This window comes from Pseudomonas sp. 300 (assembly GCF_055803035.1).
In genome coordinates this window covers 3,973,505-4,030,103 of record NZ_JAVLRV010000002.1, presented here as the reverse complement: position 1 = coordinate 4,030,103, position 56,599 = coordinate 3,973,505, and the positions used below count along the sequence as shown (strand labels likewise).

Genomic DNA, 56,599 nt, shown 5'->3' with positions numbered 1-56,599 from the left:
TTCGGCGTACACCGGGCCGAGACGATCAAGACGCCCGCTCCACGCAGTCAGCGCCAGCGCCACCAGCACCACCAGACCACCGATCCACGCGGTGTGGATCAGGCCCATGTGAGCGACGATCAAACCACCGCCCCACGCCCCACCGGCAATGCCCAGGTTGAACGCGGCGATGTTCAGGCCGGAAGCCACGTCCACTGCATTTGGCGTGTGATGTTCGGCCTGACGCACCACATACACCTGCAAGCCCGGCACGTTGCCGAACGCGACCGCGCCCCAGACCAGCACGGTGGCCAGCGCCAGCCATGGGTTGACGGCGGTGAAGGTCAGCACGAACAGCACGGCGGCGAGCAGTGCGAAGATGATTTTCAGGGCGCTGATCGGGCCGCGTTTGTCGGCCAGTTTGCCGCCCCAGATGTTACCGACGGCCACCGAGATGCCGTACACCAGCAACACCAGGCTGACGGTGCCAGCGCTGAAACCAGAGATGTCTTGAAGAATCGGCGCGAGGAACGTGAAGGCGATGAACGAACCGCCGTAACCGACCGCCGTCATGGCATACACCAGCAGCAGGCGTGGTTGCTTGAGGACCTGCAACTGTTCCAGCAGCGAAGCCGGTTTGCTGTGGGTGATGTTTTTCGGCACGTAGAGCAGGCTGCCGATGAACGCAATCACACCCAGTGCCGAGACGGCGAGAAAGGTTTCACGCCAGCCGAAATGCTGGCCGATGAACGTCCCCAACGGCACACCGGTGACCAGCGCCACAGTCAGGCCGGTGAACATGATCGCAATCGCGCTGGCGGCTTTTTCCTTCGGCACCAGGCTGGTGGCGATGGTCGAACCGATCGAGAAAAACACCCCGTGGGCCAGGCCAGTGACGATCCGCGCAATGATCAGCGATTCGTAGCTCGGCGCTTTCCAGGCCAGCAGGTTGCCGAGGGTGAACAGCACCATCAGCGACAACAGCAGCAGTTTGCGCGGGACTTTGCCGGTGAGGGCGGTCAGCACCGGGGCGCCGATGGCCACGCCCAGGGCGTAAAGGCTGACCAGCAGGCCGGCGGACGGCAGGCTGACGCCGAGGTCGGCGCCGATAGTGGGTAACAGGCCAACGATGACGAACTCGGTCGTCCCGATGGCAAAGGCGCTGAGGGTCAGCGCGAGCAAGGCAATGGGCATGGCTGCAACTCCGGTGGGTTGATTGATGGAGCGCAGTGTCCGGGTTTGGGTTGTGAGGAAAAATAGAGGGGTGGGCATTTGATATTTGCGTGCAGGTCAAATATCAACAGAGCACCACGGTTAAATGTGGGAGCGAGCCTGCTCGAGATAGCGGTGGTTCAGCCCCATCAATGCTGGATGTGCCGCCGCTATCGCGAGCAGGCACTCTCCCTCAGGGAGAATGGCTGGAACGTTATCTCGGGGCCAAACCGAACTTGCCGGGCATTTGCCAATCAGTTCCTTACAGACCCTTTTCAAGGAGCTCCCCGTTTTGCTCAAGTTCAAGACCGCGATATTACTCGGGGCGTTGCTGTTTCTAGGCAGCAACGAACTGGAAGCAGCCACGCTGCCGGGACTTCCCGCCGCAGCCGAGGAACCGGCAAAACCTGAACCGCTGGTCCAGGGCGGTTTACTGGGAGCAATCAGTTCCAGCATCGACGACGTTCAGGACAAGCTCGATCTCAACGAAAACCTGGTCGACGCCTGGCGCCTGCGGGCGGATCGGGCGGCGGATGAAGTCGACAAACTGGTGAATCAGCCTTCGTCTCGATCGCCGATGAGCGTGGTCGGCGATTTCCTGTTGTTGTCCGGCGTCTGGCTCGGTGTGTTCGCGTTGCTCACAGTGCTCGGCGCCCTGCTGGACAAGCGCTTGAGTGCCGGGCGTTTTTTTCGAAAACGGCAACGCAGCCAGGACCTGCTCGGCTACCTGCTGCCATACACAATTCCCGCGTTGATCTGCCTGCCGCTGACGTTATACGTCAGCCATTTTCTGCCGAACTCGGTGGGCCGGGCGTTGGCCCTGTGTTTTGCCTACGCCACCAGCAGCGGCATTTTCTCCACCTCGATGTTCTTGTGCGTGATCGTCATGTTCAACACTGGGCACAAGCGGCGGGCGGTGCAGATCATCCGTGATTACTGCCCCAAGCCGCTGTTCCTGATCGGCTTTCTCGCGGCGCTCAGCGATGCCTTGACCAGCCCGCAGATCGCCCGGCAACTGGGCGGCAACATCACCAGCAGCATCGCGGTGTTTACCGGTCTGTTTGCCTCGATCATCTTCGGATTGTTGGTGATTCGCCTGCGGCGTCCGGTGGCGCATCTGATCCGCAACCGGGCGCTGGCGCAGCGCTTGAAACAGCCTTCATTGCAGGAATCCCTGCGAATTTTTTCCGGGCTCTGGTACTGGCCGATTCTGCTGATGGTAATGGTCTCGGCGATCAACCTGATCGGGGTCGGCGAGGACAATCAGAAAGCCCTGCGCTGCGCGTTGTTCACCACCATTCTGCTGATCGCCACGGTGTTCCTCAGCACGATTTTTCAGCACCTGTTCAAATCCGGAAAAGCCCAAGCGATCCAGCGCAGCAGTGCCTACAAAGAACGCTTTCTCAGCTTGCTGCATGCGCTGCTGAGGATTGTCATGGCCGTGGCGTTCATCGAAATTCTCGGGCGGATCTGGGGCGTGTCGCTGTTCGAGTTCGCCGAGCGCAACTCGGTGGGCCGGGCGATCAGTGAGTCGCTGAGCAGCATGGGCCTGATCTTCCTGGTGACCTGGTTGCTGTGGGTGGTGCTCGATACAGCGATTCAGGAAGCATTGAAACCGCCGATCAATAAACGCACGACGCAGCCCAGTACGCGGGTCAAAACCATCCTGCCGCTGCTGCGCAACGCGATCAAAATCATCCTCGTGGTGATCTGCGCCATTACCACCATGGCCAACCTGGGGATCAATGTTGCGCCTTTGTTGGCCGGCGCCGGGGTGGTCGGACTGGCCATTGGTTTCGGTTCGCAGCAACTGGTGCAGGACGTGATCACAGGCCTGTTCATCATCATTGAAGACACGCTGTCGATCGGCGACTGGGTGGTGCTCGATTCCGGGCATGCCGGCACCGTCGAAGGCCTGACCATCCGCACCTTGCGCCTGCGCGACGGCAAGGGCTTTGTGCACTCGGTGCCGTTTGGGCAGATCAAGGCTGTGACCAACCAGTCGCGACAATTCGCCTATGCGTTTTTCTCGGTGCAGTTCACCTATGACACCGATGTCGACAAGGCCATCGAGCTGATCCGCGAGGCGGGGGATTCGATCCGCGACGACGCGTTTCTCAAGTACAACCTGCAAGGGCCGCTCGACGTGTTTGGCGTCGACAAAATGGACCTCAACGGCGTGGTGCTGACGGCGCAGTTTCGTACGGTGTCAGGTGGGCAATATGCGGTGAGCCGGGCCTTTAACCAGCGCTTGAAGAAGCTTGTGGATAACAGCCCGTGGGTGCATTTCGCGCAGACTTATCCACAGCAGGTTTTGATGCCCCGGCAGGTTGCTACTGCGCAGGGAGACGATGACCTTGTGCCGGAGAATTCGCCGGTGTTGCTGCCGGATCAGCCGCGCACCCAATGATCTTTGTGGGTGCTGATGGCCCCATCGCGGGCAAGCCCGCTCCCACAGAGATTAGCTGTGTTGCACAGATTGTGATCCCCCCCCCGAGAACACTGTGGGAGCGGGCTTGCTCGCAATGGGGCCGGCCCGGACAGCATCAATGCCGGATCAGTTTGTTGTGTAACTCGGCAGTCGATGGCTGATCCAGCTCCAACCAGAAAACCTGCTTCCCGGCGATCTCGGCTGCCACTGGAAGACCATCGCGGTACACCAGCCGATTACTCGCCAACGCCGGCACTTTTGCACCGGGTAACAGCGTGCCCGTCAGGTTCAGCGGATCAACCCCGCACACCGCGATCAAACTCCCGTCATGCGCCCGCCGCCGCACTTCGCGCAGCAATGGAATCGCCTCGGGCAAGGCGAACTGCTCACCGGCCAGACCGCTGACAAACCGCCCGCCGCGAATTTCGCCGCGAGCCTCCAGCCGATGGAACGTACGCAGCAATTCCCGCCAGCTCGGCAACCAATCGGCTTCGCGTTCCAGCAGGCGCCAGAACACCACGCCGTAGCGGCGCAGCAAGGTCATGGCGATGTGTTCCAAGGTGTCGCTCGGCGTTGGATGTTTGTTGTCGACAGTCGGCGCTGGCGGCCCGCGTCTTAGTAAGGCCCAGCGCCCGGCATCGTCCATGCCGCCGATAAAGGCGCCACGCCCGCGCCGGCTGCTGCGATTCTGCCGTTTACTGGCCGGGGTGATCAGCGCCCGCAAACCGGCAAAGCTGTCGGCATTCACCAGCCCGGCGCCGACCAGTTCCTGCAAGGCGATTTCCAGCTCCGAGCGCAGCAAATGAGCCTCGTGAATCAGCTCATCAAAAAACAGCGCACCGTGCTGACGGAGGGCTTCGTAGACCTTTTGCGTTTTCGGCGACAGCTCGCTGACGGGTGTCTGCTCGGTCAGACTGCTCCACAACCCGACCTGACTGCGCGGCAGCAACACAATGGGCGTGCTGCGCAACGCGGTGCCGGCGCTTTTGCTGCGTGCAGTCAGGCGCGTCCAGACCAGTTTGCCGCTGCGGCACAGGTCATCCAGCCAGCTCGCCGAATAGCCTTTGATTCGTACCGGCAGAATGTCGCTGTCCCAGGCGGATGCAGCGGCGGGGTAGCCTTCGAATTGACCGACAATCGCAGGCAATACGGCGCTGCCCTGGCCCTGGGTCGCCGTAGAAAGATGCTGCCAGTCGAACAGAAAACGCATGAAATCCTGCAACGCCACGGGTTCGATTTCCCGCCGCAGACGCTTGACCGTGTAGCGATGAATCCGCGCCAGCAGATGCCGTTCGCACCACTCTTCCTGATCGGCGCCGGGCGTGAAGTGGCCGCGCAGCACATAACCCTCGCGCTCCAGATGCGCGAGTGCGTGGGTGATGTGAGTCGGGGTTAATCCTAACGGTTCGGCAATCGCGCTCAGCGGCAACGGACCAAAAGCGCTGAGCCGCGCGCGGACGACTTCCAGCACCGCTTCGTCCAACTCCCAGGCTTCATCGAACCCCGGCAGCGCCTCCAGCGGTGGGAATAATTTCGCCTGTGGATAAATCGCCCGCAGGCACGTCAGCCGTTCAAGTGCCAGCCACAGTGATCGTTCGGTATCGACTTGCAAACGACTGGCGCGACCGCTCTCGGCAAGGGCCTTCAACCAATCAATCCACTGCGGATTGGCCTGCGCCTCGGCATCGGTGATGCACGCGAGGCTCATTAACGTTTCGTGCATTTCATCGACATTGCTCGGCGTTGGCCACGCCTCATCGCGCACCGCTTGAATCGCCTCGGCGTCCAGCGCGCCGAGGTCGTTGGTGGATTGCGGGTCGGTCCAGCGCCGATTGAGCACGGCTTGGGTGCGGCGTTCTTCCAGCGGCGCATCGTCGAGAAAGGTGTAAGGCCGGGCGCTGAGAATTTCCGCGGCCAGCGGCGAGGGCGCCGGCAGGTCGCGGCTGATCAGGCGAACGTCGCCGCTTTCCATGCGCCGCAATAACGTGAGCCAGCCTTCGCAGTCCATCGCTTCGTGCAGGCAATCGTCGAGGGTCTGTTCCACCAGTGGATGTTCGGGAATCTCGCGTTCGCCGGCGAGATTTTCCACGCAGGCGATCTGGTCGGGAAACACACTGGCGATCAGGTCTTCGCTTTTCATCCGTTGGATCTGCGGCGCAACTTTGCGTCCGCCGCTATAACGCGGCAGCGCCAGCGCAACCCCGGCATTCCAGCGCCAGCGCACGCCGAACAGCGGCGCGTCGAGCACCGCTTGAATCAGCAGGTGCTCGGCGCTGTTGCTGTGCAGGTAGCGCCAGACATCATCGAGCTCAAAGCTGTGGCTGGTGGACAGCGACAGCACGATCGCGTCTTCGCTGGCGGCGGCCTGCAACTCGAAATTGAAGGTGCGGCAGAATCGCTTGCGCAAGGCCAGGCCCCACGCGCGGTTGATGCGGCTGCCGAAGGGCGTGTGGATGATCAGTTGGGTGCCGCCGGACTCGTCGAAAAAGCGCTCCATCAGCAGCGTGTCCTGCGAGGGCAGGGCGCCCAAAGTCAGGCGCGCGCGGGCGAGGTAATCCACCAGTTGTTCGGCGCTGTCGAGGTTCAGGCCGAGGGTGTCGGTCAGCCAGTCGAGGGCGGGTTGCAAGTTGCCGGGTGTAGCACCGAGCAGGGCGTCGAGTTGTGCTTGCAGGCGCGCCACGGCGAAGGACAACTCAGCGCTGCGCCCCGGCGCTTCACCGAGCCAGAACGGAATGGTCGGTGGCTGCCCGTGAGCATCCTCGACCCGGACCTTGCCGGTCTCGACCCGCAGGATTCGGTACGAGGTATTGCCCAGCTGAAAGATATCGCCGGCGATGCTTTCCACGGCGAAGTCTTCGTTGACGCTGCCGATGTTCAGCCCTTGCGGTTCCAACAGCACGCTGTAGTCGGCGTTGTCTGGAATGGTGCCGCCGCTGGTCACCGCGGTCAGTTTGCTGCCTCGGCGACCACGCAACGTACGCGTCACGGCGTCGCGGTGCAGGTAGGCGCTGCGAATGCCCTGGCGACCGTTGTAGCCTTCGGTGAGCATCTGCAACAACGCCTGATAATGTGTTTCGTCGAGTCCGGCGTAGGGCGAGGCTTTGCGGAACATCTCCAGCAGCGCCTGCTCCGGCCACTCCTGGCAACTGACCTCGGCGATGATCTGCTGGGCCATTACGTCCAGCGGCGCTTGAGGAATCTGCAGGGTGTCGAGTTCGCCCCGACGCACGCAGTCGAGCAGGGCGGTGCATTCGATCAAATCGTCGCGGGTGGTGGCGAACAACCTTCCCTTGGGTGTGCCGCCGACCTGGTGGCCGGAGCGGCCAACCCGTTGCAGAAACCCGGCAATTGAACGTGGCGAGGCGATCTGGCAGACCAGGTCGACATCGCCGATGTCGATCCCCAGTTCCAGCGACGCCGTGGCAATCAGCACTTGCAGGTCGCCGCGCTTGAGCCGCTGTTCGGCGTCGAGGCGAAACTCCTTGGCCAGGCTGCCGTGGTGGGCGGCGACGGCTTCCTTGCCGAGACGCTCGCTCAAATGCCGGCTCAAACGTTCGGCCAGGCGTCGGGTGTTGACGAAAATCAGCGTGGTGCGGTGTTCGCGGGCGAGAGCGGCGAGACGGTCGTAGACCAATTCCCAGACATCGTTGGCCATGACTGCGGACAACGGCACCGGCGGTACTTCGATGCCCAAGTCCCGAGGGCGGGCGTGGCCGATGTCGATGATCTCGCATTCGCGATCACGTCCCACCAAAAAGCGCGAGACGGCTTCGATCGGTTTTTGCGTGGCGGACAGGCCGATGCGTATCAACGGCACTGTGCACAGCGCCTGCAACCGTTCCAGGCTCAGCGCCAAGTGGCTGCCGCGTTTGCTGGCGGCGATGGCGTGGATTTCATCGACGATCACCGTGCGCGTGGTGCCGAGCATTTGCCGGCCGGAGTCGGAGCCGAGCAGCACGTAAAGGGACTCCGGGGTGGTCACCAGAATGTGCGGCGCGGTTTTACGCATCGCCGAGCGCTCTTTTTGCGGCGTGTCGCCGGTGCGCACGGCGGTGTTGATCTGCAACTCGGGCAGGCCCATCGCGCGCAGCTGTTCGGTGATGCCGGCCAGCGGATTTTGCAGGTTGATCTGGATGTCGTTGGACAAGGCCTTGAGCGGCGAGACGTAGACCACCCGTGTTTCGTCGGGAAGTCCGTCTGCGGTTTCCAGGCCTCGGTGAACCAGATCATCGATGACGGCGAGAAACGCGGTGAGGGTTTTGCCGGAGCCGGTGGGCGCTGCGATCAGGGTCGAACGGTGCTGGCGGATCAGCGGCCACGCCCGGGCCTGGGCGGCAGTGACCGTCGGGAAGGTGCTGCTGAACCAGGCGCTGACGGCGGGGTGGAAGCCTGCCAGGGCCGCGTCCGTGGGAATGGGCAGATTCATGGAGTGATTTATGCGGGCGGGGGGATGAAGATGCAAGTACCGCTCGGGAGCTGTGTCGATCCTTCTGTCCTCTTCGCGAGCAGGCTCGCTCCCACAAGGGATCTGCGGCGTACGCAAATTAATTGTGGGGGCGGGACCGGCTTGCCGGCGATGGGGCCAGTCGCAGCAGCACAAATCCTGCAGATCTACACTTTACGGATGACGGTTGCGCACTAAACCCGCAAAATGCAACGATTCCGGCAACTATCGACGACATCGCCCGCGAGCGGTGTCGATAAAAGCCATTGTTCCAATCAGACTGGGCCTGCTGACTCTATGCGAATGCGCCTTATGTTACTGGGCGGCGGAAATGCCCTTGGGCAGGCGCTGATTCGCCTCGGTGCGGAGGAAGACATCGGTTTCCTCGCCCCCCGCCCACCGCAAGACGGCTGGGACGCCGCGAGCCTGACGCAACTGCTCGACGACACGCGCCCCGACGCGCTGATCAATCTCGCCTACTACTTCGACTGGTTCCAGGCGGAGACGGTCAGCGAAACGCGTCTGGCCGGGCAAGAGCGTGCGATCGAGCGTCTGGCCGAATTGTGCCAGCATCACAACATTGTTCTGCTGCAACCCTCGAGCTATCGCGTGTTTGACGGCTCACGGGCGACCGCCTACAGCGAAAAAGACGAGCCGGTGCCGCTGGGCCTGCGTGGTCAGGCCTTGTGGCGGATCGAGCAAAGTGTGCGCGCGACTTGCCCTCAGCATGTGCTGCTGCGGTTCGGCTGGCTGCTCGATGACAGCCCCGACGGCACTCTCGGGCGATTCCTGTCCCGCGCCGAACAACCTGACGAGCTGCTGATGGCCGATGACCGCCGGGGCAACCCGACGCCGGTCGACGACGCGGCACGGGTGATCATCTCGGTGCTCAAGCAACTCGATTGCGCGGCGCCGCTGTGGGGCACCTACCATTACGCAGGGCACGAGGCGACCACGCCGCTGGCGCTGGGGCAGGCGATTCTCACCGAAGCCCGCGCGCTGCATCCGCTGGCCATCGAAGCGCCGACCGCCCAGGCTCACGCCGCGCGCCCGGACGCTGCCGAAGAGCCGCAACACGCGGTGCTGGCCTGCAAGAAAATCCTTCATACCTTCGGGATCAAGCCCCGCGCCTGGCGTGCGGCACTCCCAGGCTTACTGGACAGGTTCTATCGCCATGGCTGACGGCCCCGTTTTAATCACCGGCGGCGCCGGTTTCATCGGCTCGCACCTGACCGACGGCTTGCTCGCCAAAGGCCATTCGGTGCGGATTCTCGATGACCTGTCCACCGGCAAACGCAGCAACCTGGCGCTGGATAATCCTCGCGTCGAGCTGATAGTCGGCGACGTCGCCGATGCGGCCCTGGTCGCTCGCGCAATGGCCGGTTGCAGTGCGGTCGCGCATCTGGCGGCCGTGGCGTCGGTGCAGGCCTCGGTGGACGATCCGGTGAAGACCCACCAGAGCAACTTCATCGGCTCGCTGAATGTCTGCGAAGCCATGCGCCAGAGCGGCGTCAAACGCGTGCTGTTTGCCTCCAGCGCAGCGGTCTACGGCAACAATGGCGAAGGCCAGTCGATCGACGAAGACACGCCCAAGTCACCGTTGACGCCGTATGCGTCGGACAAGTTGGCCAGCGAACACTACTTCGATTTCTACCGCCGCCAGCATGGGTTGGAACCGGTGATTTTCCGCTTCTTCAACATCTTCGGCCCGCGCCAGGACCCGTCCTCGCCGTACTCCGGGGTGATCAGCATTTTCAGCGAGCGCGCGCAAAACGGCCTGCCGATTACCGTATTCGGCGACGGCGAGCAGACGCGGGACTTCGTGTATGTCGAGGACCTGGTCGACGTGCTGGTGCAAGCCATCGAAAAGCCGCAGGTTGAAATCGGTGCGGTCAACGTCGGCTGGAACCGGGCGACCACGCTCAAGCAAATGCTGGAAGCGTTGAAAGTGGTGGTCGGTGACCTGCCAGCCGTGAGCTACGGCCCGGCGCGTTCTGGTGATATCCGCCATTCGCGGGCGAACAATCAGCGACTGCTGGAGCGGTTTACCTGCCCCGAACAGACACCGATGGCTGTCGGCCTGGCGCGGTTGCTCGGTCGCTGAGTTTTTCGCCCTCATGAAAAAGGCGCCTGTGAAGGCGCCTTTTTTTGCAGCTCGTTCCCACCACGTGAACGATTTAGAACTTGTAACCCAAGCCCACCATGTAGATGAACGGGTCGACATCCACATCGACCTTCGCACGGGTGCCTGGTTTCACTGCGTCGTTTTCCACGGTCGCAGTGGTATCGATGTCGATGTAACGCACCTGGGCGTTGAGCAAAATGTTGTCGGTGATCATGTAGTCAGCACCGACCTGAAAGGCCATACCCCAGGAGTTATCCGCCTTGAAGTTGCTGAAGCCGGCGGCGTTGGCTTCGCTGCCGACGTGCTCGTCGTAGATCCAGGTGTAGTTGATACCGGCGCCAACGTACGGCTGGAATGCAGACTCGCCGTTCAGTGGGTAGTAGACAATGCTCAAGGTCGGCGGCAGGTGTTTCAGGCTGCCGAGTTTGCCGTTGGCCGGGCCGAGGATGGTGCCTTTGATTTTCACGTCATGTTCGAATGGCGTGGCCGCGAGCAGCTCGATGCCCCAGTGGCTGTCGAGCATGTAAGCGAAGTTCAGACCCAGTTGCGTGTCGCTGCTCATGGTCGCCTTGCCATGCAGATCGGTGCCGGCTAACGGACCTTGATCGACTTTGACGCTGGAGCTGTCGGCTTTCGGGTTGACGGTGATTGCACCGGCACGAAGGAGGATGTCGCCGGCTTCGTGGGCGTGGGCGAGTGGGGCTGCGAGCGCGAGGGCAAACAGCGAAGCGCTGAGCAAGGACTTGTGCATGGAGGCTCCAGAGGACGTTGAAAATGTTCGATGTCCAATGGTACGGAGCCGTCTGGTACGGACTTTTGATTCAGCTCAATGAAACAGTCATGGGGTTGGTTTTTGTGGAACTTTTGATGGCCCCATCGCGGGCAACACAGAACCACCGGATTCACTCCGGCAATTCATACACATAAATCTTGTCCGCTTCCATCTGATACCCCGCATCCGCCAACTCGCTGGTCGACGCCTTGACCTGCAACGCCCCCTCGATCCAGTAAGGCTGATACAGCTCGTCCAGCTTCACGCCGACTTCGCTTTTCACATGCACGATCTGGTTCGACGGCGGTGGCGGTACGTGGATGCAGGCGCCGAAATACGGCACCAGCAGAAACTCCGTGGTACGACCTTCTTCGCTCACTTCCAGCGGCACGATGTAACCCGGCAGGCGGATGTTCTGACCGTCGAGGCTCTTCACCACAGGCGCATTGGGCATGTCCTGTCTGGCGGCTGGCGCCGACTCGGCGGACAACGTGCTGCTCATCTGCGACATATCGTGCAGCGGCGTCATGTTTGGTACTTCCGGCGCGGCGTCCGGCGGGATCATTTCCGACCAGGTCAGCTCTTTCGGTTCGGCCGCCCACAGCGGCAGGGCGACCAGCATCAACAGCGCAAGCAGAGCGCGGGGCATCATTAACGTCCTCATAGTCGGATCGACAGGCCATCGGCCAGGGATTGGCGATACGCGCGCCACGCCGGCACGCTGCCCATCAGCAACGCGGCGATCAGGATGCCACCGAGCAGCGTCCATTCATATTCACTTGGCCACGCCAGCGGCAGATACAAACCGTAATTGGCTTGCACGTAACCCTGAGCCGCCGCGATGCACACGTAAAGCAGCGCCACGCCGGCGATCACGCCGGACAGCGCCAGAGCAAACGCCTCCAGCACCAGCAACGTCGCGATGTGCCACGGACGAGCACCCACCGAACGCAGGATCGCCATCTCGCGCCGACGTTCATTCAGGCTGGTGAGAATCGCCGTGAGCATGCCGATCAACCCGGTCAGCACCACGAACAGCGAGACCACGAACAAGGCTTTTTCTGCGGTGCTCATCAAACTCCACAGCTCTTGCAGCGCCACGCCCGGCAGGATCGCCAGCATCGGTTCGCCACGGAATTCGTTGATTTCACGCTGCAGCGCAAAGGTCGAAATCTTGCTGTTGAGGCCGAGCATGAACGCGGTAATCGCTTGCGGCGTCAGGTCCATGTTGCGCGCCTGATCGGCACTGATCCGACCGTTGCCGCGCGCGGGAACGCCGTTGTGCCAGTCGACGTGAATGGCTTCCATGCCGCCGAGGCTGATGTGCAATGTACGGTCGACCGGGGTGCCGGTGCGTTTGAGAATGCCGACCACGGTGAACGGTTTGTCGTCGTGTTTGACCAGGCTGATCACCGCCACGCCGTGGGCCAGCACCAGTTTGTCGCCGAGTTTGTAGTGCAGCGCATCGGCCACTTCGGCGCCGAGCACCACTTCGAACGGGTCGGTGGCAAAGGCCCGACCGTCGGCCACTTCCAGGTGTTGCTGATGGCCGTACTGGTAGTGCTCGAAGTACGCCTCGGTGGTGCCCATCACCCGGTAACCGCGATGGGAATCGCCGAGCGACATTGGGATCGCCCACTTCACTTTCGGGTTGTTGGCGAAGTGTTCGAAGCTGTCCCAACGAATGTTGTTGGTGGCGTTGCCGATGCGGAACACCGAGTACAGCAGCAGGTTCACCGAACCGGAGCGGGCGCCGACGATCAGGTCGGTGCCGCTGATGGTGCTGGCAAAACTGGCCTTGGCTTCGGTGCGAACCCGCTCCACGGCCAGCAGCAGGCAGACCGACAGGGCGATGGCGAACGCGGTGAGGATCGCGGTGAAGCGGCGGTTAGCCAGGCTGGCCATGGCTAGACGAAACAGATACATCTCAAACCTCGGACAGGGTGGCGGCGCGATTAAGATCGGCCAGTGACAAGTGGCGATCGAACAGCGGCGCGAGGCTTTGGTCGTGACTGACGAACAACAGACTCGACCCGGCTTCGCGGCATTCGGCGAACAGCAGGCGAATGAAATTTTCGCGGGCGTCGTAATCCAGGGCCGAGGTCGGCTCGTCGGCGATCACCAGTTCCGGCTGACCGATCAGCGCGCGGGCGGCGGCGACGCGTTGTTGTTGGCCGATGGACAGCGAATCGGCGCGGCGGCTGAGGAGGCTTTCATCCTTCAAACCCAAATGAGCGAGCAGGGTGGCGGCGGCTTGATCAACGCTGCCATGGCGCTGGATGGCCCGTTCGGCGCGCAGTCGGGAGAAGTGGCAGGGCAGCTCGACGTTCTCGCGCACTGAGAGAAACGGCAGCAGGTTGAACTGCTGGAAAATGTAGCCGGTGTGATCGACGCGGAAGCGATCACGCGCACCGGCGCCGAGTTCGGTCAGTTCCTGGCCGAGCAGGCGAATGCTGCCGCGATCCGGCTTCTGCACACCACCGAGCAGGCCGAGCAGGGTGGTCTTGCCGCTGCCGCTGGGGCCTTTGAGGAAGAGCGTTTCACCCGGTTCCAGGCGGAAGGCCGGGATGTCCAGTAAGGTCGAGTGACCGGGCCAACTGAAGCCCAGGTCGGACAGTTCGATGAGTGCTTGGGTCATGGCGCCGGTTTCATGGGTTCGTCTCAATTTCACATTCAATACAACCTCCTGTGGGAGCGAGCTTGCTCGCGATAGCGGTGTGTCAGCCAACAAAGATGTTGAATGTCAGGACCTCATCGCGAGCAAGCTCGCTCCCACAGGGTTCTTCGAGTGGATTCAAAATTTCAGGGCAGCCGCCTTGGCCGTCACTTCTACCCCTTGCTGCCCGCTCGGGCTGATCAGTTGTACCTGAATTTTCTGGGTCGCCGGGAACGTGTTGAAAAGGTTTGCCAGATCCAGGGTTTTCAGTGCGCCCGGCGTCGCGCAGGTGAACTGGTAGTGAGCGTGGATTTCGCTGTGGTCGTGGTGATGCTCGTCTTTGGCATCGTCGTCATGATCATCATCGGCATCCGGCTTGTCACCGAACAGCGGGCTTTCCAGTTCCTGAGTCGCGACCACACAACCCGCTGCTTTCGGCAGGTTGAACAGGGTCAGCGGCTTTTCAAGTTGCGCACGGGCGGCGGCGACTTTGGCTTTGTCGGCGTCGGTGGTGGCGGCGTGTTCGAAACCCACCAGGTTCATCGCCGGGCTTTCCAGCTCAAGTTCGAGGGTCTGACCGTCCAGCGCTGCGTTCAGGCGTCCGACACCATGTTCATGGGCGCCAAGGCTGCCGTGTTCATGGTCGTGATCATGTTCATCAGCGGCGTGAGCGAGGGCCAGCGGCAACAGGGCAAACGGCAAAGCGAGCAGCAGACGACGCATGGCGGGTCTCCGAAGGTAAATGAATAAATTGTTATGTAATCTTATAACGTAAGTGCGGAGAGTTTGACCGTCCGCTTGGCGTTGCACAAGTCCCATGGGAGCATGTGGGTCAGAAATGTGCAGGAGCAGACTTATGTTGCGAATACGCGGAAGCATCGGCGACTGGCCGGTGGATTTGACCCTGGAGATGGACGACGGTGACTGGGCGAAGCTCGGCGCGCAGTTGCAGGTGATCAAGCCTGAAGCCAGCGTGGCGCCGTCGAAACCGGTCAATCAGGACGATGCGCAGTGGCAGATCGCAAAGGATTTGCTGCGCAAGGCCGGACAATTGAGCGGGCCTGATTTGCTTGAGCAACTGGAAGGACTGACGGGCAGCCCATCGTCGGGCAAACGCCTGTTGGTGCGGTTGCGCCATAGCGCGCAGGTGAAAGTGTCGAGCGGCGGGGATACGCCGCTCTATAGCTGGATCAACCCGGCTTAGTACAGCGCAGCAAACAACTTGCGACGGTACGTGGTCACCAACGGATGATCATTGCCCAGCAATTCGAACACTTGCAGCAAGGTCTTGTGCGGCAAGCCTTCGCTGTAGCTGCGGTTGCGGATGAACAGCTTGAGCAATGCATCCAGCGCCGCGTCGTACTGCTGACGGGCCAGTTGCTGGATCGCCAGTTGATACACCGCCTCATCGTCCTGCGGGTTCTTCGCCAGACGCGCCTTCAGGTCCGCGGCATCCGGCAGGTCCTTGGCCTGGCCGAGAAACTGGATCTGCGCTTTTGCGCCGGCCAACGCCGCCTTGTGTTCATCGCTTTTGACCGCGTCGAGCACGGTTTGCGCTTCACCCAGCTCGCCCCGTTCAGTCAGGCAACGGGCATACAGAATCAGCGCTTTGGCGTTGGTGTTGTCTTCGCCCAGCAGCACTTTGAGAATCGCTTCTGCGTCGGCGAAACGACTTTCGTCAAACAGCGCCTGAGCCTGCTCGAAAGGGTCGGCCGCCGCCGGTGGCGGCATTTGTACGTGAGGCTCCAGCATGGCGCGGACGGCGGATTCCGGTTGCGCACCGGCAAAACCGTCCACTGGCTGGCCATCCTTGAACAACACCACGGTCGGCAGGCTGCGAATGCCGAAGCGGGCAACGATGTCCTGTTCGAGGTCGCAGTTGACCTTGGCCAGCAGCAATTCGCCCTGATAGCTCTCGGCAATGGTCTGCAGCATCGGCATCAGCACTTTGCAGGGCGCACACCATTCGGCCCAGAAATCCACCAGCACCGGTTTGTGGAAAGAGTTCTCGATTACCGACTGGTCGAAATCGGCAGTCGTGGCGTCGAAGATGTACGGCGTTTCCTGACTCATGGGGGATCTCGTAAAAGCGTGAATGGGGCAACTATACGACTTGGTGGGGTGTGGCCGGAAGCGGGGTGGTCTTTGAGAAGTGTGTCGTCTGACAGGACGCTTTCGCGGGCAAGCCCGCTCCCACAGTGGTTTTGTGTGGAACACGGATTTAGCGCCAGGCCCGAATCCCTTGTGGGAGCGGGCTTGCCCGCGATGCTTTTAGCCGCGCCGCGCGTGGTACAGGCTCACATGCCGAAACTCTTCAGGCTCGGCCAGGTCCGGCAAGGTCATCGCTTCGAGCATTTCGATGCGTTGATACAACGGATGACGAAAATCCCGCACCCGTGAATCCGCCACCAGCGCCTCCTGGCCACGGCTCAAAAACTCGTCGAGCAGCGGCAGGTTCGCCCGGTCATACAACACGTCGGCGACCAGGATCAGATCAAACCGGTCCGCCTCGGCGAAAAAGTCCGTCGAGTAGCTCAGTTCCACTTCATTGAGTTCGGCATTCGCCCGACACGCGGCAATCGCCAGCGGGTCCAGGTCACAGGCCACCACCTCCAGCGCCCCGGCTTTCACGGCGGCAATCCCCGCGACTCCGGAACCGGCACCAAAATCCAGTACGCGCTTGCCTTTGACCCACTCGGGGAATTTGGCGAGATAGCGGGCCATCGACAACCCGCTGGCCCAGCAAAAACTCCAGTACGGCGGTTCATGCAGAATCCGCCGGGTTTCTTCCGGGCTGAAGGCGCGGTCCATGTTGTCGCCGTCGATCAGCCAGAGTTTCAGGGCGGTATCGGGCAATGCGACCGGGACAAGCTGTGCATCACCGAGCAACTCGCCCAAGGCCTGTTGCAGGTCGAACGGTGCAATCATGGCGCTTTGACGAATTGCAGCTGACCCAAGGCCTGGGTCGTTGCCTGTGTGATGACTTGCGACGGCAGGTGCAAAATCAGCTGGCCGGACTGGCTGGCGCGGCCCCGCAGTTCCACGCGGACACCGGCCGGAAACGATTCCGGGTTGAAACGCAGGTGAAACGGCAGCGCTTGATTGGTGCCGATCAGGCTGGAACTGGCGAGCAGTTGTTGCGGGCGGTCCTTGTCGTCGATTACCAGCAGGGCCAGCTCGACTTCCGCACCGGCCGGTACGCCTTGCAGGGTGCCGCTCAGTTCCCGTTGATACGCGGGGAGCGGGCCGAGGTTGGCGGACTCTTTGGCTTTCTTCTGCGCCGCCTGTGGGGCTGGCCCTGGCGTCGGCGGCTGGGGCTTGGGTGCATCGCTGCTGCAGGCCACCAACAGGCTGAAAAGGCTGAGCAATACGAGCGGTCTGAGGGACATTTGCGGCTCCAGCAAGGTGAAATCCATGGATCGTTCTCTATAGCCAGTCTGTATACCGCAAACCCTATGGCTTGTCTTGCCACCGGGATGCGCTACCATGGCCCTCCCTTTTTTTGTTGCCTGCCACCATGCACTGTCCCTTCTGCGGTGCCAACGACACCAAGGTCATCGACTCGCGTCTGGTCGCCGAGGGCGAACAGGTGCGCCGCCGGCGCGAATGCCTGGCCTGCGGCGAACGTTTCACGACGTTCGAAACCGCTGAACTGGTGTTGCCGCGCCTGATCAAAACCGACGGCAGCCGCCAGCCGTTCGACGAAGAAAAACTCCGCGCCGGCATGCAACGTGCGCTGGAGAAGCGCCCGGTGAGTGTCGAACGCCTCGAATCGTCGCTGGTGCACATCAAACACAAACTGCGAGCCACCGGCGAGCGCGAGGTCAAGTCCCTCGTGGTCGGTGAACTGGTGATGGCCGAGCTGCAAAAGCTCGACGAAGTCGCCTACATTCGTTTCGCCTCCGTGTATCGGCGCTTCCAGGACCTCAACGAGTTCCGCGAAGAGATCGATCGCCTGGCCCGTGAGCCGGTGAAAGAATGACCACTGCCACAGAGCTTGCCATCCTCGACGCCCATTACATGGCCCGCGCCCTGGAACTGGCGCGCAAAGGCTATTACACGACCCACCCCAACCCGCGGGTTGGCTGCGTGATCGTGAAGGACGGGCAAATTGTCGGCGAAGGCTGGCACGAGCGCACCGGCGAACCCCACGCCGAAGTCCACGCCCTGCGCGCTGCGGGCGACAAAGCCCGAGGCGCCACCGCTTACGTGACCCTCGAGCCGTGCAGCCACCACGGCCACACGCCGCCCTGTGCCGATGCACTGGTGAACGCGGGCGTCGCTCGCGTGGTTGCGGCGATGCAGGACCCGAACCCGTCGGTGGCCGGTCGCGGCATGCAGCGTCTGGCTCAGGCCGGCATCGCGATCGAAAGCGGTGTGCTGGAAGGCGAGGCGCGCAAGCTCAATCAAGGCTTCCTCAAGCGCATGGAGCATGGCTTGCCGTTCGTGCGGGTCAAGTTGGCCATGAGCCTCGACGGTCGCACGGCGATGGACAGCGGCGAAAGCCAATGGATCACCGGCCCGGCCGCACGCTCGGCGGTACAGCGCCTGCGCGCCCAGGCCAGCGTGGTCCTGACCGGCGCCGACACGGTGCTGGCCGACAACGCTCGTTTGACCGTTCGCGCCGACGAATTAGGTCTGGACGCCGAGCAAACCGCGTTGGCCATGAGCCGTCCGCCGCTGCGTGTGCTGATTGACGGCCGCCTGCGCGTGCCGCTCGATGCGCCGTTCTTCAAGGCCGGCCCGGCGCTGGTCGCGACCTGCATGGCGATCGAAGAGCAATACGCCAACGGTCCGGAATGCCTGATCGTGGCCGGCGACGATGGTTTGGTCGACCTGCGCAAGTTGCTGGTCGAACTGGCCAATCGTGGCGTCAATGAAGTGCTGGTCGAGGCCGGGCCGCGTCTGGCGGGGGCATTTGCCCAGCAAGGTCTGGTGGATGAATTCCAGATCTTTATCGCTGGCAAGTTTCTCGGCTCTTCGGCCCGGCCGTTGCTGGACTGGCCGCTGGCGCAGATGAAAGACGCGCCCGAGCTGAAAATCACTGAAATCCGTGCGGTTGGCGATGACTGGCGAGTCATTGCCATTCCTGCGCCAGCGGCGAGCGTATAATTCCGGCCTGCGCCACGCGACGGCCCTGTTCTCGAGGAGGACTCCATGTTTACCGGCATCATCGAATCCATCGGCAGTATTCGTGCATTGACCCCAAAAGGCGGAGATGTGCGGGTACACGTAGAAACCGGCAAGCTCGATCTGAGCGACGTCAAACTGGGCGATAGCATCGCGGTCAACGGCGTGTGCCTGACGGCCGTTGAATTGCCGGGCAATGGCTTTGCGGCTGACGTCAGTCGCGAAACCCTCGACTGCACCGCCATGAACGACCTGAAAAGCGGCAGCCCGGTCAACCTGGAAAAAGCCCTGACCCCGACCACTCGCCTCGGCGGGCATCTGGTCAGCGGTCACGTCGATGGCGTGGGCGAAGTGGTTGCCCGCACCGAGAACGCACGCGCCGTGGAATTCCGCATCCGTGCACCGAAGGAACTCGCGAAGTACATCGCCCATAAAGGCTCGATCACCGTCGACGGCACCAGCCTGACCGTGAACGCGGTCGATGGCGCCGAGTTCCTGCTGACGATCATTCCGCACACCCTGAGCGAAACCATCATGGCGTCGTACCAGCCAGGTCGCCGGGTGAACCTTGAAGTCGACTTGCTTGCCCGTTATCTGGAGCGCCTGCTTCTAGGCGACAAGGCCGCAGAGCCTGCTTCTGGAAACATCACTGAAAGCTTTCTGGCCGCCAACGGCTACCTCAAATCCTGACTCAAGGGGGTGCCTTGTGGCGCTCAATAGCATCGAAGAACTGGTTGAAGACATCCGCCAAGGCAAGATGGTCATCCTCATGGATGACGAAGACCGCGAGAACGAAGGCGACCTGATCATGGCCGCCGAGTGCTGCCAGCCTGAGCACATCAACTTCATGGCCAAGCATGCCCGTGGCCTGATCTGCATGCCGATGAGCCGCGAGCGCTGCGAACTGCTGAAGCTGCCGCTGATGGCGCCGCGCAACGGTTCCGGTTTCGGCACCAAGTTCACCGTATCGATCGAAGCGGCGACTGGTGTGACCACCGGCATCTCCGCCGCCGACCGCGCGCGCACCGTGCAGGCCGCCGCCGCGAAAGACGCCAAGGCTGAAGACATCGTCAGCCCTGGCCACATCTTCCCGCTGATGGCCCAGGCCGGCGGCACCCTGGCCCGCGCCGGCCACACTGAAGCTGCCTGCGACCTCGCGCGCATGGCCGGTTTCGAGCCGAGCGGCGTGATCTGCGAAGTGATGAACGACGACGGCACCATGTCCCGTCGCGCCGAACTGGAAACCTTCGCCGCCGAGCACAACATCAAGATCGGCACCATCGCCGACCTGATTCACTACCGGATGATCCACGAACGTACCGTTCAGCGGATTGCCGAACAGCCGCTGGACAGCGAACTGGGCCAATTCAACCTGGTGACCTATCGTGATTCCGTGGAAGGCGACGTGCACATGGCCCTGACCCTGGGCAACGTCTGCGCCGAAGAGCCGACCCTGGTTCGCGTGCACAACATGGACCCGCTGCGCGACCTGTTGATGGTCAAGCAGCCGGGCCGCTGGAGCCTGCGTGCCGCCATGGCTGCGGTTGCCGAGGCGGGCAGCGGCGTGGTGCTGTTGCTCGGTCACCCGCTCGATGGCGACGTATTGCTGGCACACATCCGTGAAACCGCGGAGCACGCACCGGCGAAAAAACCGACCACCTACAGCATCGTCGGTGCCGGTTCGCAGATTCTTCGGGACCTGGGCGTGCGCAAAATGCGCCTGATGTCTGCACCCATGAAATTTAATGCGATATCCGGTTTCGATCTGGAAGTTGTAGAATACGTGCCCTCCGAATAATGACCGGTTGTTACCGGCCCTGTATTCGCGGTTCAAATATCACTGAGGGACGCGTAGAAGACGCGTCCCGGCTCTTTAAGAGAACTAACGAATGACCCTGAAGACCATCGAAGGTACCTTCATCGCCCCTAAAGGCCGCTACGCTTTGGTAGTAGGCCGTTTCAACAGCTTCGTCGTTGAAAGCCTGGTCAGCGGTGCAGTTGATGCCCTGGTTCGCCATGGCGTGAGCGAAAGCGACATCACCATCATCCGCGCGCCTGGCGCCTTCGAAATCCCGCTGGTTGCGCAGAAAGTCGCTCAGAAGGGCGAGTACGCGGCAATCATCGCCCTGGGCGCGGTCATTCGTGGCGGTACGCCGCACTTCGAATACGTGGCGGGCGAATGCACCAAGGGCCTGGCCCAGGTGTCCATGGAATTCGGCGTACCGGTCGCTTTCGGCGTCCTGACCGTTGACTCCATCGAGCAAGCCATCGAACGTTCCGGCACCAAGGCCGGTAACAAAGGTGCCGAAGCTGCCCTGTCCGCCCTGGAAATGGTCAGCCTGCTGGCGCAGTTGGAGGCCAAGTGATTAGCGACGAAAGCGATCGTTTCAACCCGCGCGATCCAAAGCCTGCGGATGCCGGCAAGCCATCGAAAAGCGTCAAGCGTCGCGAAGCCCGTCAGCTCGCGACCCAGGCGCTGTACCAATGGCACATGGCCAAGCAGTCGCTGAACGAGATCGAAGCGCAGTTCCGGGTCGATAACGATTTCAGCGATGTCGATGGCGCCTACTTCCGTGAAATCCTCCACGGGGTTCCCGCGCAGATGGACAAGATCGACGCGGCTCTCAAGCCGTGCCTGGACCTGACCATCGAAGAGCTGGACCCGGTTGAACTGGCAGTATTGCGCCTGTCCACCTGGGAACTGCTCGAGCGCGTCGACGTGCCGTACCGCGTTGTGATCAACGAAGGTATCGAGCTGGCGAAAGTCTTCGGTTCCACCGACGGCCACAAATTCGTCAACGGTGTACTCGACAAGCTGGCCCCGCGTCTGCGTGAAGCTGAAGTGAAGGCGTTCAAGCGCTAACCCGCGCTTGAAACTGCGATGGGTGAGTTTGAGCTGATTCGCAATTTCTTCGCCGCCGCGCCCTGTGCGCAAGGCGGCGAAGGCGTTGCCCTCGGGATCGGCGATGACTGCGCCTTGCTGGCTGTTCCTCCCGGGGAGCAGTTGGCGATTTCCACCGACACGCTCGTGGCCGGTGTGCATTTCGCAGACCCTTGCGACCCGTTTCTGCTCGGTCAGCGTTCGCTGGCCGTGGCCGTCAGCGATCTGGCTGCCATGGGCGCCACCCCCGTTGCCTTTACCCTTGCCCTGACCTTGCCTTCGGCGACCGCCGACTGGCTGCAAGCGTATGCCCGTGGATTGACCCTCATGGCGCAGCGCTGCGGTGTGGCACTGGTGGGCGGCGATACCACCCGTGGGCCGTTGAGCCTGACCATGACGGTGTTCGGGCGTGTGCCGGGCGGTTTGGCGCTGACCCGCAGTGGCGCGCAGCCAGGCGAGTTGCTTTGTGTCGGCGGTGAACTGGGCAACGCCGCCGGTGCCTTGCCGCTGGTGCTCGGTCAGCGAACTGCCGACGCCGCCATCGCCGATCCGCTGTTGGCGCATTACTGGTCGCCGCAACCGCAACTCGCATTGGGCCAGGCATTGCGCGGCAAGGCGACTTCGGCGCTGGACATCTCCGACGGCCTGCTCGCCGACTGCGGGCACATCGCGCTCGCGTCGAAGGTCGGCCTTCAGGTTGAACGGGACCGATTGCCGCTGTCGAAGGCTTTAGTGGCCTTCCTCGGTCAACCGGGTGCCGAACACGCCGCCCTGAGCGGCGGAGACGACTACGTCCTGGCCTTCACCTTACCGTCCGTCGAGTTGCCACAACTGATGGCAGATGGCTGGCCGATCCATGTGGTCGGGCGTGTGGTGGCGGGACAGGGCGTCGTGCTGTTGGATGCTGCCGGACAAGACATCACCCCGCAAACCCGGGGCTATCAACATTTTCGGGAGACACCGTGACAGATCATCCCAAACAGGTTCCGGCGGAATTTGTACCGCCGTCGGTCTGGCGCAATCCATGGCATTTCCTGGCGTTCGGCTTCGGTTCGGGCACCTTGCCAAAGGCACCGGGCACCTGGGGTTCCTTGGTTGCGCTACCCTTTATTCCGTTGTGGCAGATGCTGCCCGACTGGGGTTACTGGCTGATGCTGGGCATCACCATGCTGTTCGGCTTCTGGCTGTGCGGCAAAGTGGCCGACGATTTGCGCGTGCACGACCACGAAGGCATCGTCTGGGACGAAATGGTCGGGATGTGGATCACTCTCTGGCTGGTGCCGGAAGGCTGGTACTGGTTGCTCGCGGGTTTTCTGGTGTTCCGCTTCTTCGACATTCTCAAGCCGTGGCCGATTCACTGGATCGACCGGCACGTGCACGGCGGCGTCGGGATCATGCTCGACGACGTATTGGCCGGGGTGTTCGCGTGGTTGGCGATGCAGGGGCTGGTATGGATTTTCGCCTGATGAGTGGCGGAGCAGGAGACTAGGATGGCTCGACGCTGGTTGGTTGTGACGGGTTTCGCCCTGTTTGCTTCGCTCGCCCTGGCGGGGGAGGCAGTGACCACGCCATCGGTGATCCATCTGGCCAGCGAAGACTGGGAAGACTACACCGCCGCCGATGGCCACGGCCTGGGTTGGGATGTATTGCGCGAAGTATTCGAGCCGGCAGGCGTCAAACTGGACATCCGCGCCGAACCCTACATTCGCGCCATCGGCCTGGCCCAGCGGGGCGAAGTGGACGCCTGTGTGGGCGGCTATCGCGACGAAATCAGCGACCTGCTGTATCCGCGCTGGAATTACGACACCGATCACATCTATGCCCTGGGGCTGGCCAGTAACCCGGCGCCGACCCCGGAAACCCTGGGCAATTATCGACTGGCCTGGGTCCGCGGCTACGATTTCCAGAATTACCTGCCCAACGTCAGCCGCTATAACGAAGTTGTTCGGCGCACCGGCATTCTGTCGATGCTGACCCATAACCGCGCCGACTACTACATTGATGCGCTGACCGAAATTGATTATGTGGTCCGCCGGGCCAAGGATCCGTCCCAGTTCCGGCGCACGCACATCGCGGAATTGCCGCTGTACCTGTGCTTTGCCAATACGCCCACGGCGCGAAAATTGATGGCGCTGTTCGACCAGCGAATGGAGGTGCTGGTCAAGAACGGCCGGTTGAAACCGATTTTCGAACGCTGGAAGCAGCCGTATCCGTTTGATTCGAACTGAACAAAGATCCTGCGTGCGTGATGATTCCTGTGGGAGCGAGCTTGCTCGCGATAGCGGACGCTCATTCACCATTGATGTCGACTGACACATCGCTATCGCGAGCAAGCTCGCTCCCACAGGGGCTGGAACAGGGCGGGGATCAAACTTTTAGATCGTTATGCTCCATAATTCAGCCTAAGCGTCTGTAGGAACCTGCTGTTACAATGCCGCGTCTGCGAATCTCCAGTACTTATTGATCAGGAGCACACCGGTGCCTGTCGTTTTTGTCGCCGCTTCCAAGCTGCCAACGCCTTTTGCGCAATTCACCATGCACGGCTTTCTCGATGAAGAAAACGGGCGCGAACACGTTGTGCTGAGCCTCGGTGAGTTCGGCGACGGTGCCCCGGTACTCGGCCGCTTGCACTCCGAATGCCTGACTGGCGATGCCTTGTTCAGCCAGCGCTGCGACTGCGGCTCACAACTTGAGGCCGCCTTGCAGGCCATCGCCCGTGAAGGCCGTGGCGTGTTGCTGTACCTGCGTCAGGAAGGCCGCGGCATTGGCTTGCTGAACAAGATCCGCGCCTATGAATTGCAGGACGGCGGCGCCGACACCGTTGAAGCCAACGAGCGTCTGGGCTTCGCCGCGGACCAGCGCGACTACGCCATGTGCCTGCCGATGCTCGAACACCTGGGCGTGAAATCCCTGCGCTTGATGACCAACAACCCGCGCAAGGTCAAAGCCCTGACCGACATGGGCATCGTTGTCGCCGAGCGCGTGCCGTTGCACACCGGCCACAATCCGCACAACAAACTCTACCTGGCCACCAAGGCCAGCAAGCTCGACCACATGATGGGCAACGAGCATCAGGGTGAGGTTGACCGGGCGTGACCCGCGGTCAAGTTCGGCGGCGACTGTCCGTCAGTTGGTGGCAATACCTGGCGCTGGCCTTGTTGCCACTGTTTGTGATCAACGGCGTTTTCGGCCAGGGCGAGGCGATCCTGCCGGTGCTGGCGATGCCGATGTTCATCGCCGGTGTGGCCTCGATGTTTGTCAGCCTGAAGTTTTTCGGTGGCTATAAACACGCACTGATCGCCACCCAGAAAGCCTTCGATACCCCTGAAGAGCCCGCCGCCTGGATTGTCTTGGCTGCCAAGCGCCGTACTGCGTTTCTCGCCGCTGGTTTGCCCGCCTGGATCGGTGCGTTGGCCGTCTTCGTGGGGCTTGAAGCCGTACCGTTGGTGCTCCTGGCGCTGTCGACCACGGTGCTGTTCTACCTCTACCGTATCCCCCGTCAACTCGGCTGATGCGCCGCATCGGGCTGGCGGTTTTGCTGCTGCTCGTCAACGCTTCGGCTGTTGCGGTCGAGCGCGTCGTCAGCCTCGCGCCGTCGGTCTCTGAAATCGTCGTTGAGCTGGGTTCAGCTGATCTTCTGGTCGGTGTTCTGGATGCCGGCGATCGTCCTGCTGAACTCAAGGACCTTCCATCCGTTGGCCGCTACGGTCAGTTGGATATGGAGCGGCTGCTCAGCCTGAAACCCGATTTGCTGCTGCTCTGGCCCGGCAGCGTCGGCCCGGCCCAGCGTGAACAACTCAAGCGCCTGAACATCCCCACCTACGTCGCCGATCCGCACAACCTTGAACAACTGACCGCGCAAATCGAAGCGATTGCCGCGCAGCTCGGCCGGCCCGAGCGTGGCGTGTCACTGGCCAGCGATCTGCGTCAGCGCCTCGATGCACTGCGCCAGCGCTATCGACGGGACGAACCGTTGCGGGTGTTTTACCAAGTCTGGGATCGTCCGCTGTACACCGTCGGCGGCGGGCAGATCATCAGCGATGCTCTGGACGTGTGCGGCGCGCGCAATGTGTTTGCCGACCTGGCATTGCCGGCGCCGCAAGTCAGCGTGGAGGCGGTGTTGCAGCGCAATCCCGAGGTGATTCTGGCCAGCGATCAGGCGCAGCTGGAGGCTTGGAAGGCCTGGCCGCAAGTGACGGCGGTGGCGCAGGGCCGATTGCGGTTGGTGACGGATAAAGGGCTGGAGCGGCCGAGTGGGCAGATGATTGAGGCGACGGCCAAGTTGTGCCAAGTCATCGCGCCCGACCGCTGAGACCGAGGTGCATACATCGCGGGCAAGCCCGCTCCCACAGGGATCACACTTAACCTGTGGGAGCGGGCTTGCCCGCGATGAGGCCGGCCCTGACACAGCAAACTTCAGATCAAAGCTCTGGTGTCCAGGTCACCCCAAACATCCACGCCCGACCTTCCTCGCGATACCCGAACTGACTGTCATCGTGGCTGTACAGCGCCCGGCTGTAACCCTTGTCCAACAGGTTGTCGACCTTCAACTCAAGCTTGATTTCGTGATTCAGCGCCCAACTGCTGCGCAAAGCCAGCAGCGCATACCCGCCTAACGGCTGCTGATTGTTCTCATCGTCGTAACTGCTGCTCACCGCTTGCCAACTGGCGCCGAGGCCCAGCCGATCAAACTGTCGATCCAGATCCAGACTCAATGTCCGCCGTGCACGCCGCGCCAACGTATGGCCACTGGCACGATCCTGTGGGTCGATGATCGCCACGCCAAGATTGCTCTGCCAGCCGAACAGTTCTTGCTTCAACGCTGCTTCAAACCCGTTGATCCGTGCCGAGGCGATGTTCTGCGGGCGGTCGTTGCTGCCGACGATAATCGCGTCCTTGAGGTCGGTGCGATACAGCGACGCTTCGAGGCGGCTGGTATCGGTCAGCTGGCTGCGCCATTGCAGCTCGTAACTTTTCGAGGTTTCAGGCTTCAGGTCAGGATTGCTGAAACCCGGGTAATACAAGTCATTGAACGTCGGTGCGCGAAAGCCTTCGCTGTAGGTCAGCAGCACATCGTTGTCCGGGTTCAACGGCAGGGTGAACGTGCCGCTCCAGCTATTTTGGCTGCCGAACTGCTGGTTCTGGTCGCGGCGCAGGCCCAGTTCCGTGGAGAAGCTGTCTGCCTGATAGCGATGCTGGATAAACGCTGCGCGGTTCCAGCGGCTGTCCTCGTCGAACGCTGTGCTGCTGTTGATTCGGTCTTCGTACCAGTCGCCGCCGAGGATCAGGCTGTTGCGCTCGTTCAGCGTCAGGTCGTTCTGCCAGTTCACTGAGTCGCGATACGTGTTGAACACGCTGCGTTCGTCACTGAGCTTGTCGAAGGACTTCTCGCGGTTCTCGCTGTGGCCGAATTCGACGCGGGTTTTCCACAGGTCGTTGATGCGCGCATCGACGTAACTGCTGACGCCGCTCACGGTGAAATCACTGTATGGCCGCTGTTGGTAGGACGTTTTTGTCATTTCGTCGTAGCGCCCGAACGGATTGTCGATCTCGCTTTTGCCGCGGTTATCCAGCACGTTGGCGCCGATTTCGACGTCATCGGTGAGGGCGTGACTCAGGCTCAGGCTCAACGACTGGTTGCGATATTCATCGTGATCGCCATCGCTCGGGTACGACTGATGGGTGCGATTGATCCCGGCCGTTTCATCGAGGCTGGCGCCCAGGTTGAAGCGGGTTTTCTCATCGCCACCGGATAATCCGAGGCTGCGCTCCCACGTCTGATTGCTGCCAAATCCCATATGCAGACGCGGTTGCAGGCCTTGTTCGGCGCCACGGCGGGTGAAAATCTGGATCACCCCGCCAATCGCGTCGCTGCCGTAAATCACCGAACGGGAGCCGCGCAGCACTTCCACGCGCTCGACCTGCTCGATGTTGATGTGTTGCAGGTTACTGTCGCCGGAGGTCGAGTTGCCGATGCGTTGACCGTCCACCAGCACCAGGCTCTGCGCCGACTTCGTCCCCCGAATGTAAATCCCCGGAAGACTACCGCGCCCGCCGGTTTGCCCGACTTGCACACCGGGCACCCGACGCAGCAAGTCAGTGACGCTGCTTGGTTGCAGGCGGTCGATGTCCTCGCGGGTGAATACGGTGTTGGCGGCGCTGCTGTCGTTGCGGGCTTCGACCTGGCGGTTGGCGCTGATCAGCACGTCGGGCAGCTTCAGGGCCTGGTCGCGTTCGAAAGTGTCGGCCAGCAGTGGGCCGGACGGCAGAAGTGTCAGCGTCAGGGCGAGGGGGGAGAGTTTCATGGGCAGTCCGTTGACGCTTTAAAGCGAACAAAAGTTTTGAAGGGCATAGCAACATTTGTGCAGGCTTGGCGTGTTCGACGTAAACATCCGGCAAGCCCAGGTGCAGCATCGACTTGAGGATGTTCTCGCGGGCGAGGAATTCGCTGACCGCGCCACCGGCACCGCCCATGATCGCGTTTTCTTCGATGGTCACCAGCAACTCATGGCTGCCGGCGATTTCGCGAACCAGTGCTTCATCCAGCGGTTTGACGAAACGCATGTCGACCACGGTGGCATCCAGCGTTTCGGCGACTTTCAACGCCTCGGCCAGTTGCACGCCAAACACCAGCAGGGCGACTTTGCTGCCCTGGCGGCGGACCACGCCTTTGCCGATCTCGATCGGTTGCAGGTCTTTCTCGATGGTTGCGTTCGGGCCGGTGCCGCGCGGATAGCGCACCGCCGCCGGGCCGTTGTACAGGTGGCCGGTGGTGAGCATTTTGCGCAGTTCGTTTTCGTCGCTCGGGGTCATCACCAGCATGCCGGGGATGCAGCGCAGGAATGACAGGTCGAAACTGCCCGCGTGGGTCGGGCCGTCTTCGCCGACCAGGCCGGCGCGGTCGATGGCGAACAAGACATCGAGGTTTTGCACCGCCACATCGTGAACAAGCTGATCGTAGCCGCGTTGCAGGAACGTCGAATAGATCGCCACCACCGGTTTCGCGCCTTCGCAGGCCATACCCGCGGCGAAGGTGACGGCGTGTTGCTCGGCAATCGCCACGTCGAAATAGCGCAGCGGGAAACGCTCGCTGAAGGCCACCAGGTCGGAGCCTTCTTTCATCGCCGGGGTGATGCCCACCAAGCGCGGATCGCTCGCGGCCATGTCGCACAGCCATTCGCCGAACACGGCGGAGTACTTCGGCCCGCCGGCTTTCTTCGGCGCAGCGGCCGGAGCGTCCAGCGGTTCGAGTTTGGTGATCGCGTGGTAGCCGATCGGGTCGACTTCCGCCGGGGCGAAGCCTTTGCCTTTCTTGGTGACGATGTGCAGGAACTGCGGGCCTTTCAGATCGCGCATGTTGCGCAGGGTGGCGATCAGGGTCGGCAGGTCGTGGCCATCGATCGGGCCGATGTAGTTCCAGCCCAGCTCTTCGAACAGCGTGCCGGGAACCAGCATGCCTTTGGCGTATTCTTCGGTGCGGCGGGCAATTTCCCAGGCGCCGGGCAGGCGCGACAGGACCTTTTTGCTGCCTTCGCGCATGCTTGCGTAGGTGCGGCTGGAAAGGATTTTCGCCAGGTAATTCGACAAGCCACCGACGTTGCGCGAGATCGACATGTCGTTGTCGTTGAGGATCACCAGCATGTTGGCGTTCACTTCCGGCGCGTGGTTCAACGCCTCGAAGGCCATGCCCGCGGTCAACGCACCGTCACCGATCACCGCAATCGCCTTGCGATCGCTGTTCTGCAGGCGGGCGGCAATGGCCATGCCCAGCGCGGCGCTGATCGAGGTGCTGGAGTGGCCGACGCCAAAGGTGTCGTACTCGCTCTCGGAACGACGCGGGAACGCGGCGACGCCGTCCTTCTGGCGCAGCGTGGCCATGCGCTCGCGGCGGCCGGTGAGGATTTTGTGCGGATAAGCCTGATGACCCACGTCCCACACCAGCCGGTCGTCCGGGGTGTCGAAGACGTAATGCAACGCGATGGTCAGCTCGATGACGCCCAGGCCGGCACCGAAATGCCCGCCGGTCTGACCGACCGTGTAGAGCAATTCCAGGCGCAACTCATCGGCCAGGGTTTCCAGCTCGGCTTCGCCTAACCGGCGCAGGCCGTCCGGCGTGTTGGCACGGTCGAGCAGGGGCGTGGTCGGGCGCTTGCGGGGAATCTCATGAAACGTCGTGGGCATCAGGCGAATCGTTATAGGTATAGAAGAGGCGGCAGTTTACCTGATGCATCGGCCCCTGCCCACGCGTTGCTCTTTTTTGGCCGATACGCTGTCAGCTGCGGCGTTCGACGATATAACGGGCCAAATCACGCAACGGCTCGGCGGCCGCGTCAAACGGTCGCAGCGCGTGCAGGGCCTGATCGCGCAATTCCAGCGCGTAGGCTTTGGCCGCATCAAGGCCGAGCAGGGCCGGGTAGGTCGGCTTGTCGCGCGCGATGTCGGCGCCCTGGCGTTTGCCGAGGGTTTCGGTATCGCTTTCGACGTCGAGAATGTCGTCCTGCACCTGGAAGGCCAGGCCGATGGCCTGTGCATAGGTCTGCAAGGACTTCAGTTCGTCTTTCTCGGCACGGCCGCTGGCGAGGGCGCCGAGTTTGACGCTGACCTCGATCAGCGCGCCGGTTTTGTGCCGGTGCATGGTTTCGAGGGCTTTTTGATCGAGTTTCAGGCCGACCGAACCGAGGTCGATGGCTTGACCGCCGACCATGCCGGCCGGGCCCGCCGCCAACGCCAGTGCGCTGACCATTTGCAGGCGGATTTCAGCGTCTGACGAACTCAGGCGCGGGTCGAGCAGGGCGCTGAAGGCCAGGCTCTGCAAACCGTCACCGGCGAGAATCGCGCAGGCTTCGTCGAATTTTTTATGGGTGGTCGGCTGGCCGCGACGCAGATCGTCGTCGTCCATCGCCGGCAGATCGTCGTGCACCAGCGAGTAAGCGTGGATCAGCTCCACCGCGCAGGCTGCGCCGTTGGCTTGCTCGGCCTTGCCGCCCAATGCTTCGCACGCTGCGTAGGCCAGCAGTGGACGCACGCGTTTGCCGCCGTTCATCACGCTGTAGCGCATGGCTTCGTATAGCCGCGCGAGTTCCGGGCTGGGTGCGTTGAACAAGGTTTCCAGTGCCGCGTTGACACGGGCCTGGCTGGTCGCCGAATACGCTGCAATCATTCTGGCTGATCCGCGTCGAAGGGTTCCTCGGCCAGCTCTCCATCACGTTCGAGCAGCACTTGAACCTTTTGCTCGGCCTGGGCCAGCGCTGCCTGGCAATCGCGGGTCAGACCGATGCCCTGCTCGAAAGCCGTCAGCGAGTCTTCCAGCGACAGTTCGCCGTTCTCCAGTCGCTCCACCAGCGTTTGCAGGTCGGCGAGGGATTGTTCGAAATCCAGTGCAGCTTTTTTGCGGGCCATGGCGGCGATTTCCGGTTGACGTTAAACCGGCGCGACACTAGCAGACATGGGGGGTATGGGCAAATCAGCGGCCGTTGCGTGCTGGGGATTTGGGTGGGTGTATATCCGTTATTAGTGTGATGGCGGTTATTGGTTCCGCCCTTACGGCGGGTCACTTTCGAAAAGCCTGCGCGGCCCCGCGGAAAGTAACCAAAGCGCTTTTGCCCCTTTCGTTCGGTGCCTCGCTGAGGCTCGGCATGCCCTCCTTCCGGTCCTGCTCCGTAGGCCCGCCGCCATCGGCCATCCATGCCGGGTTGCCCACTTCGCAGAACCTCCACTCGACCTCTCGAGGGGGCGGCTACCGCCAATCCAATCGAGGCGGCCTACCGGCCGACCTGGCTCTTCAAGTGTGCGCATTTCCCTGTGGGAGCTGGCTTGCCAGCGATGGTCGTTAACGATGACGCGTGCTGTCTGAATGAACGCGGTGCCTGGACGCTCATCGCTAGCAGGCTAGCTCCCACAGGGTTTCGGGTACCTCCGCAGAACAGGATTATTCGGCTCATTTTGTGAGCCGAATAAGGCCGCTATTCGGCTCACGCCCCACAATCATCGTGATCTCCACCGCAAATCAAGATGTATCCGATTGTTAAAAACCCGCCAAATCGCTAACCTTCGCGCCTTCTACGACCCAATAGTCACGGGTCTTTCTGACGAAACGCAGTTTTTGGATCTGTAACGCGCCGAGGATCAGGCGCAAGGTTTCGTTATGCATGGCAGGAGGCGTCACATGCGTTCATTTCTTCTATTGCTGATGGGGCTGGTTTGCGCGACCGCTGTCTGCGCCGAGCCGACGGCCGAGCTGTCGGAACCGGTGGGCGGCTGGCGCTACAACGGCCTGCTCGATCGCAGTGAAAACCCGCAAGTTGCCTATCCCACGCCGCCCATCGACCGGGGCGTGCAGCGCAATCGCACGATGATCCAAGGCCAGCTCAAAGCCATCGGCGCGCAACGCGGGCCGCACACGCTGGCCGTCAACGGCAATCCACTGAACCTCTACACCGACGACCAAGGGCGTTTCGCCCGGCCGTATGCGTTTGGCGCCGGTTCCAACAGCGTCGAAGTGCGCAGTGCCGAAGGCAAATCCCTCAAGCGCGTCCAATTCTATGAAGCCAACAACCTGCGCACTCCGGCTCGGATTCGCGTGGTGTTGGGTTGGGACGATCCGAAAGCCGAGCTCGACCTGCACATCATTACTCCAGACGGCCAGCATGCGTTCTGGGCTCGCCCGGCGATGAGCAACGGCGGTGGCCTGGACCCGGACGGCGTCGATGGCCCCGGTCCGGAAATGTTCACCATGACCGCGCCGCTGCATGGCACCTATCTGGTTTACGTCAACTATTGGGGCAACTTCGGCAGCGGCGGCTATAACTTCGATGAGACCAGCAACCAGAACGAGGTGATCACCTCGCAAATCAACCTGGTGCTCAACGAAAACACCGTCGACGAAAAACGCGAGACCTTCATCGTGCCCCTGCGCGCGATCGGTGACCTGCTGCTGGTCAAGACTTTCAACTATTAAACATCCCGCACCACGGATTGGGTTTTGTAAACATGAGCGATAACACTGTTTCTCCGGCTGCTGAGGCACCCGCTGCCAAACCTTCCCGGCGTTGGCCAATGCTGCTGGGCGGGCTGATCCTGGTGGCTGGCGTGGCGGCCGGACTTGGCTGGTTCATGCACAAACCCAAGGCGCCGCCCGCAGAGTTGGCCAGCGACAAACTGGGCATGAGCCGCCCCGACGGCCTGCTCGAAACCCATTCCTTGAGCCAGTTGCCCAAGGACTTGCTGGCGGTGCCGTTCCTTAAGGAAACCCTCACTGAAGATTTCGTCTTCTATTACGAAGCGCACGCCGATCGCCTCGGCTTGATCGGCAGTCTGCGGCGGATCATTTACGAACATGACCTGAAATTGCAGGACAGCCTGATCGAACAGCTGTTCGATCAACCGGCGGACGTGGCGCTGTGGCGCGGGGCGGATGGTCGTCTGAAAGATTTTTTGTTGGTGATGGATCGTGGTGGTCTGGCCAAAGTGCTGGAGCCGCTGGCGAAAGTGGCGCTGGATGATTCGCAGCTGACCCAACTCGGTGACCTCAAGGTCGCCGGCGATACGGTGCCGCTGTATCAGCTCACCTACAACAACAGCAAAGCGCTGCTGTTTGCCTCTCATGGCGACAAGCTGGTGGTGTTGTCCAATCCTTCGAAACTGTACGACAACAGTAATGGCCCGATCGATGAGCTCGGCATGGTTTCGACTCAATCGCTGGAAGCACTGCTCGGCGGCCAGAAACTGTTCCCCGAAGCCTTCGGCCTGCCACTGCGCGCGCCTGAAGTGAAACAACGCCTGTCGGTCAATTCCAGCGTGCTGGCCATGGGTTACCAGCGTTTCATTCCGAACTTCGCCGGCCTGCGCTTCGACATGGACGACAAGGGCTGGCACAGCTTCCTCGCCATGGATGAACTGGAGAACCAGCCGGACTTCGATTTCAAACCGATCTGGCAAGCCATGCCGATGGGCGCCAGTGCTTGCGTGGCCCTGCCGCTCGCCGCCGAACAACAGAAACCGCTGCTGGTGAAACTCGGGGCCGAAGAAACCGTGGCGCAGGCCCTGACCGAACACATGGCCGGTGCTGCCGGCCTGTGCTGGTACGCCGATTCGCGGCTGTACACGCCGCTGCTGGTGGCCAGCCTGAACGATGATGACAGCGCCAAACTCGATGGCGATCTGGGCAGCCTGTTCGGTTCAATGGTCGGCGCCTACGAAGGCAACGTCGAAGAACACGCATTCCCGGTGGTGGAAAAACAGGAAGGTGAAAACCACCAGTGGCAGCGCCAGGTCAGCTCCAACTTCGGGCCTTACAAAGCCAAGGATGCCGAGAACCCGGATGCAATCACCGGCAAGGCGTTCATGAAAGTCAGCCTGGCGCGCCACGGTTCTACGTTGCTGTTCTCCCTCGACGACAAGCTCGTGGACAAAGCCCTCGGCACCCTCGACAAACGTTTCCCGCCGATGGCCGACGTGGTGCCCAAAGACCTGCTGATGCCGGTCTACTTCGGCCCGGATTCCATGGCGCAACTGATGCAACAGGAAACCCTCGACAGCCTGCCGCAGGACATGGAACCGGTGTTTTATAACGCCGCGCAAACCTACCTGATCCCGAAACTGCGCAAGCTCGGCGGCTATGGCAAGTACGCGTTGACCTTGCCCGAGGGCAGCGAGCCGGACGGCCACTGGCAATGGCTGCCACTGGAGTGGAAAGCCCTGTGACCGCACTTATCCGAGGCCTCGGCCTGCTGGCGATGTTGCTGGGCAGTCGCGCATTTGCCACCGAAGCGGCACCGCTCGATCCGCAGCAGTCCCAGGTGTTTCGCGCCTGGTTCGTGCGCATCGCCCAAGAGCAACTGACCCAAGGCCCGAGCCCGCGCTGGTATCAGCAGGACTGCGCCGGACTCGTGCGTTTTGCCGCCAACGAAGCGCTGAAAGTCCATGACGACAAATGGCTGCGCAGCAATGGTCTGTCCAACCGCTACCTGCCGCCGGAGCTGCAACTGAGCGAAGCCCAACGCGGTCTCGCCCAGCAATGGCAGCAGGGCGGCGGCAAGGTCGGGCCTTACGTCAACGCGATCAAACTGATTCAGTTCAACAGCCATCTGGTTGGCCGCGACCTGGCGCAAGCCCGGCCCGGCGACTTGATGTTTTTCGATCAGGGCGACGACCAGCACCTGATGATCTGGATGGGCCGCTACATCGCCTATCACACCGGCACCACCACCCCCACTGACAACGGCATGCGATCCGCGAGCCTGCAGCAACTCATGACATGGAAGGACACCCGATGGATACCCGACGCAGCCAACCCCAACTTCATCGGCGTCTATCGACTGAACTTTCTCTCCCAATGACCGGTGCCCGCATGCTGCGTTTTCTGTCTCTATTGTTGGTGTTGGTACTGCCTTTTTCGGCAGTGAACGCTGAAGACACCGTCGAGCCGAGCGGTTACACGCCGGTGGCCGGTGAAAGCTTTTTCCTGTTGGCGGACAGCAGTTTTGCCAGCGACGAACAGGCGATGGTTCGCCTCGAAGCGCCGGGCCGCGACTATCGTCGCTTCCGCATGGAGCCTTACGGCGGCGCGGACATTCGCGTGTACCGCATCGATAAACCGCTGGATTTCCTCAAGCGCCAGAAGAACCTGCACCGCGTGGTCAGCGACGGCCAGTTCAAGGGCGAAGGCCTGTCGAATACCCTCGCGTACCTGTGGGACAACTGGTACCGCAAATCCCGTCGCGTGATGCAGCGGGCGTTTTCCTACGAATCGCGCAAACAAGTCACCGAGGAAGTGCCGGAACTGAAGATGGGCACTGCGATTGCTGCACCGACGCCTTACGACGCCCAGCCGCAATTCGCGCTGATTCCGGGCCTGCCGGTGGTCAGTCAGTTCCGTTATCCGTTGTGGCAAGCCAAACCGATCCAGCCGCCTGCTGGGGTGAACCTCGCCGGTTCTTCCAGCGAGTTCGTCACGGTCGCGCCGGGCAACGTGTACATCCCGTTGGGCAACCTGAAGCCGGGCCTGTACCTGGTGGAAGCGCTGATCGGCAAGTACCGCGCGACCACCATGGTTTTCGTCTCCAACACTGTGGCGGTGAGCAAGATTGCCGGTGATGAACTGCTGGTCTGGGCCGCGCGCAAACACGAAGGCAGTTCGGTGCCGAAAGTTAACGTGCTGTGGACCGATGGCCTCGGCGTGATGAGCAGCGGCGCCACCGACACCGATGGTTTGCTGCGCCTGAAACACGTCAGCCCGGAGCGTTCGTTCGTGATCGGCGAGGACGAAGAGGGCGGGGTGTTTGTCTCCGAGAACTTCTATTACGACAGCGAAATCTACGACACCAAACTTTATGCCTTCACCGACCGGCCGCTGTATCGGCCGGGGGATTGGGTGTCGTTGAAAATCGTCGGTCGCGAGTTCAAGAATGCTCGCGATTCAGTGTTGCCGACTGCCGCCGACGTCAACGTCACGGTGCTCGATGCCACGGGCACGGCGCTGCAATCGCTGGCGCTGAAGCTCGATTCCAAGGCGGGTACCCAAGGTCGTTTCCAGTTGCCGGACAATGCCGTGGCCGGTGGTTATGAACTGCGTTTCAGCTACAAGGACCAGGCCTACAGCAGCGCCTTCCGGGTGGCCGAATACATCAAGCCGCACTTCGAAATTTCGTTGAACCTGGCCAAGCAGGATTACCGCACCGGCGAACCGGTGAAAGGCAGCCTGGTGCTGCTCTACCCTGACGGCAAGCCCGTCGCGAATGCCAAATTGACCCTGAGCCTGCGCGCTCAGCAACTGTCGATGGTCGACAACGAACTGCAATACCTCGGGCAATTCCCGGTGGAGCTGACCAGCACCGAACTGACCACCGATTCCAAGGGCAACGCGACCCTCGACCTGCCCGCCGCCGAGAAACCGAGCCGTTACATGCTCACCGTTTTTGCCAGCGATGGCGCGGCGTATCGGGTCAAGACCACCAAGGAAATCCTCATCGACCGTGGCGCCGCGAGTTTCCGCCTGAGCGCGCCGCAGCGCTTCAGTGCGGTGGGCGACAAGGTCGCATTCCGCTATTTGAATGAAGGTGGCAGTGAGCAGAGCAAAGCGGTCACGCCGAGCGGCTACAGCTGGGTGCGTCTGGAAGATCAGACCACTGGTGAAGGCAAGCTCGCTGCGACGGATAAAGGCTTCACATTGGCCTTCGAGCGTCCCGGCACCTACAACCTGACATTGAAGGATGAGCATGGTCGTGTGGTCGGTGCGACCGGTCATTCGGTCACCGGTGATGGCGTCAAGGCCGTGCCCGGCACCGTGGAAATTGTCCTCGACAAACCCGAGTACAAGGCCGGCGATGAAGCCCTCGCGCTGATCACTTTCCCCGAGCCTGTGAGCGATGCGCTGCTGTCGCTGGAGCGCGACAAAGTCGAGGCCACTGCGCTGATGTCCAAGGGTGGCGACTGGCTGAAGATGGAAAAACTCAGCGACACCCAATACCGCGCGCGCATCCCGGTGAAGGACAATTTCGCGCCGAACCTGACGTTCTCCGTGCTCTACACCAAGGGCGGCCAGTACAGCTTCCAGAACGCCGGGATCAAGGTGATTGCGCCGCAAATCGACGTGGCCATCGCCACCGACAAAGAGGTGTATCAGCCGGGCGATACGGTATCCGTGGACCTGACAACCCAGTTTGCCGGCAAGCCGATTCCGGCGCACCTGACGGTCAGCGTGGTCGACGAAATGGTCTACGCGCTGCAACCGGAAGTCGCGCCGACCATCGACCAGTTTTTCTACCACCCGCGCCGTAACAACGTGCGCACCAGCGCCAGCCTGTCGTTCATCAGCTACGACGTCGCGTTGCCGGGCAGTCCCGGTGCGCCGGGCAAAGCCAACCGCAGCGAACGTGGCGTGAAAGTGCTGGAGCGGCCACGTCGTGAAGACGTCGACACCGCTGCATGGCAGCCGGAATTGATCACCGACGCCAACGGCAAAACCCGTTTCACTTTCAAAATGCCGGACTCGCTGACTCGCTGGCGCATCACGGCGCGGGCCATTGCCGACGACGGTCAGGTAGGGCAGAAAAAGCAATTCCTGCGCTCGGAAAAACCGCTGTACCTGAAGTGGAGTGGCCCGACCAGATTCCGCACAGGCGACAAACCGGATCTCGGCGTGTTCGCCTTCAGCCAGGCGGAAAAACCGGTCAAGGCTGAGCTGGTGATTCATTACGCCGGCGCCGAACAACGGGTGCCCGTGACGCTGAACAACGGCATCAACTACCTCGCATTGCCGGCGTTCGCCTTGGCCAGTGGCGAGTGGACCGCCGAGCTGGTGCAGGACGGCAAAACCGCTGACGCGCTGGCCGTGCGCCTGACCACGACCGGCGAAGGCTGGCAGGTCACACAAAGCCAAAGCCTGGACGTGGCCAGCGGTGATACACCGCTGACCTTGCCGGCGGACGCAACGGACATTCGCCTGCGCCTGGATGACAGCCCGCAAGCGCTGTTCCGCTCGGCGCTCGACGATTTGCTGAGCTATCCCTATGGCGGCGTCGAGCAGACGGCCAGTCGTTTGCTGCCGTTGAGCATTGCGTACCCGACCTTGTCGTCGAATCCGCAGATCCGCGATCGCCTGCGCCTAATCATGCAAAACAGCCGTCTGCGCCTGGTACAAATGGCCGGGCCGTCGGCAAGCTTCACCTGGTGGGGCATGGACGGTGAACCGGACGCGTTCCTCACCGCGTACGCCTACTACGCCGATTGGCACGCCAGCAAAGCGCTGGAGCTGAGCCTGCCGCCGGAGCATTGGCAGCGGGTGTTGGAGGTGTATTCCAAGCAGGCGAAAAACACGCCACTGCTGCAACGGGCGTTGATCCTGTCGTTTGCCAAACAGATGCAATTGCCGGTGAATACGTTGCTCAGTGGCTTGATGGATGACCTGGCGAAAGCGGGTGAAGGCAACGCCGCGAACCTGATGGAGGATGGCGAAGACAGCATTGTCATGAGCGATCCGGATTCGGCGCTCGGGTTGGCGGCGGCGCGTACGTTGACGGCATCGCTGGCTCGTCAGTCCAAGGTGACGTTGCCCGACGCTTTCAATCGTCAATTGCCCGATGCGCAACAGCGTCTGGCGGTCAGTTCCCAGCCGTTTGCCGAAGCGCTGAACCTGTCGCTGCAAGCCTTCGATCAGGCTCACGCGCAAGCCTTGTTGCAGCGTCTGTTGCCACAGCAATCGACCCTGGAACGCGCGTTGGCGCTGACCTGGTTGCAACGCAGCATCGAGCAGGCTTCGCCCACCATCGCACTAGCACCGGGTGACGGCTGGAAGAAAAACTACGGTGATACCGGTGAGATGTATTGGACGTGGCAGGGCGCTGCGCCGGTGCCAGCGGTGTTGTCGCTGAGCGGGACGCAAGAGCGCCCGTTGCGGGCGGCGTTGAGTTTCCAGACTAAACAACCGCCAGTTGATCCGATGGCTGTGACCATCACCCGTCGCTTGTCGCGTCTGGTGCCGGGTGATGAAGCTTTCACCTTCAAACTGGAAGCGGTCGGCACCAAGCCGTTGTCCAGCGACAGTCTGTATCTGGACGAAGTGATCATCACCAGCAAAGCCGCAAAACCGCTGCGCTACGGGATGATCGAAGTGCCGCTGCCACCGGGCGCGGATGTTGAGCGCACCACGTGGGGCATCAAGTTGATGGGCAAGGCTGGCACTGAACCGACGGCGCTGGAGAAGGCACGCTTCGAACCGGGTCAGATGGCTTACGCGATTCCGGTGGATGCCCTGAGCGGCGAATTGCGCTTGCGTCACCTGGTACGCTTCTCGCAGAAAGGCCAGTTCAACCTGCCGCCGGTGCGTTTCACGCAGGTCTACGCGCCGCAGCATCAGGCCCAGGAACAGAAACCGGCGCTCGGTCAGGTCACGGTCAACTGACATGACCCGGCGTTGGCTCTGGTGGCTGCTGTGTTTGATCCCTGCGCTGGCGACAGCGCAGGACGAACCGCTGCGTCTGGGGTTCAAGGGTGAATTGCTGTCGCTGAGTCGGACTCAAGTGATTTCTCGCGAGCCGCTGCCTGCGGATTTTCAAACGCCATTGGGCAGTCTGTGGAAGCTGTTTGTCTACGGCTGGCTGGTGGACACCGGCGCACGTGAGCCGGCTTATGAATGTCGCGGGCAGTCGAAAGAGGAAGTCTATTGCTGCACCGCGGGCGGGAAGATTGAGCGTGATCAGGCGCTGGTGAAGTCCTGCGGTTTGTATTTTGAGCCGGCGCGGTTGGGTATTTCCGGCGCAGATTGGCGCTCGTATTGGCGGGCGCGACAGGCGCCTGAGTGGCTGCTGGATTTGCCTTCGTTGCAGCCTTCCACGCGGGTTTCGGTGGTGGAGTTGCTGCGAATGCTGGCCGTGATGCCCGCGCAGGATCAGGCGCGACGGGTGTTGCTGGACGTGGTGCTGAATGCGGCCGACGGCAATGTCGTCGGCGAACTCGGTGGCCGGTTGCGGGTGAAAACCTGGAGCTGGTTGGGGGATCACGATCCATCGTCGCGTCAGGGTGGGTTTGCTGGTTGGACGGCGGATGGCACGTCGATCTGGGCCGGTGGGCGGGGGACCAGTCAGATGGTTCTGCGCAATTACGGTCAGGCGTTGGCGTCTGTGTTGCCGGTTGATTGGCCTTTGGATGCGGGGCGTTGCGTTGAAGTCGGATTGTTTTCTCGCTATCCGATCGGGCGCGTGCTGGCGGGGGATCGGGTTGTTTCTTCCGGGCCTTTGCAGGGCGACTATCGCGTTGAATTCGCCAATGGCAATCAACTGGATATTCACAGCGACGGGGAGCTGTTTTTGGTGGGCGACAAACTGGTCGCACGCCTGGACCGAGAAGAGTACGTCGCCCGGGTCCTGCAGCGCGAAGCCAAACCTGAACCCGCCGAAGCCGCCAAAGCCCTGGCCATCGCCATTCGCACCTACCTGCTGCAAAACGCCACCCGCAACGGCGACTGCCTAAGCATCGACGACAGCAGCAGCCGCCAACGCGTCGCCCCACGCCCGGCCACCACCGAGTCGCGCAACATCGCCGCGTGGACCAGCGACCTGGTCCTCGCCGGCAGCACCGTCACCTACCACTCCGACCAGCCCGGCCCGGACAAACTCTCCTGGCAGCAAGCCGTCGAACAAGCCAGCGCCGGCCAACGCTACGACGCCATCCTGCTGCACGCTTACCCACGCGCCAGCCTCAGCCGCTGGGACAACCCCGTCGCCTCCTGCGAGACGCTGCCCGCCGCGCAAGACTGGCTGCAAACCCAACGCCGCGGCTGGCGCCAGCGTCTCGAAAGCGAAACCGGCTACAACGAAGTCAGCACATTCGCCGTCTGCCGCCTCGCTTTCGGCCGCCCCTACGTCGACCGCGAGCGTCAGCGCATTTATGTGCGCGGCGTGCTGTCGCTGCAAGACCGCCTCGACCTGACCCACGAATACCTGCACCTGGCCTTCGAAGCACACCCCAACGGCCAGGATGAAACCTACATCGAAGGGCTCGCCCGCCACCTCTTGCTGGAATAGGCCATGAAACTCCGTTATCCACAGGTCTTCCTGTTCCTTTGTTCTGTTTGCGTGTTGCCGACGGTTTCCGCGGCTGAAAGCGCCGCCAAACTCGACACCCCCGTCGGCGGCTGGCGCACCGGTGCGGTCGAAGGCGAAGGCGAACACTTCCGCCAGACCGTCAACTACCCGGCCTCCTCGGTGAATACCCCGGCAGGTCAGGCCAACACCGCACGCATCACCGGCCAGATCAAAGCCACGCCCAAGTCCACTGAACCGGGCCGATTGATCGTCAACGGCGTCAGCATGCCGCTGAAAATCGACCCCACTGGTCGCTTCGATCGACCGTTCTCGTTTCCCAATGGCAGCAATAGCGTCGAAGTCCGCAGTCCTGATGGTCAGCAGCGGCATCGAACGCAGTTTCTCAATGCCAGTGGTGGCGCGACGCCGGCGAAATTGCGTGTGTTGCTGGCTTGGGACAGCGATGGCACGGATCTGGACTTGCACCTCGTCACGCCCGATGGCGCGCACATCTGGTACGGCGATCGTGTCGCGCCTAATGGCGCTGCGCTGGATGTGGACGTGACCACCGGTTATGGCCCGGAAATCTTCGCCATGCCGGCGCCGATCAAAGGGCAATACCTCGTTTATGTGAACTACTTCGGGGGTGGGTATCGGAGTAATGAGGACGGACAGGAGGATGCGGTTCAGCCGCTGACCACGGCGCAGGTGACGGTGATTACCGAGGAAGGGACGCCTAGCGAGAAGATGGAGACTTTTCTGGTGCCGATGCGGGCGGTAGGGGAGTTGACGTTGGTTAAGGGGTTTAGTTATCCGTGAGTGAAAAGTTTAAACAGTGCCGACACTATTAAATCGGGCAGCAGGCAGCTGCCCAATTGCTGAGGGGAGACCTTAAGGTCAAAACGCGGGCATTAAAAAGCCGGCTTGTGGCCGGCTTCTCGGGGACTGGCTTGGTTCATTTTTGGTAAACCGCGCCAGCCTTCAAAACGTACACCCGGATCTTGCGTCCGGCTGTGGGACTCGGCGAGAAAATCATCTGCCTTGTCGGTGCGATCGGAGCCGCGGCGCGGGTCGATGCGCAAATGTGGGGCGCAGCATACTGATTTTTTTGAGGAATTCCCAGCGTGGTGTGCGGGTTAGGACTGTCAGTTGCTTGGGATCGGGTAGCTGACCCGGGTTTTGCGGTGAAGGTTCCACCGCCTTCGCGAGCAAGCTTGCTTCAGGTACTGCGCAATCCTTGTGGGAGCGCGCTTGCTCGCGAAGGTCGCGGCGCGGCGTTACAGGAACGGCACTGGCGGTCTGCGCTTGTTCAGTGTCGAGCACCAAAACACCCACCCCAAGACCCGGATGTTCTGCTCTTCGATTTGCGCGGCCCTGAACGTCTCATCCGGGTATTCGGCGCTGTTGTGGCTGCGCAATCGCAATCCATTCCCCGGCGTCCGGTGCAGGTACTTGATACGCAGCATTCCGTCGTGCTCGATCGCATAAATTTCCCCATCCACGATCTGCGTCAGGCCCCGATCAATGGCGACGGTTGATCCGTCGGCAATTTTCTCCGCCATGCTGTTGCCGATCATATGGGCGCAGATGGCGTCCGCATGGTTGATTTCCAGTGAGTCGAGATGGCTGCGTGGAAGGCGCAGGGGCTGGCTGGTGTCCACGATGACATGGGTTTTGTTCGAACCCGGACCGACAGGGGCTTCCTTGTAAAAGGGCAACTCGACATCGGTCGGCTCGATGACGGTGTAAACGCCACGGATGGCCTGGGCGTCGAAGGTGCTGCCGGTCTCATCGACCAGCCGCAGGTGTCTGGCATCTTTCGGGCCTTCGAGATATTTGAGCCACTCGCTGTTGACCGAGAGCTTTCTGGCGACGGCTTCCATGCAGTGATCGGGCACGCCGCGGGTGTACCAGTTGTGGACGTTTTGCGGCGCCGTGCCGAGGAATTCGGCAAATCCGGTCGTCGTGATGTTCGCTACTTTGAGCAGCGCTTTAAACCGTGGACCGCTAGTGTTTTTTTTCTTCATGGGCACGAGTTTACGGGCGTATGGCGAGGCTTTGAATAAACGAACCGTTCAAAATGCGCGGGAAATTTGCGACCTCATGTAAGACGTATCGAGTAAAAATTAAACAAGAAAAAACCGATGCGCTGGAGTGTTAAACGACGTGTTTAAAACCTTTCCGGCGCGCACAAAAAACCCCGGATCAACCGGGGTTTTTTCAAGTCGTCAGTGGCGCAAGGCCAGTGGCGTCTCAGCCTTTATAGGCAGCAACCGACTTGGTGATCGCTTCGCGGGCGGCGTCTGCACCGGCCCAGCCTTCGATCTTCACCCATTTGCCTTTTTCGAGATCTTTGTAGTTCGCGAAGAAGTGCTCGATCTGCTGAATCAGCAGGGGTGGCAGGTCGGTGTATTCCTTCACGTCGACGTACAGCTGGGACAGCTTGTCGTGTGGCACTGCGATGACTTTGGCATCGCCGCCGCCGTCGTCGGTCATGTTCAGGATGCCGACCGGACGGGCACGGATCACGGAACCTGGAGCAACCGGGTAAGGGGTCACAACCAGCACGTCGAGGGGGTCACCGTCGTCAGCCAGGGTGTTCGGGATGTAACCGTAGTTGGCCGGGTAGAACATCGGGGTGGCCATGAAACGGTCAACGAACAGGCAATCGCTGTCTTTGTCGATTTCGTATTTGATCGGCGCGTGGTTGGCCGGGATCTCGATCGCGACGTAGATGTCGTTCGGCAGGTCTTTGCCAGCCGGAATCTTGCTGTAGCTCATTGGGCGGTGCCCCCGTTAGTTGACCAAAAACACTTGGCCGGATTGACCAAAAAGTGGCGGCGATTATAGGCATATTCCGCCGTTGATGCCATGCACCAAGGGTCTTGTAGACCTTAGTCGCGTGCCTGATAGACCGGGTCTTCGGCCAGAAGTTGCCGCAGCCGAGTCAATGGATCCTGTCGGTAAAACAGCTTCAGCTGTTCATACACCCGAGGATACGCCTCGTGCAGCAAATCCGGGGCGCTGAAGAAGTATTCGCTGGTGACGGCGAAGAACTCGGCGGGGTTTTCCGCGGCGTAGGGGTCGATGGCGGTTTCGGCGTCCGGGTTGCGGTCCAGTTGTTGGTCGAGGTCGTCGTAGGCCTCTTGCATGACGCTGGCCCAGTCGCTGACCCGCATATCTGCGTGCAGCGGCGGCAGGCCGTTGGCGTCGCCGTTGAGCATGTCGAGTTTGTGCGCGAGTTCGTGGATTACCAGGTTGTAGCCTTCCCAGCCACCACTGGCCATCACGCCGGGCCAGGCCAGAATGATCGGGCCTTGTTGCCAGGCTTCACCGCTGTGTTCGCCGTCCCACTCGTGTTCGACGCCGCTGGCGTCGCGATGGCGCTGGGGGCTGAGGAAGTCGTCGGGGTAGAGAACGATTTCGTGAAAACCCTGATACCAGTTCAGGTCGCCCAGGTTCAGCAACGGCAATTGCGCCTGGGCGGCGAGCAGCAAACGCTGCTCCTGATGGAGTTCGACGCCGGGCAGGGCGGTCAGGTGTTTGTCTTCGAGGAACAGTACGCAAGCTTCGCGCAGCCATTGGTCTTCAGCGGCGCTGATGCCGTCGAGAAAACTCAGGTGATGGCGCACTCGCTGCCACATGTCGTCGGCAATCGGGTGTCTGGCCAGGATGCGCCGGCGACGCCAGGCGCTGAGCGACCACATCGGTTAGCGAGGTTCAGCTTTGGACGCGGCGTTGCCGAAGCGGCTGCGGACGACGCCGATGATCATCGGCACCAGCGACAGCAGAATGATGCCCACCACCAGCAGCGACAGGTTTTTCTTGATGAACGGCACGTTGCCGAAGAAGTAACCGAGGGTCACCAAACCGCCAACCCAGAGGATGGTGCCGAGGACACTGAAAAAGAAGAAACGCGGATAGGGCATTTTCGCTACGCCGGCGACGAACGGTGCAAAGGTGCGAATGATCGGCAGGAAGCGCGCCAGAGTCACGGTTTTGCCGCCGTGCTTGTCATAGAAGTCGTGGGTTTGTTGCAGGTAATCGCGGCGGAAGATTTTCGAGTTCGGGTTGCTGAACAGTCGTTCGCCCGCCGTTCGTCCGATAACGTAGTTGGTGCTGTCGCCGAGAATCGCCGCCAGCATCAGCAGGCCACCCAGCAACACCGGGTCCATGCCGCCACCGGCCGCCACGGCGCCCGCGATGAAAAGCAGGGAATCACCCGGCAGGAAGGGCATCACCACCAGGCCGGTCTCGCAGAAGATCACCAGAAACAGGATGGCGTAGATCCATGGCCCGTAGTTGTTTACCAGCAAATCGAGGTAAACATCGAGATGCAGGATAAGGTCGAGCGGGTTGAAATCCATGGGGCACCTGTGGTGACGGCCCGACTCGGCAGGCCTGTGCGGATGACTTCGCGTAAGGCTACAGACGGGTGTAGTTTTTCTTACAAGCCGGAAAGGTCCGCATTATACGGGCTGAGAAGTGAAAAGCGCGTCGAGTTTGTAGCGGGGGATTTCGCACGAGACAGACGGCGGGCGTGGTCTGTTTTTGTAGGAGCAAGCTTGCTCGCGATTACGGTGTGTCATTCAACACAGGTATCGGATTTCGGATTGCGATCGCGAGCAAGCTTGCTCCTACAGGGGGGGGATGCAGGTCAGAGCTCGTCGCTGATCGGCAGCACGTAGTTCTTGAACTCGGTGTCTTCCTTGAACCCGATGGATTCGTAGGTTTTCTGCGCGATTTTGTTGTCGCTGCTAGTGGATACGCGCATACGCACGGCATTGGTTTCCTTGGCCATTTTTTTTGCGGTGCGCATCAGGTTATCTGCGACCAACTGACGGCGGGCGTCTTCGGCGACATAAATGTCGTTGAGGATCCACACGCGTTTAAGCGAAAGCGACGAAAAGCTCGGGTAGAGCTGACAGAAACCCATCAGCTTTTTATCGTCGTCATCGGCCAGGGCCAGGTAGATCACCGATTCCTTGCGACGCAGGCGTTTTTCGAGGAACGCCCGGGACGAGTCCGGATACGGCAGGGAACCATAAAACTCGCGATATTTGACGAACAACGGGGTCAGCAGGTCCAGGTGTTCGAGGGTCGCTTGAATAATCCGCATCGATAGGTCTCGTCTTCAAGTGGCTGTCTTCACGTGCTCTGACGGCGAACGGTTCTCACTCGGGCAGCCGTGTTTCGATCCTGCCTGAAACCGAATGAGAAACGCAATGCGGAAACGGTTCAGGCATTCGGCGGACTCAGTAGGAAATTACCTTTCATGTCTGCACCTGCGTCCGACTCCAGCGTCTGAAGCTGTGCTTCGTCCTTTAGGTTGACCCCCGACAACTGCCGCCGACAGGCTTCACGCATCAGATAAAGCAATCGGTGTGCCGCCATGCCATAGCTCAAGCCTTCCAGGCGTACATTGGAGATACAGTTGCGGTAGGCATCCGTCAGGCCGACCTTTGGATTGTAGGTGAAATACAATCCCAGGCTGTCTGGGGAGCTGAGGCCAGGGCGTTCGCCAATCAGGATCACCACCATTTTGGCGCCCAGCAGCTCACCGATTTCATCGGACACCGCGACCCGGCCCTGTTCTACCAGAATCACCGGCGAAACCGTCCAGCCATCGACTTCGATCTGCTCTCGCATGCGCGCAAGGAAGGGGACGGTATGACGGTGCACTGCCAGTGCCGACAAACCATCTGCCACGACAATCACCAGATCGACGCCGCCGGGATGGGCTGAAGCATGATTGCGCAAGATTTGCGCCGACTCATCGCTCAATTTCCGCCCCAGGTCAGGGCGCTGTAAATAACTGTCCCGGTTTGTGGCGGCGCTGTGCAGGAGCACACTTTCGTACCCGCATTCGGCCAGTTGCGAGCTGAGCCCCGCATGGTCGAAGGGCAGGTGCACCGCGTCCCGAGCCTGGGCGTGGGCGTATTGGAAATCCAGCTGTGCGCTGGTCGGCATGCTGGTGCCCGTGCGGCCAAGGGCAATCCGCGCCGGGGTCAGGCGCCGCAGTTGCAGCAATGGATTTTCTGAGTCAACAGGCGGTTTATCCATCTCCACAGTCATCCCAGTTGCCCCATCGCTTGGCGGAAGGCTGGCGGCAGTCGGTCGCCGAAATGAATCTTGCCGTCTGCCTGGGTGAAGATGCCCATTCTGGCCAGCCACTGTTCGAATTCTGGCGCGGGTTTCAGGCCCAGGGTTTGTCGCGCGTATAGCGCGTCGTGGAACGAGGTGGTCTGGTAGTTGAGCATGATGTCGTCGGAACCTGGGATGCCCATGATGAAGTTGATCCCGGCCACGCCGAGCAGGGTCAGCAAGGTGTCCATGTCGTCCTGGTCGGCTTCGGCGTGGTTGGTGTAACAGATGTCGCAGCCCATCGGCACGCCCAGCAGTTTGCCGCAGAAGTGATCTTCGAGGCCGGCGCGAATGATCTGTTTGCCGTTGTAGAGGTACTCCGGGCCGATGAATCCTACAACCGTGTTCACCAAAAACGGTTTGAAATGTCGCGCCACGGCGTAGGCGCGGGTTTCGCAGGTTTGTTGATCGATGCCGTGATGGGCGTTGGCCGACAGGGCGCTGCCCTGGCCAGTCTCGAAATACATCAGATTTTGCCCAAGCGTGCCGCGACTCAGGCTCAAACCGGCGTCATAGCCTTCCTGCAAAACGTTCAGGTTGATGCCGAAACTGGCATTGGCCGCTTCGGTGCCGGCGATCGACTGGAACACCAGATCCAGCGGAACGCCGCGGTTGATCGCTTCGATGGACGTGGTGACGTGGGTCAGTACGCAGGCCTGTGTCGGAATTTCGTAGCGCTGGATGATCGCGTCTAGCATTTCCAGCATCGCGCAGATCGAGGCAATGCTGTCGGTGGCCGGGTTGATGCCGATCATCGCGTCGCCGTTGCCGAACAGCAGCCCGTCGAGAATGCTCGCGGCGATGCCCGCCGGTTCGTCGGTGGGATGATTGGGTTGCAGGCGTGTGGATAAGCGCCCGCGCAGGCCCATGGTCCCGCGAAACTGCGTGACCACGCGGATTTTCTGCGCCACCAGCACCAGATCCTGTACGCGCATGATTTTCGACACGGCTGCGGCCATTTCCGGCGTCAGGCCCGGGGCGAGGGCACGCAGGCTCTGTTCGTCGGCGGCATCGCTGAGCAGCCAGTCGCGGAAACCGCCGACAGTCAGGTGGCTGACCGCGGCGAAGGCTTGTGTGTCGTGGGTGTCGATGATCAGTCGGGTGACTTCATCGGCCTCGTAGGGAATCAGCACTTCCTGCAGGAAATGAGTCAGCGGGATGTCGGCCAGGGCCATTTGCGCGGCCACACGCTCGCCATCGTTGAGGGCGGCGACGCCAGCCAGGAAATCGCCGGAGCGCGCCGGGCTGGCCTTGGCCATGACCTCTTTGAGGCTGGCGAAGCGGTAGGTCTGGGCGCCGACGGTATGGACGAATGTGGCCACGGTGTCCTCCTGATTCTATAAATGTCTCAAATACACCGCCGAACCCTTGTGGGAGCCAGCAGGCTGGCTCCCACAAGGGAACTGTGTGCACTTCAATAAAGCAGGTGCCGGGCATACGGCCCGGCGCCGGTGCAACTCACACGCCTTCGAGCATCGCATCCGCCGGTGCATCCAAACGCTGCTTGGCGGTCAGTTGGAAATACAAATAACCGGCCGCCATGAAGCCAAGGAACACGCAGCCGATCAGCGGGTTGAACCACGCCATCGCCACCAGGCACACCACCGCCAGAAACAGCGCAATGCCCGGAACGATCGGATAGCCCGGTGCGCGGAAGCTGCGTTCCAGGTTCGGCTCGGTTTTACGCAGCTTGAACAGGCTCAGCATACTGATGATGTACATCACGATGGCGCCGAATACCGACATGGTGATCATTGCAGCCGTCAGGGTCATCCCTTGCAGGTTGACCAGGCCGTCGCTGTAGATCGCCGCGATGCCGATCACGCCGCCGGCCAGAATGGCGCGGTGCGGGGTCTGGAAGCGCGACAGTTTGGCCAGCGAGCGGGGCAGGTAACCGGCTCGGGCCAAGGCGAAGAACTGCCGCGAGTAACCGAGAATGATCCCGTGGAAACTCGCCACCAGCCCGAACAGGCCGATCCAGACCAGCATGTGCATCCAGGTCGAATTGTTGCCGACCACGGCTTTCATCGCCTGCGGCAGCGGGTCGTTGATGTTCGACAGTTGGCGCCAGTCGCCCACGCCGCCGGCCATCACCATCACGCCGATCGCGAGGAATACCAACGTCAGAATGCCGCTGACGTACGCCTTGGGAATCGTGCGTTTCGGGTCCTTGGCTTCTTCAGCCGCCATCGCCGCGCCTTCAATGGCGAGGAAAAACCAGATCGCAAACGGGATCGCCGCAAAGATGCCGGGGATGGAGGCAATGGTGAACTCGTTGGAGCCCGACCAGCCGTTGAGCACGAAGTTGCTGAAACTGAAGCCCGGCGCGACCACGCCCATGAACACCAGCAGCTCGGCGACAGCCAGGACGGTGACCACCAATTCGAAGGTCGCCGCGATGCTGACGCCGAGGATATTCAGGGTCATGAAGACGAAATAGGCGCCAACGGCTGCAATCTTGGGGTCAAGTTCCGGGTATTGCACGTTCAGGTAAGCGCCAATGGCCATCGCAATCGCCGGGGGCGCAAAGACGAATTCGATCAGGGTGGCGATGCCGGCGATGAGCCCGCCTTTCTCGCCAAAGGCCCGCCGGCTGTAGGCAAACGGCCCGCCGGCGTGAGGAATGGCAGTGGTCAATTCGGTGAAGCTGAAGATGAAGCAGGTGTACATCGTCGCCACCATCAGGGCGGTGACGAGGAAACCCAGGGTGCCTGCGGTGCCCCAGCCGTAACTCCAGCCGAAGTATTCGCCGGAAATCACCAGGCCGACGGCAATGCCCCATAAATGCAGGGTGCCGAGTGTGGGTTTGAGCTGTGTGGAAGAAGTCATAAGTCCTCGCTGTCTTTTTTATTGTTTGATCTGTTGGACTTTCGGGAACTGCGTTTACTTGTAGAGCGGGCACGCAAAGCCCATGCCAGAGCGGCAGGGCGATGTTTTGATGTTGTCGTTAAGGGCGCCATCGCGTGCAAGCCCACTCCCACAGGTTTTTGGCGTGAACCTGATTTTTGGGTTGACCCCAAAAACCTGTGGGAGTGGGCTTGCCCGCGATGACTATCGAAAGGGCGACACAGGAATACCCGCATCGCCCCCGGTTTTTAGAAGAACCCCAACGGATTGATGTCGTAGCTCACCAGCAGGTTTTTGGTCTGCTGATAGTGATCGAGCATCATTTTGTGGGTTTCACGCCCGACGCCGGACTTTTTGTAACCACCGAACGCGGCATGCGCCGGGTACAGGTGATAGCAGTTGGTCCACACGCGACCGGCCTTGATGGCGCGGCCCATGCGGTAGGCGCGGTTGATGTCGCGGGTCCAGAGGCCGGCACCCAGGCCGAACTCGGTGTCGTTGGCGATGGCCAGGGCTTCGGCTTCGTCCTTGAACGTGGTGATGCTCACCACCGGGCCAAAGATTTCTTCCTGGAACACGCGCATTTTGTTGGTGCCCTTGAGCAGGGTCGGCTGGATGTAATAACCCGTCGCCAGGCTGCCCTCGAGTTTTTCGATCTTGCCGCCGGTCAGCAGTTCGGCGCCTTCGCCCTTGGCGATTTCCAGGTACGAAAGGATTTTGTCGAACTGTTGCTCGGACGCCTGTGCGCCGACCATGGTGTCGGTGTCCAGCGGGTCGCCACGTTTGATTTGCAGGACTTTGTTCATGACCACTTTCATGAATTCGTCGTAGATCGACTCTTGTACCAGTGCACGGGACGGGCAGGTGCAGACTTCGCCCTGGTTGAAGAACGCCAGCACGAGGCCTTCAGCGGCTTTCTCGATGAACGACGGTTCGGCCTTCATGATGTCTTCGAAGAAAATGTTCGGCGACTTGCCACCCAGCTCCACGGTGGACGGAATGATGTTTTCGGCGGCGCATTTCATGATGTGCGAACCGACCGGGGTCGAGCCGGTGAAGGCGATTTTGGCGATGCGTTTGCTGGTGGCCAGAGCCTCGCCCGCTTCTTTGCCGAAGCCTTGCACCACGTTCAGCACGCCTGGCGGCAGCAGGTCGCCGATCAGCTCCATGAGTACGGTGATGCCCAGCGGGGTTTGCTCGGCCGGCTTGAGCACCACGCAGTTGCCGGCAGCCAGGGCCGGGGCGAGTTTCCACGCGGCCATCAGGATCGGGAAGTTCCACGGGATGATCTGGCCGACCACGCCCAGTGGTTCATGGATGTGATAGGCCACGGTGTTGCCGTCGATCTCGGCGGCGCTGCCTTCCTGCGCGCGGATGCAGCCGGCAAAGTAACGGAAGTGGTCGGCAGCCAGCGGGATGTCGGCGTTGAGGGTTTCGCGAACGGCTTTGCCGTTGTCCCAGGATTCGGTGATCGCCAGCAGTTCCAGGTTCTGCTCGATGCGGTCGGCGATTTTCAGCAGCACCAGCGAGCGCGCCTGAGCGGACGTGGCGCCCCAGGCATCGGCAGCGGCGTGGGCAGCGTCCAGGGCTTTGTCGATGTCTTCGGCCGTGGAGCGCGGGAATTCGGCAATCGGTTGGCCATTCACTGGCGAGGTGTTGGTGAAGTACTGACCTTTGACAGGCGCGACGAACTCGCCGCCGATGTAGTTACCGTATTTGCTCTTGAACGAAACGATAGCGCCTTCAGTACCGGGGTGAGCGTAACGCATGGTGATTTCTCCTTGGCTTTTGTGCTTATAAGGGAGAGCGCATGTGCGCTTGCTATAAGCGTAGAGCAAAGGTCGGGCCACTGCCTTGCAGGTCAGGCAAATCAAGGCCTTGCGCGATTTTTGTCGGACGGGCGGGCGGCGCCTGTGACGCTTTCGGTACACCTCGGGTGACAGTTTGTACCGTTCATGGCACAGCTTGTGACTGAGCAGTCTTGCCAGCATTGCAATGCTCGCCCGGCTGGAGGATGCTCTGGCATCACCTCAGTACGGGTCGCCGAGCCCCGGGGAGAATAATAAGAAATGCACGACAACCATTTGAGTCGCCATGCCCAGCAAGTATTGACGGTGACCCAAGGCAAGTCCCACCTGCACGGTCCCGGCAGCGATCCGTCCATCGCGCGGTCCTGGCTGCGTTGTCTTGAGGACTATCACCTCGACCCGGCCCTGACGATGGCGCCAACGGTGCTGGAACATGGCCGCGTCCTCGAAAGCCGCGAGCGCTTGCAGCAAGTGCTGCACATTGCCGGCAACGAAATGAGCAGCCTGCATCAGCAACTCTCCGGCGCCGGTCATGCGGTGCTGCTGACCGATGCGCGCGGGGTGATCCTCAACTGCGTGACGGCACCTGCCGAGCGGAAGATTTTCGAGCGCGCCGGCCTCTGGCTCGGCGCCGACTGGAGCGAGGCCTGCGAAGGCACCAACGGCATCGGCACCTGCCTGGTGGAACGCCAGTCGCTGACCATCCACCAGGACGAACACTTTCGCGGCCGTCACACCGGCCTGACCTGCTCGGCGAGCCCGGTGTTCGATCCGCATGGCGAACTGCTGGCGGTGCTCGACGTTTCCTCGGCGCGGCACGAAGTCTCGCGGCAGAGTCAGTTCCACACTATGGCGCTGGTCAATCTGTCGGCGAAGATGATCGAGAGCTGCTATTTCCTGCGCTACTTCGACAATCAATGGTTGCTGCGTTTTCACCTGCAGGCGGAATCCGTCGGCTTGTTCAGCGAAGGGCTGCTGGCGTTCGACGGCGAAGGGCGGATCAGCGCGGTCAATCAGAGCGCGCTGAACCTGCTGGGGCATATTCGCGGCGGGCTGCTGGGCAAACCGGTGGAGGCGTTTTTCGATTGTTCGCTGGATGAGTTGCTGGGCCGCGCGAGTGTCAATGCCAGCGCCAGTTGGCCGCTGCGCACCCGCGACGGGCGGAGCCTGTTTGCGGTGTTGCGCGGCCAGCCGCGTAGCATTCCGGTGCCTGTGGTGCCAAGCCAGGTCACTGCCGAGCCTGCGCGACTGTCGAGCATTTGTCTGGGCGATACGGGTTTGCAGGACGACTTCCGCAAATCCCTGCGCGTCTTCGAACGGGATGTGCCGCTGTTGATCAATGGTGAAACCGGGTCCGGCAAAGAGGCCTTTGCCAAAGCGGTGCATCAGGCCAGTCAGCGGGCGGAAAAGGCCTTCGTTGCGCTCAATTGCGCGGCCATCCCGGAAAGCCTGATCGAAAGCGAGCTGTTTGGCTATCGCGGCGGCAGCTTCACTGGCGCACGCAAGGAAGGCATGCGCGGCAAGTTGCAGCAGGCCGATGGCGGGACGTTGTTTCTCGATGAAATCGGCGACATGCCGCTGGCATTGCAGACCCGGCTGTTAAGAGTGCTGGAGGATCGGCAAGTAGTGCCGATTGGCGGTGAGCCGGAGTCGGTCAATGTGCGGATCATCAGCGCCACTCACCGTAATTTGCTGGAACGGGTGCAGGACGGCAGCTTCCGCGAGGATTTGTACTACCGGCTCAACGGGCTGGAGATCGCACTGCCGGCGTTACGCGATCGCAGTGACAAGTCACAGTTGCTCGACTTCTTGCTTGCGCAGGAAGCGGGCGTGGAGACGGTGCTGATTGATGAGCCCGCCCGCCAGGCGTTGTTGGGCTTTGCCTGGCCCGGGAACGTGCGGCAGTTGCGCAATGTGCTGCGCACGTTGGCGGCGTTGTGTGACGGCGGGCGGATCGGGCTGGAAGATTTGCCGGCGATGATTCGGCAGACGCGACCGATGCCGATTGTTGCCGTTGAACAGCTTTCCGAACACCCCTTGGATGATGCCGAGCGACTGGCATTGTTGAATGCGTTGGAACAGACACGCTGGCATATGACGCATACCGCTGAACAGCTGGGTGTCAGCCGTAATACCCTTTATCGAAAATTGCGTAAGCACGGGATCGCCCGGTAAACCGCATCGCGACCAATCGCGGGCAAACCCGCTCCCACAGGACTTAGTCGTTCACAATTTTCAGGCATGGCGCAAGACCTGTGGGAGCGGGCTTGCCCGCGATTGGCGTCCGTGAGATCCGAAACACAAGGTGCGATTTTCGCCTCCCTACGCTAACCTGCGGCCATGTTTTACGAGGTCGACTAATGCACATTCATATTCTTGGTATCTGCGGCACTTTCATGGGTTCGATGGCGGTTCTGGCCAAAGAGCTGGGCCATCACGTGACCGGCTCCGATGCCAACGTCTATCCGCCCATGAGCACTCAGCTCGAGGCGCAGGGCATTGAACTGACTCAAGGCTACGATCCCGCCCAGCTCGATCCGGCGCCGGATCTGGTAGTCATCGGCAACGCCATGTCCCGCGGTAACCCGGCGGTTGAATACGTACTGAACAAAGGCCTGCCTTACGTCTCCGGCCCGCAGTGGCTGGCCGACCACGTGCTGCAAGGTCGCTGGGTACTGGCCGTGGCCGGCACGCACGGCAAGACCACCACCAGCAGCATGCTCGCCTGGGTGCTGGAGCACGCGGGCATGAGCCCTGGTTTCCTGATCGGCGGCGTGCCGCAGAATTTCTCGGTGTCGGCGCGTCTGGGCGGCACGCCGTTCTTCGTGATCGAAGCCGACGAGTACGACAGTGCGTTCTTCGACAAGCGCTCCAAGTTCGTCCACTACCGCCCACGCACGGCGATTCTGAACAACCTGGAGTTCGATCACGCCGACATCTTTCCCGATCTGCCGGCCATCGAGCGACAGTTCCACCATTTGGTGCGGACTATCCCGAGTGAAGGCCTGGTGATCCACCCGACCACCGAACCGGCCTTGCTGCGTGTGATCGAGATGGGCTGCTGGACTCCGGTGCAAACCACCGGCGCTGGCGGTCAGTGGCAGGTCAAACTGCTGAGCGAAGACGGTTCGAAATTCGAAGTGATGTTCGAAGGCGTCGCTCAAGGCGTGGTCGAGTGGGACATGACCGGTCAGCACAACGTCGCTAACGCCTTGGCGACCCTGGCAGCCGCGCGGCATGTCGGTGTCGTGCCGTCCATGGGCATCGCCGCGTTGAGCGCGTTCAAAAGCGTGAAGCGCCGGATGGAGAAAGTCGCGGAAGTGCGTGGCATCACCATCTATGACGACTTCGCTCACCACCCGACGGCCATCGCCACGACCCTCGACGGGCTGCGTAAACGCATCGGTGACGCGCCACTGATCGCCATCATCGAGCCGCGTTCCAACTCCATGAAGCTCGGCGCTCACCGCGACGGTTTGCCGGAAAGCGTGGTCGATGCCGATCAGGTGATCTGGTATGCACCCGCCAACCTCGGTTGGGATTTGGCGGCGACCGCCGCGCTGTGCACGGTGCCGTCGATTGTCAGCGATTCGCTGGAAGGCATTATCGAGCGCGTGAAAAGCCAGGCGCAGCCCGGCACTCACGTGGTGATCATGAGCAACGGCGGCTTCGGCGGCCTGCACGGCAAACTTGCCGAGGCGCTTAAATGAACAACGGCCCGGAACGCATCACGCTGGCGATGACCGGCGCCTCGGGCGCCCAGTACGGTTTGCGCCTGCTGGACTGCCTGATTCGTGAAGACCGCGAGGTGCACTTCCTGATATCCAAGGCTGCGCAACTGGTGATGGCCACCGAGACTGACGTCACGCTGCCGCCGAAAACCCAGATGATGCAGGCCTTCCTGACCGAATACACCGGCGCGGCCGCCGGGCAGATTCGGGTGTACGGCAAGGAAGACTGGATGTCGCCGGTGGCCTCGGGCTCCGGCGCGCCGTCGGCCATGGTGGTCGTGCCCTGTTCGACCGGCACGCTGTCGGCCATTGCCACCGGTGCCTGCAACAACCTGATCGAGCGCGCCGCTGATGTCACGCTGAAGGAGCGTCGTCAGCTGATTCTGGTGCCGCGTGAAGCGCCGTATTCGAGCATTCATCTGGAGCACATGCTCAAGTTGTCGAATATGGGCGTGACCATTTTGCCGGCATCGCCGGGCTTCTATCATCAACCGCAGACCATCGATGACCTGATTGACTTCGTGGTGGCGCGGATCCTCAACCTGCTGAACATTCCACAAGACATGCTGCCGCGTTGGGGCGAACACCATCTGACCAGCGATGAATAAGCTGCTGATGATTGTGCTGGCGTTGCAATTGGCGGGTTGCGCCACGGCGCGCACGCTGAATGCTGCCAAGCCGGGCGCGCCGTTGGTGTATGCGGGGACGCGACTGGATTTGTACGCCATGAATGGCGGGTGCTGTGCGATGGATCGTTTTGGGGCAGAGGCGCCGAGCTATCCTGGCGTTGATCTGCCGGCGAGTGCTTTGCTGGATACGTTGTTGTTGCCGTTGTCGGTGCTGACGGTGATCGGGGTGAGTTTTCAGGCGACGGGCGGGTTGTAGGAGAGCGCTTTGCGCCCTATCGCGAGCAGGCTCG

Annotated in this window: 49 protein-coding genes and 1 pseudogene; 26 read left to right on the top strand and 24 right to left on the bottom strand. The window is 61.4% G+C overall.

All coding sequences use genetic code 11. From position 1 onward, the window contains the following. Window positions 1–1,173: MFS transporter (locus tag Q7W83_RS25055; RefSeq protein WP_473657526.1), on the bottom strand; the 1,173-nt coding region annotated here is incomplete at its 3' end. Window positions 1,174–1,483: 310 nt separating this feature from the next. On the opposite strand from Q7W83_RS25055, the gene Q7W83_RS25050 reads away from it, so the two are divergent. Next, window positions 1,484–3,601: a mechanosensitive ion channel family protein gene (locus Q7W83_RS25050; protein WP_150638485.1), complete on the top strand. Its 2,118-nt coding sequence runs from the start codon at window positions 1,484–1,486 to the stop codon at window positions 3,599–3,601. A gap of 136 nt (window positions 3,602–3,737) precedes the next feature. Here Q7W83_RS25050 and Q7W83_RS25045 read toward each other — a convergent pair whose 3' ends face one another. Further along, a complete protein-coding gene (locus tag Q7W83_RS25045; RefSeq protein ID WP_473657523.1) occupies window positions 3,738–8,048 on the bottom strand; it encodes a DEAD/DEAH box helicase in 4,311 nt (1,436 codons plus the stop codon). A 315-nt stretch (window positions 8,049–8,363) separates the two neighbouring features. Between Q7W83_RS25045 and Q7W83_RS25040 the strand changes: the two genes are divergently transcribed. Both Q7W83_RS25040 and Q7W83_RS25035 read left to right on the top strand, forming a co-directional pair. Next, window positions 8,364–9,248: a sugar nucleotide-binding protein gene (locus tag Q7W83_RS25040; protein WP_150630324.1), complete on the top strand. Its 885-nt coding sequence runs from the start codon at window positions 8,364–8,366 to the stop codon at window positions 9,246–9,248. Continuing rightward, on the top strand, window positions 9,241–10,170 hold the full coding sequence (locus Q7W83_RS25035) for an NAD-dependent epimerase/dehydratase family protein (RefSeq protein WP_473657521.1): 930 nt from the start codon (window positions 9,241–9,243) through the stop codon (window positions 10,168–10,170). The genes Q7W83_RS25040 and Q7W83_RS25035 overlap by 8 nt, the downstream gene beginning before the upstream one ends. Window positions 10,171–10,243: 73 nt before the next feature. Here Q7W83_RS25035 and Q7W83_RS25030 read toward each other — a convergent pair whose 3' ends face one another. The 5 genes from Q7W83_RS25030 to Q7W83_RS25010 form a co-directional block, all read right to left on the bottom strand. Continuing rightward, window positions 10,244–10,942 carry an OmpW/AlkL family protein gene (locus Q7W83_RS25030; RefSeq protein WP_150630326.1) on the bottom strand — a complete coding sequence of 233 codons (699 nt, stop codon included), beginning with the start codon at window positions 10,940–10,942 and terminating at the stop codon, window positions 10,244–10,246. A gap of 151 nt (window positions 10,943–11,093) precedes the next feature. Continuing rightward, window positions 11,094–11,612 carry a DUF3299 domain-containing protein gene (locus Q7W83_RS25025; protein ID WP_150630327.1) on the bottom strand — a complete coding sequence of 173 codons (519 nt, stop codon included), beginning with the start codon at window positions 11,610–11,612 and terminating at the stop codon, window positions 11,094–11,096. Between the two features lie 11 nt (window positions 11,613–11,623). After that, window positions 11,624–12,889 (bottom strand): ABC transporter permease, encoded by a 1,266-nt coding sequence (locus Q7W83_RS25020; RefSeq protein ID WP_150638479.1) that lies wholly within the window; start codon window positions 12,887–12,889, stop codon window positions 11,624–11,626. Between the two features lies 1 nt (window position 12,890). Beyond that, a complete protein-coding gene (locus tag Q7W83_RS25015) occupies window positions 12,891–13,601 on the bottom strand; it encodes an ABC transporter ATP-binding protein (RefSeq protein ID WP_150630329.1) in 711 nt (236 codons plus the stop codon). Window positions 13,602–13,757: 156 nt separating this feature from the next. Then, the gene (locus tag Q7W83_RS25010; protein ID WP_150630330.1) at window positions 13,758–14,342 is read right to left on the bottom strand and encodes a DUF2796 domain-containing protein; all 585 of its coding nucleotides are present in this window, start codon (window positions 14,340–14,342) and stop codon (window positions 13,758–13,760) included. Between the two features lie 133 nt (window positions 14,343–14,475). Between Q7W83_RS25010 and Q7W83_RS25005 the strand changes: the two genes are divergently transcribed. Further along, the gene (locus Q7W83_RS25005) at window positions 14,476–14,823 is read left to right on the top strand and encodes a hypothetical protein (protein WP_150638472.1); all 348 of its coding nucleotides are present in this window, start codon (window positions 14,476–14,478) and stop codon (window positions 14,821–14,823) included. Here the strand turns inward: Q7W83_RS25005 and trxA are convergent. The 3 genes from trxA to Q7W83_RS24990 form a co-directional block, all read right to left on the bottom strand. Then, the gene (gene trxA / locus Q7W83_RS25000) at window positions 14,820–15,692 is read right to left on the bottom strand and encodes a thioredoxin (protein WP_084319670.1); all 873 of its coding nucleotides are present in this window, start codon (window positions 15,690–15,692) and stop codon (window positions 14,820–14,822) included. The genes Q7W83_RS25005 and trxA overlap by 4 nt on opposite strands. 198 nt (window positions 15,693–15,890) lie before the next feature. Continuing rightward, window positions 15,891–16,547, bottom strand: coding sequence for a class I SAM-dependent methyltransferase (locus Q7W83_RS24995; protein ID WP_150630333.1), 657 nt, complete (start codon window positions 16,545–16,547; stop codon window positions 15,891–15,893). Next, window positions 16,544–17,008, bottom strand: coding sequence for a YbaY family lipoprotein (locus Q7W83_RS24990; protein ID WP_150630334.1), 465 nt, complete (start codon window positions 17,006–17,008; stop codon window positions 16,544–16,546). The genes Q7W83_RS24995 and Q7W83_RS24990 overlap by 4 nt, the downstream gene beginning before the upstream one ends. Before the next feature lie 128 nt (window positions 17,009–17,136). Here Q7W83_RS24990 and nrdR point away from each other — a divergent pair, with 128 nt between their 5' ends. From nrdR to Q7W83_RS24930, 12 genes are all read left to right on the top strand, one after another. Continuing rightward, the gene (nrdR, locus tag Q7W83_RS24985; RefSeq protein WP_003228656.1) at window positions 17,137–17,601 is read left to right on the top strand and encodes a transcriptional regulator NrdR; all 465 of its coding nucleotides are present in this window, start codon (window positions 17,137–17,139) and stop codon (window positions 17,599–17,601) included. After that, window positions 17,598–18,731: a bifunctional diaminohydroxyphosphoribosylaminopyrimidine deaminase/5-amino-6-(5-phosphoribosylamino)uracil reductase RibD gene (gene ribD, locus Q7W83_RS24980; protein WP_150630335.1), complete on the top strand. Its 1,134-nt coding sequence runs from the start codon at window positions 17,598–17,600 to the stop codon at window positions 18,729–18,731. The genes nrdR and ribD overlap by 4 nt, the downstream gene beginning before the upstream one ends. A 45-nt stretch (window positions 18,732–18,776) precedes the next feature. After that, the gene (locus tag Q7W83_RS24975; RefSeq protein ID WP_150654505.1) at window positions 18,777–19,439 is read left to right on the top strand and encodes a riboflavin synthase; all 663 of its coding nucleotides are present in this window, start codon (window positions 18,777–18,779) and stop codon (window positions 19,437–19,439) included. Between the two features lie 16 nt (window positions 19,440–19,455). Then, complete coding sequence (ribBA, locus tag Q7W83_RS24970; RefSeq protein WP_150638467.1) at window positions 19,456–20,547, top strand: bifunctional 3,4-dihydroxy-2-butanone-4-phosphate synthase/GTP cyclohydrolase II; 1,092 nt, start codon at window positions 19,456–19,458, stop codon at window positions 20,545–20,547. 91 nt (window positions 20,548–20,638) lie between these two features. Continuing rightward, window positions 20,639–21,115, top strand: coding sequence for a 6,7-dimethyl-8-ribityllumazine synthase (gene ribH / locus Q7W83_RS24965; RefSeq protein WP_003185938.1), 477 nt, complete (start codon window positions 20,639–20,641; stop codon window positions 21,113–21,115). Next, entirely contained in the window at window positions 21,112–21,612 is a 501-nt protein-coding gene (gene nusB, locus Q7W83_RS24960) for a transcription antitermination factor NusB (RefSeq protein WP_150630337.1), read from the top strand. The genes ribH and nusB overlap by 4 nt, the downstream gene beginning before the upstream one ends. A gap of 18 nt (window positions 21,613–21,630) precedes the next feature. Continuing rightward, window positions 21,631–22,596, top strand: a complete 966-nt coding sequence (gene thiL, locus Q7W83_RS24955) for a thiamine-phosphate kinase (protein WP_150638465.1) — start codon at window positions 21,631–21,633, stop codon at window positions 22,594–22,596. After that, window positions 22,593–23,096: a phosphatidylglycerophosphatase A family protein gene (locus tag Q7W83_RS24950; protein WP_008033735.1), complete on the top strand. Its 504-nt coding sequence runs from the start codon at window positions 22,593–22,595 to the stop codon at window positions 23,094–23,096. The genes thiL and Q7W83_RS24950 overlap by 4 nt, the downstream gene beginning before the upstream one ends. A gap of 24 nt (window positions 23,097–23,120) precedes the next feature. Continuing rightward, window positions 23,121–23,858, top strand: a complete 738-nt coding sequence (locus tag Q7W83_RS24945; protein WP_150630339.1) for a substrate-binding periplasmic protein — start codon at window positions 23,121–23,123, stop codon at window positions 23,856–23,858. 250 nt (window positions 23,859–24,108) lie between these two features. Beyond that, window positions 24,109–24,726 carry a GTP cyclohydrolase II gene (gene ribA, locus Q7W83_RS24940; RefSeq protein ID WP_150630340.1) on the top strand — a complete coding sequence of 206 codons (618 nt, stop codon included), beginning with the start codon at window positions 24,109–24,111 and terminating at the stop codon, window positions 24,724–24,726. Next, entirely contained in the window at window positions 24,723–25,142 is a 420-nt protein-coding gene (locus tag Q7W83_RS24935; RefSeq protein WP_150630341.1) for an MFS transporter, read from the top strand. The genes ribA and Q7W83_RS24935 overlap by 4 nt, the downstream gene beginning before the upstream one ends. Next, window positions 25,142–25,942 (top strand): cobalamin-binding protein, encoded by an 801-nt coding sequence (locus Q7W83_RS24930; RefSeq protein WP_473657505.1) that lies wholly within the window; start codon window positions 25,142–25,144, stop codon window positions 25,940–25,942. The genes Q7W83_RS24935 and Q7W83_RS24930 overlap by 1 nt, the downstream gene beginning before the upstream one ends. Before the next feature lie 109 nt (window positions 25,943–26,051). On the opposite strand, the gene Q7W83_RS24925 is transcribed toward Q7W83_RS24930, so the two are convergent. The 5 genes and pseudogenes from Q7W83_RS24925 to Q7W83_RS24905 form a co-directional block, all read right to left on the bottom strand. Beyond that, complete coding sequence (locus tag Q7W83_RS24925; RefSeq protein ID WP_473657502.1) at window positions 26,052–27,935, bottom strand: TonB-dependent receptor domain-containing protein; 1,884 nt, start codon at window positions 27,933–27,935, stop codon at window positions 26,052–26,054. 49 nt (window positions 27,936–27,984) lie between these two features. Continuing rightward, a pseudogene (gene dxs / locus Q7W83_RS24920) lies at window positions 27,985–29,811 on the bottom strand (1-deoxy-D-xylulose-5-phosphate synthase); the annotation flags it as partial. 91 nt (window positions 29,812–29,902) lie between these two features. Continuing rightward, on the bottom strand, window positions 29,903–30,790 hold the full coding sequence (gene ispA, locus Q7W83_RS24915; RefSeq protein WP_150638453.1) for a (2E,6E)-farnesyl diphosphate synthase: 888 nt from the start codon (window positions 30,788–30,790) through the stop codon (window positions 29,903–29,905). After that, complete coding sequence (locus Q7W83_RS24910; protein ID WP_007894317.1) at window positions 30,787–31,029, bottom strand: exodeoxyribonuclease VII small subunit; 243 nt, start codon at window positions 31,027–31,029, stop codon at window positions 30,787–30,789. Before Q7W83_RS24910 ends, ispA begins: the two co-directional genes overlap by 4 nt. A 625-nt stretch (window positions 31,030–31,654) precedes the next feature. Continuing rightward, the gene (locus Q7W83_RS24905; RefSeq protein WP_263596747.1) at window positions 31,655–31,780 is read right to left on the bottom strand and encodes a hypothetical protein; all 126 of its coding nucleotides are present in this window, start codon (window positions 31,778–31,780) and stop codon (window positions 31,655–31,657) included. Between the two features lie 15 nt (window positions 31,781–31,795). Here Q7W83_RS24905 and Q7W83_RS24900 point away from each other — a divergent pair, with 15 nt between their 5' ends. Genes Q7W83_RS24900 through Q7W83_RS24875 form a run of 6 tightly spaced genes read left to right on the top strand, consistent with a single transcriptional unit; the run spans window position 31,796 to window position 41,969 of the window. After that, on the top strand, window positions 31,796–32,587 hold the full coding sequence (locus tag Q7W83_RS24900) for a YfaP family protein (RefSeq protein WP_150630346.1): 792 nt from the start codon (window positions 31,796–31,798) through the stop codon (window positions 32,585–32,587). 32 nt (window positions 32,588–32,619) lie between these two features. After that, complete coding sequence (locus tag Q7W83_RS24895) at window positions 32,620–34,332, top strand: DUF2138 domain-containing protein (RefSeq protein ID WP_150630347.1); 1,713 nt, start codon at window positions 32,620–32,622, stop codon at window positions 34,330–34,332. Further along, window positions 34,302–34,967, top strand: coding sequence for a DUF1175 domain-containing protein (locus Q7W83_RS24890; RefSeq protein WP_412070962.1), 666 nt, complete (start codon window positions 34,302–34,304; stop codon window positions 34,965–34,967). Before Q7W83_RS24895 ends, Q7W83_RS24890 begins: the two co-directional genes overlap by 31 nt. Then, window positions 34,964–39,529 (top strand): alpha-2-macroglobulin family protein, encoded by a 4,566-nt coding sequence (locus Q7W83_RS24885; protein WP_473657493.1) that lies wholly within the window; start codon window positions 34,964–34,966, stop codon window positions 39,527–39,529. Before Q7W83_RS24890 ends, Q7W83_RS24885 begins: the two co-directional genes overlap by 4 nt. A gap of 1 nt (window position 39,530) precedes the next feature. Continuing rightward, on the top strand, window positions 39,531–41,150 hold the full coding sequence (locus tag Q7W83_RS24880) for a DUF2300 domain-containing protein (protein WP_150638446.1): 1,620 nt from the start codon (window positions 39,531–39,533) through the stop codon (window positions 41,148–41,150). A gap of 3 nt (window positions 41,151–41,153) precedes the next feature. Beyond that, entirely contained in the window at window positions 41,154–41,969 is an 816-nt protein-coding gene (locus tag Q7W83_RS24875) for a YfaP family protein (protein ID WP_150630350.1), read from the top strand. A 458-nt stretch (window positions 41,970–42,427) separates the two neighbouring features. Here Q7W83_RS24875 and Q7W83_RS24870 read toward each other — a convergent pair whose 3' ends face one another. From Q7W83_RS24870 to exaC, 9 genes are all read right to left on the bottom strand, one after another. Then, on the bottom strand, window positions 42,428–43,177 hold the full coding sequence (locus tag Q7W83_RS24870; RefSeq protein ID WP_150630351.1) for a S24 family peptidase: 750 nt from the start codon (window positions 43,175–43,177) through the stop codon (window positions 42,428–42,430). Between the two features lie 226 nt (window positions 43,178–43,403). Then, a complete protein-coding gene (gene ppa / locus Q7W83_RS24865) occupies window positions 43,404–43,931 on the bottom strand; it encodes an inorganic diphosphatase (RefSeq protein WP_003205933.1) in 528 nt (175 codons plus the stop codon). 113 nt (window positions 43,932–44,044) lie between these two features. After that, window positions 44,045–44,857, bottom strand: coding sequence for a M90 family metallopeptidase (locus Q7W83_RS24860; RefSeq protein WP_473657488.1), 813 nt, complete (start codon window positions 44,855–44,857; stop codon window positions 44,045–44,047). A gap of 3 nt (window positions 44,858–44,860) precedes the next feature. Beyond that, window positions 44,861–45,517 (bottom strand): DedA family protein, encoded by a 657-nt coding sequence (locus Q7W83_RS24855; RefSeq protein ID WP_150630353.1) that lies wholly within the window; start codon window positions 45,515–45,517, stop codon window positions 44,861–44,863. A 290-nt stretch (window positions 45,518–45,807) separates the two neighbouring features. Then, complete coding sequence (locus tag Q7W83_RS24850) at window positions 45,808–46,269, bottom strand: GNAT family N-acetyltransferase (protein ID WP_008042983.1); 462 nt, start codon at window positions 46,267–46,269, stop codon at window positions 45,808–45,810. Between the two features lie 119 nt (window positions 46,270–46,388). After that, the gene (gene eutC / locus Q7W83_RS24845) at window positions 46,389–47,213 is read right to left on the bottom strand and encodes an ethanolamine ammonia-lyase subunit EutC (protein WP_191623647.1); all 825 of its coding nucleotides are present in this window, start codon (window positions 47,211–47,213) and stop codon (window positions 46,389–46,391) included. Window positions 47,214–47,221: 8 nt separating this feature from the next. After that, complete coding sequence (locus Q7W83_RS24840) at window positions 47,222–48,616, bottom strand: ethanolamine ammonia-lyase subunit EutB (RefSeq protein WP_473657484.1); 1,395 nt, start codon at window positions 48,614–48,616, stop codon at window positions 47,222–47,224. Between the two features lie 136 nt (window positions 48,617–48,752). After that, on the bottom strand, window positions 48,753–50,123 hold the full coding sequence (eat, locus tag Q7W83_RS24835; RefSeq protein WP_150630356.1) for an ethanolamine permease: 1,371 nt from the start codon (window positions 50,121–50,123) through the stop codon (window positions 48,753–48,755). 266 nt (window positions 50,124–50,389) lie between these two features. Further along, window positions 50,390–51,910, bottom strand: coding sequence for an acetaldehyde dehydrogenase ExaC (gene exaC / locus Q7W83_RS24830; RefSeq protein ID WP_017341015.1), 1,521 nt, complete (start codon window positions 51,908–51,910; stop codon window positions 50,390–50,392). Between the two features lie 300 nt (window positions 51,911–52,210). Between exaC and Q7W83_RS24825 the strand changes: the two genes are divergently transcribed. The 4 genes from Q7W83_RS24825 (at window position 52,211) to Q7W83_RS24810 (ending at window position 56,565) form a co-directional block, all read left to right on the top strand. Further along, a complete protein-coding gene (locus tag Q7W83_RS24825; protein WP_150638413.1) occupies window positions 52,211–54,124 on the top strand; it encodes a sigma-54-dependent Fis family transcriptional regulator in 1,914 nt (637 codons plus the stop codon). 185 nt (window positions 54,125–54,309) lie between these two features. Next, window positions 54,310–55,659, top strand: a complete 1,350-nt coding sequence (gene mpl / locus Q7W83_RS24820; RefSeq protein WP_150630359.1) for a UDP-N-acetylmuramate:L-alanyl-gamma-D-glutamyl-meso-diaminopimelate ligase — start codon at window positions 54,310–54,312, stop codon at window positions 55,657–55,659. After that, a complete protein-coding gene (ubiX, locus tag Q7W83_RS24815; protein WP_008035761.1) occupies window positions 55,656–56,288 on the top strand; it encodes a flavin prenyltransferase UbiX in 633 nt (210 codons plus the stop codon). Before mpl ends, ubiX begins: the two co-directional genes overlap by 4 nt. Then, on the top strand, window positions 56,281–56,565 hold the full coding sequence (locus tag Q7W83_RS24810) for a YceK/YidQ family lipoprotein (protein ID WP_150630360.1): 285 nt from the start codon (window positions 56,281–56,283) through the stop codon (window positions 56,563–56,565). The genes ubiX and Q7W83_RS24810 overlap by 8 nt, the downstream gene beginning before the upstream one ends. Window positions 56,566–56,599: the final 34 nt, after the last annotated feature.

Coding starts and splice junctions, on each gene's coding strand:
- thiL (WP_150638465.1), top strand. CDS start 21,631: ATGGGTGAGTTTGAGCTGATTCGCAATTTCTTCGCCGCCGCGCCCTGT.
- trxA (WP_084319670.1), bottom strand. CDS start 15,692: ATGAGTCAGGAAACGCCGTACATCTTCGACGCCACGACTGCCGATTTC.
- ribH (WP_003185938.1), top strand. CDS start 20,639: ATGACCCTGAAGACCATCGAAGGTACCTTCATCGCCCCTAAAGGCCGC.
- Q7W83_RS25020 (WP_150638479.1), bottom strand. CDS start 12,889: ATGTATCTGTTTCGTCTAGCCATGGCCAGCCTGGCTAACCGCCGCTTC.
- Q7W83_RS24990 (WP_150630334.1), bottom strand. CDS start 17,008: ATGTCCCTCAGACCGCTCGTATTGCTCAGCCTTTTCAGCCTGTTGGTG.
- Q7W83_RS24875 (WP_150630350.1), top strand. CDS start 41,154: ATGAAACTCCGTTATCCACAGGTCTTCCTGTTCCTTTGTTCTGTTTGC.
- Q7W83_RS24895 (WP_150630347.1), top strand. CDS start 32,620: ATGAGCGATAACACTGTTTCTCCGGCTGCTGAGGCACCCGCTGCCAAA.
- Q7W83_RS25045 (WP_473657523.1), bottom strand. CDS start 8,048: ATGAATCTGCCCATTCCCACGGACGCGGCCCTGGCAGGCTTCCACCCC.
- Q7W83_RS25025 (WP_150630327.1), bottom strand. CDS start 11,612: ATGCCCCGCGCTCTGCTTGCGCTGTTGATGCTGGTCGCCCTGCCGCTG.
- ppa (WP_003205933.1), bottom strand. CDS start 43,931: ATGAGCTACAGCAAGATTCCGGCTGGCAAAGACCTGCCGAACGACATC.
- ubiX (WP_008035761.1), top strand. CDS start 55,656: ATGAACAACGGCCCGGAACGCATCACGCTGGCGATGACCGGCGCCTCG.
- Q7W83_RS24900 (WP_150630346.1), top strand. CDS start 31,796: ATGCGTTCATTTCTTCTATTGCTGATGGGGCTGGTTTGCGCGACCGCT.
- Q7W83_RS24880 (WP_150638446.1), top strand. CDS start 39,531: ATGACCCGGCGTTGGCTCTGGTGGCTGCTGTGTTTGATCCCTGCGCTG.
- Q7W83_RS25035 (WP_473657521.1), top strand. CDS start 9,241: ATGGCTGACGGCCCCGTTTTAATCACCGGCGGCGCCGGTTTCATCGGC.
- mpl (WP_150630359.1), top strand. CDS start 54,310: ATGCACATTCATATTCTTGGTATCTGCGGCACTTTCATGGGTTCGATG.
- Q7W83_RS24930 (WP_473657505.1), top strand. CDS start 25,142: ATGCGCCGCATCGGGCTGGCGGTTTTGCTGCTGCTCGTCAACGCTTCG.
- Q7W83_RS24995 (WP_150630333.1), bottom strand. CDS start 16,547: ATGATTGCACCGTTCGACCTGCAACAGGCCTTGGGCGAGTTGCTCGGT.
- Q7W83_RS25015 (WP_150630329.1), bottom strand. CDS start 13,601: ATGACCCAAGCACTCATCGAACTGTCCGACCTGGGCTTCAGTTGGCCC.
- Q7W83_RS24810 (WP_150630360.1), top strand. CDS start 56,281: ATGAATAAGCTGCTGATGATTGTGCTGGCGTTGCAATTGGCGGGTTGC.
- Q7W83_RS25030 (WP_150630326.1), bottom strand. CDS start 10,942: ATGCACAAGTCCTTGCTCAGCGCTTCGCTGTTTGCCCTCGCGCTCGCA.
- Q7W83_RS24850 (WP_008042983.1), bottom strand. CDS start 46,269: ATGCGGATTATTCAAGCGACCCTCGAACACCTGGACCTGCTGACCCCG.
- ribD (WP_150630335.1), top strand. CDS start 17,598: ATGACCACTGCCACAGAGCTTGCCATCCTCGACGCCCATTACATGGCC.
- eutC (WP_191623647.1), bottom strand. CDS start 47,213: ATGGATAAACCGCCTGTTGACTCAGAAAATCCATTGCTGCAACTGCGG.
- Q7W83_RS24825 (WP_150638413.1), top strand. CDS start 52,211: ATGCACGACAACCATTTGAGTCGCCATGCCCAGCAAGTATTGACGGTG.
- Q7W83_RS24870 (WP_150630351.1), bottom strand. CDS start 43,177: ATGAAGAAAAAAAACACTAGCGGTCCACGGTTTAAAGCGCTGCTCAAA.
- nrdR (WP_003228656.1), top strand. CDS start 17,137: ATGCACTGTCCCTTCTGCGGTGCCAACGACACCAAGGTCATCGACTCG.
- Q7W83_RS24925 (WP_473657502.1), bottom strand. CDS start 27,935: ATGAAACTCTCCCCCCTCGCCCTGACGCTGACACTTCTGCCGTCCGGC.
- Q7W83_RS25005 (WP_150638472.1), top strand. CDS start 14,476: ATGTTGCGAATACGCGGAAGCATCGGCGACTGGCCGGTGGATTTGACC.
- Q7W83_RS24910 (WP_007894317.1), bottom strand. CDS start 31,029: ATGGCCCGCAAAAAAGCTGCACTGGATTTCGAACAATCCCTCGCCGAC.
- Q7W83_RS24855 (WP_150630353.1), bottom strand. CDS start 45,517: ATGGATTTCAACCCGCTCGACCTTATCCTGCATCTCGATGTTTACCTC.
- Q7W83_RS24905 (WP_263596747.1), bottom strand. CDS start 31,780: ATGCATAACGAAACCTTGCGCCTGATCCTCGGCGCGTTACAGATCCAA.
- Q7W83_RS24860 (WP_473657488.1), bottom strand. CDS start 44,857: ATGTGGTCGCTCAGCGCCTGGCGTCGCCGGCGCATCCTGGCCAGACAC.
- Q7W83_RS24975 (WP_150654505.1), top strand. CDS start 18,777: ATGTTTACCGGCATCATCGAATCCATCGGCAGTATTCGTGCATTGACC.
- Q7W83_RS24890 (WP_412070962.1), top strand. CDS start 34,302: ATGGCTGCCACTGGAGTGGAAAGCCCTGTGACCGCACTTATCCGAGGC.
- Q7W83_RS25010 (WP_150630330.1), bottom strand. CDS start 14,342: ATGCGTCGTCTGCTGCTCGCTTTGCCGTTTGCCCTGTTGCCGCTGGCC.
- exaC (WP_017341015.1), bottom strand. CDS start 51,910: ATGCGTTACGCTCACCCCGGTACTGAAGGCGCTATCGTTTCGTTCAAG.
- Q7W83_RS25040 (WP_150630324.1), top strand. CDS start 8,364: ATGCGAATGCGCCTTATGTTACTGGGCGGCGGAAATGCCCTTGGGCAG.
- Q7W83_RS24945 (WP_150630339.1), top strand. CDS start 23,121: ATGGCTCGACGCTGGTTGGTTGTGACGGGTTTCGCCCTGTTTGCTTCG.
- eat (WP_150630356.1), bottom strand. CDS start 50,123: ATGACTTCTTCCACACAGCTCAAACCCACACTCGGCACCCTGCATTTA.
- Q7W83_RS24885 (WP_473657493.1), top strand. CDS start 34,964: ATGACCGGTGCCCGCATGCTGCGTTTTCTGTCTCTATTGTTGGTGTTG.
- ispA (WP_150638453.1), bottom strand. CDS start 30,790: ATGATTGCAGCGTATTCGGCGACCAGCCAGGCCCGTGTCAACGCGGCA.